Genomic DNA, 55495 nt, shown 5'->3' with positions numbered 1-55495 from the left:
GACGCGGGCTTGACATCATGGTGACGGAAGGGGACGCGGTGCCGGGGATGCCCGGGTGGCAGGTCATCGAAACGCCGGGGCATGCGCAAAGCCATATCGCCCTCTACCGCGAGGCGGACGGATTGCTGATCGGCGGCGATCATTTGCTTGTTCATATTTCCCCGAATCCAATGATGGAGCCGCCGGCGGAAGGGGAGACGGGACGGCCGAAACCGTTGTTGCAGTACAACGAGTCGCTGCAAAAAATGCTGCAATACGATATCGTTCGCTCGCTAAACGGCCATGGCGACGATGCGACCGATATTCCGGCGCTCGTTCGCGAGCGGCTGGGTAAGCAGCGCCAGCGCGCCGAGCGGGTGCTCGAAATGGTGAAAGAACGCCCGCATACGGTGTTTGACGTTTGTCAAAAGCTGTTTCCCACCGCTTACGAACGCCAGCTCATGCTGACGATGTCAGAGACGATCGGCCAGCTTGATTATTTGGAAGAAAACGGGTATGTACAAAAAAGACACGAAGACGGCCATTATGTGTACGAAGCGGCGGGGGTGTCGGTGTGCGGCTGAAGGGGCGCCATGTCGTCATTACCGGAGCGTCGGGAGGAATTGGCGAGCAAATCGCCTATGAAGCGGCGCGCCAAGGGGCGGTGCCGGTGCTCTTGGCGCGCAGTGAAGAAAGGCTGAAAGAAGCGAGCGCGCGGATCGAAGCGCAAACCGGTATTCGCGCCCCGTATGCATCGCTTGATGTCAGCGACCGCGGCATGATCGAGGCGGTTGTTTCCCAGCTCATTGCGGATCTTGGCGCGATCGATGTGTTGGTCAACAACGCCGGGTTTGGCGTCTTTCGCTATGTCGAGGACATCGACTTGGATGAAATGGAGAGGATGTTTGCCGTCAACGTCTTCGGCCTCATCGCCTGTACGAAGGCGGTGTATTCGCATATGAAAGAGAGAGGAAGCGGTCATATTATCAACATTGCGTCGCAAGCCGGCAAAATCGCGACGCCGAAGTCGAGCGTCTATTCCGCGACGAAACATGCCGTCATCGGCTTTACTGACAGCCTTCGCCTCGAGGCGGGGCGCTTTGGCATTTTTGTCACGGCCGTCAATCCGGGGCCGGTGGAGACGAACTTTTTTTCAACCGCTGATGAATCGGGAGAGTATGTGCGCAACGTGTCGCGTTGGATGCTGCGCCCGGAGGCGGTGGCGAAGCGTGTGGTCGACGTGATGATGACGCCGACGCGCGAAGTGAACATGCCGCGCTGGATGGATCTCGGCAGCCGGCTGTATCGCCTTGCGCCGAGTTTGGTGGAAAAGGTGGCGAAAGGGGCGTTTTTCCAAAAGTAAGCGAGGGTGTCCCAAATATAAGGGGCACCCTTTCTGATCATCGTCTAGACGCGCGAAACGCCTTTCCTCTTCTTGAAGAAAGATGGCCTTTGGGGCCAACCCCGTGTTCGTTTGACACGAGCCGGGTCAAGCGCTGGTGATGAACCGGTAGACGGCGTCATGGACAAGTTCATACATGTCCGCGTTTGGCTGCCTCTCTTTGGCGGCGGCAATGCGGGTGCAAAGCTCGCGCCAGTCGTCTTCGCCAAGCGGCATCATGTCATCATCATAGCCATAATGCCGCAGGCAGTTGCGCACTTGTTTTTGCAGCCATCGTTCGTCCATCGGCTTCTCACCGCCTTATTGTTTATCCGTTTCCGGCAAAGGGGCGCGGACAACGGATTGGAAGCGGCCTTTATGTGAACCGTCGCAAAACGGTTTGTTGTTCGACAGCCCACAACGGCAGAGCGAAAACGTTTGTTTGGTCACAAACGGCTTTCCTTCTCCATCGAGCAGTTCCACATCGCCGGTGACGCGCAGCGAACCGTTGTCATTCACTTTGATTTGCACGTTTGCCATCGCTTGTTCCTCCTTTGCTTTGACAGTTTCGCGTGTTGGCAGGTAAAATGAAAAAGAAAATCAATAAGGAAAAAGGAGTCAGGCATGAGTGTATCGATCACGTTTACGGATGCAGCCAAACGGGCGCTTGCCTCTATTGTAGCGCAATCCGAGCGGCAGTTAAAGCTGGCGTTTGACACGGACGGCTGCGGCTGTTTGGTCGACGGCGTGCCGGCGCTATGGCTTGTCGACAAGGCCGATGACGATGATTTGGCCGTCGAAACGAATTTCGTGCCGGTGCTCGTGGAACGGTCGCGGCTCATCTTTTTTGATGAAGCGATGACGATTGACGTCAAGCCGGGAACAACCGTTTTTCAGCTCAAAAGCCTAGGGCAAACGTTGAATGGTCATATGCCGCTTGTTGAGGTGAAATCCGGCGATGAACGGTAAGTTAGAGCAGCTCGCAAAGACGGCGAAGCAAAAAACATGGGTGTCGTTCACCCATGAAAACGATCCGTACAGCTTGCTTCATTGGTCGGTCGCCGGCCCGTATCATGAGGCGAAAGACGTCTGGCTGCTGCAAAACGAAATGACGTTTGAAACGAAAGAGTTTCCGACGCTGGAGGCGGCCATTGCTTGGCTTGGCGAGCATATGCCGCACATCACCGAAGTGTTGTAAAGGGGACGCCCTGAAAGCCGATTTGGGCTGCAGGGCGCCCCTTTTGATAAAAGCTGCATCGTCCATGTTGTGGTTATTGAGGACTGTTTTGCCGCTTGGTCGGGTGGGTTGCTTTTTCCAATTCTTCTTTTGCGATCACCGGCTTGACCGTATCAGCGGACGGTTTCCCTTTTTGGGCGCGGTTTTTCGCCATCCATCATCTCTCCTTTTCTTTGTCGTGTAGTTGTATCGTTTGACAAATGAACGATTGTTATGCAAGGGGGCGGACATGATGAAGAAGATCGGGCGAAAAAAAGAGCAAGGGACGGAGGCTTTGACGATCGCCGACCGGCTTGGCGCCGCGGTGGAAGCGAAGCTGCTTGAGAAAAAGCGCGCACTTGCCGAGGAAGAAGCGCGGAGGCGGGCGGCAGAGGAAGCGCGGCGCCGCGAGGAAGCGCGCCGCCGTGAGGAACAGAAATCGTTTGCCGAGCTGCTTGAGGAAAGCGAGCTAGACTGGCGGAAATTTAAGTAGCGGAGGGGATGGACGATGAAATCGAATGCGGCAGCGACGCGCCCCTCTTCTTTTCCATTCTGGACGGCTGGAGCAGTCGTCGCGTTGGCCGTCAATTTGCGCGCGCCGCTTACGACGGTCGGCCCGCTCGTGCCCGATTTGCAGCGGGAGCTTGGCCTTTCCTACGCGGCCGCCGGAGCGTTGACGACGATTCCGCTTATGGCGTTCGCCTTGCTGGCACCGGCGGCAGCGGCTCTCGCCCGCCGGTTCGGGATGAAGCGGACGCTCTTTTTTTCGTTGATCGTGCTGCTCGTTGGCGAGCTTCTCCGGCCGCTCTCCGGCAGTTCTTGGCTGTTTGCCGGCACGGTGCTGATCGGTGCAGCCATTGCGGTGGACAACGTCTTGATGCCGGCGCTGGTGAAAGAGTCGTTTCCCGAACGGGTTGGTTTCATGATGGGCATTTATACGGTGACGATGAACATGAGTGCGGCGTTCGCTTCCGGAATCGCTGTTCCGCTTGCCGATGGCTGGGGGCTTGGCTGGCAAGGGGCGTTTCGCTTTTGGGCATTGCTGGCGGCTTTGGCGCTTGCTGTTTGGCTGCCGCAAGCACGCCGCCGGGAGCCGGACGGGGCGCCGTCCGGAAGCCGCCGCTCAACGCTTTGGCGGTCATGGCTCGCCTGGCAAGTGACGCTGTTTATGGGATTGCAATCGTTTTTCTTTTACTGCATCGTCACTTGGCTGCCGGAGCTTGGACAAAGCAAGGGGTTGGCGGCCGATACGGCCGGATGGCTGCTCTTTTTCTTCCAGTTCGCCCAGCTCCCGATGATGTTCGTCTCTCCGATGCTCGCGGAGCGGATGGACAATCAAAAAGTGCTGATCGGCTCGGCGGTGTTGCTCATGGCTTTTGGAACGATCGCCTTTTTGGCTGGCCAAGGTTGGCTGCTTTGGGTTGGGGCGCTTTTCGCCGGCATCGGCGCCGGCATGGCGTTTTCGCTTGCGATGATGCTGTTTACGCTGCGCACGCGCCGTCCGCTCGCCGCCGCCCAATTGTCCGCCATGGCGCAATCGGTCGGCTACTTGCTGGCGGCTGCCGGACCGCCGTTGTTCGGGGTGCTGTATGATGCGTCCGGCCGCTTCAATGCGCCGCTTGGTCTGCTTGTTGCCGTCTGCATCGCTATGATGGCCGTTGGCTTAGGGGCGGCGAGGGACCGATACGTAGATGAAAAGAAATAAAGCGGCCCGCTCATCGCAAATGAGCGGCCGCACGTACCGAACGAGAGCCCGTATGCGGCCGTCAACGGCCGCCAGGCTCTCGATTTGTTTGCATTTTTTGGCTCGATCTATTTTTCAGCAAGGCATGTCGGCTTTCTTTCCGCTCCTTTGGTTTTTATCGATGCACGTCGTACACCGAGCGTTTCGTCGTTTGTTTCAGCCATTCGTATTCGTCGGCATCAAGCGGCGGGGCGGAAGCGGCGGCGACGTTTTCCTCAAGCTGTTCAAGGCGGCTGGCGCCCGGGATGACGGCGGCAACGACCGGGTCATACAGGCAAAATTGCAGCGCGGTCGCGGTCAATGAACGGCGCCCGGCCGTTTTTTCCTTCAGCTTCGGGATGAGCGCCTGCAGTTCTTTGTAGGAATAATCGAGGTATCCGTGTTCTTTCACCGCGCTGCTCGCTTGTTCAAGCGGGCGGCTCGTGAGCAAGCCTCTAGCGACCGGACCGCGGGCGATCACGCTGATGTGATGTTCGCGAAGAAGCGGGAACCATTCTTCCGGCCGCCGGTCAAGCAAGCTGTATTGCATCATGACGCTGACGATGTTCGAGCGCTTCACATATTCGCGAATGACGTTTGGGCGGATCGAGGAGATGCCGTACCAACGGATGACGCCTTCTTGCTTCAGCTCTTCGAACGCTTCAATCGTCTCATCGATCGGGTCGTCGATCGTGCCGCCGTGGAGCTGGTATAAGTCAATGTAGTCCGTTTGCAGGCGGCGCAGGCTCTCTTTGACCGCTTGTTTGATATAGGCTTTTGACGGATCCCAGTCCCAGCCGCTTCCGTCTCGGCGCCAACGGTTGCCGACTTTTGTCGCGATGATGACTTGGTCGCGTTTTCCTTTCACCGCTTTGCCGACAAATTCCTCGTTTAAGCCGCGGTCGTATAAATCGGCTGTATCCAAGTAGTTGATGCCGCGCTCCAATGCTTCATGGATGAGATAGATGGCATGGTTTTCATCAGTGCCGAGCGACATGCAGCCGAGTCCAATTTCGCTGACGTATAAGTCTGATGTGCCGATGCGGCGTTTGTTCATCTTTTGCGCCTCCTTTCGCGATCAATGACACGTCCATTGTACAACGGAAGCGAAAAAATGGCCAAACATGTAGTACAATGGAAAAGAGTCCATCAATCGATAGGGGAGAAGAAGAATGGAGAAGTTGTATGAAAAAACCGTCCACAAAGAGAAATTGTTCAGCGGCCGCATTATTGAGTTGTATGTGGAGGAAGTGGAGCTGCCAAACGGGCAGAAAAGCCGGCGCGAGGTGATCAAACATCCGGGGGCGGTGGCGGTGCTGCCGCTGTTGCCGGACGGGAAAATCGTTCTTGTCCGCCAGTACCGAAAAGCGCTGGAGCGCGCATTAGTCGAGATTCCGGCGGGCAAGCTCGAACATGGGGAAGAGCCGCTCGCTTCCGCACACCGCGAGCTGAAAGAGGAAACGGGCTACCGCGCCCAATCGATGCGCCATCTGATTTCTTTTTATACGTCCCCAGGGTTTGCCGATGAGCTCATTCATTTGTATGTCGCCGAGGGGCTGGAAAAAGCGGAGGACGGCGCCGGTTTGGATGAAGATGAGTTTGTCGAGCTGTTGGAAGTGACATTGGAGGAGGCGCTTGAGATGCTTCAACAACGCGACATTTACGATGCGAAAACGGCATACGCCTTGCAATATTTGCAGCTGCGCCGCGCGCTAGGGGAGCAAAATGCCGAATAAAAAAAACGAGCGCGGCCTCGGCTGTTATTATGCTGATTTACATATTCACATCGGCCGCACCGCCTCGGGCCGCCCGGTGAAAATTACTGGGGCGCGGACGTTGACGCTTGAGAACATCTTGCATGAGGCGGCTGAGGTGAAAGGGATCGACCTCGTCGGCGTCATTGACAGCCATGTGCCCGAAGTGCTGGACGAGCTCGAGCGGGCAATGGAGAAGCACGGTTGGCGCGAACATGAGGGGGGCGGCGTCAGCGCCGGGAAAGTGACGCTTTTGTTAGGCAGTGAAATCGAAGTATATGACGACCATTGCCATGGACCGATCCACGTGCTCGTTTTTTTGCCGACTGTGCAGACGATGCGCACGTTTTCCGGCTGGCTTGGCAAACGGGTAAAGAACATGTCGCTCAGTTCACAGCGCATTTACGCCTCCGGCCGCGAGCTGCAAGCTGCCGCGAAAGAGCAGGGCGGCTGGTTCATTCCCGCGCACGCGTTCACCCCGTTTAAAAGCTTGTACGGAAAAGGGGTCAAGCACAGCCTGACAGAAGTGTTTGACCCGGATTGGATTGATGCCATTGAACTTGGGTTAAGCGCCGACACGGCGATGGCGGACCAGATCGCCGAATTGCATCGCTACCCGTACTTGACGAATTCCGATGCCCATTCGCTGCGGAAAATCGCCCGCGAATATGAAGAAGTGCGGCTTTCCTCCCCGACGTTTGCCGAGTTTGAAAAAGCGCTGCGCGGTGAAGACGGGCGCGTGATTGTCGCCAACTACGGTTTAAATCCGAAACTAGGAAAATATCACCAGACAGTGTGCGAGCGCTGCCTTGCGCCGGTTGCGCCGGACGTCGACAGCTGTGCGGCATGCGGCCATCATCGGGTCGTGAAAGGCGTGTTTGACCGGCTGGAGGAGCTGAAAACGGCAGAACGCGGGCCGAAACGGCCGCCGTACATTTATCAAGTGCCGCTTGAATTCATCCCCGGCCTTGGTCCAAAAGCGTATGAAAAACTGCTTGGCCGTTTTGGCACGGAAATACGTGTTCTTCATGAGGCGTCGGAGGAAGAGATCGCGGAGACGGTCGGAGAAAAATTGGCCCAACTGATCGTCCTTGCCCGCAGCGGCGCGCTCTATATCGAGGCCGGGGGCGGTGGGAGGTACGGGAAAGTGCGGGAGGGGTAACCACTCGGGCAGCGCTCCTGCCGTTCATCATCATGCCCGTGCGTGCTGCTTGGCCCAGCCATGCGCCAATGGACCGAGGCGGCGTGCCGCCCGTGGAGTTGGTCACACGTCGGTGTTGAGCTGCTTTTTTATTACATCACCAGCCTTTTAGAAAAACAGTCATACCGAAAGCGGATGGACATACAATCTACTAAGAGACAAAGTAGGAGGACGAAGCACGATGAGAACCCATCCGCTGAAATCGGCTATCGCTGTTCATTGGCGTGAACATGCTTCGCTGTACGTGTTTGTCATCGTCCTGTTTCTCATGGGCGTCATTTTCGGCGCCATTGTCGTCAACAGCCTCGGCTTCAGCCAAAAGCAAGATTTGTATTATTACTTGGCGCAATTTTTTGGACAAGTATCAAAAGACAACGTGGCAAGCGCCCACGACATGTTCCGTCAAAGCTACATGCATAACGTCAAATATATGGTCCTCATGTGGGTGCTTGGCATTTCCGTCATCGGACTGCCGGTCATTTTGGTTTTACTGTTTTTAAAAGGCATTGTCGTCGGCTTCACCGTCGGCTTTTTAGTCAATCAAATGGGCTGGAAAGGGTTTTTATTGTCATTTGTTTCGGTGATGCCGCAAAATTTGCTTGTCATTCCGCTCATGATCGTGATGGGCGTGATGTCGATATCGTTTTCCTTGCGGATGGTGCGCAATCAGTTTATGAAACGGCCGCACGAGCCAGTGTTCCCGATGGTGATGCGCTATGCCGCGGCGATGGCCGCGGCCGCCTTCGGGCTGCTTGTCTCTTCGGCGGTGGAAGCGTACCTTTCGCCGGTCTTGATGAAACAGGTGGTGAAATGGGTCGTTAATTTAATAATAATTATTATGTAGTAATCATTGTTGTTTTTTTGTGATAGTAATTATACTTTGAACCTTCCCGCGCACATTTGTTATAATGGGAGGTGAATGGCGAGGGAGGAATGAAAACATGGAAGATCGTGTGGAACGAATTAAGAAGCAGCTGCACTCAGCCGGCTATAAACTGACGCCGCAGCGGGAAGCGACAGTAAGAGTCCTGCTTGAACATGAAGAAGACCATTTAAGCGCGGAAGACGTCTACCTCCTCGTGAAAGAAAAATCCCCAGAGATCGGACTGGCGACCGTATATCGGACGCTCGAGCTGCTCACCGAGTTGAAAATTGTCGATAAAATCAATTTCGGGGACGGGGTGTCGCGCTATGACCTCCGCAAGGAAGGAGCGGCCCATTTTCATCACCACCTCATCTGCTTAGAATGCGGGTCGGTGGCGGAAATTCAAGAAGATTTACTTGAGGATGTCGAAGCGATTGTTGAGGAGAAGTGGAAATTTAAAATTAAAGACCATCGTTTGACGTTCCACGGCATTTGTCACCGTTGCCAGCAAAAGCATGAAGAAAAATAAAACCTTTTCCAACGGGAAAGGTTTTTTGCGTATAAACAACGAAACAAATGGCATATCCTCATACTAGCAAGCTGACAAGCAGCTGATAGGGAGGATGCCATGAAAACCGTTTGGCAAATGGTGAAAGTGTTTCTTTTATTTACGGGATGCACCATTTTATTTTATTATAGTCTTGTATGGTTTAACCGCGAGTACGAGTATTACCACCGATACGATGAGCCGAAGGGATCGGCGGTCAAAGTATCGGCGGCGGAGAGTGCGCCGCCAAGTTGGCTCGACCGGCTGATATTTTTTTATCGCGATGGGGAGTAGAGAGCGTTGGAATACGAGTTGAAAGATTTTCTGCATTATTTGACGGTGGAGCGGAATTTGGCGCACAATACGATCGTTTCGTATGAACGCGATTTGAAAAAATACGTCCGCTATTTGCGTCAAGTCGAGCAGCTTCAGGCGTGGGGCGAAGTGGAGCGCCTCCATATTCTCCATTTTTTAAAGTTTTTAAGCGAACAAGGGCAATCGGCGCGGACGATCGCCCGCCATTTGGCGTCGATCCGTTCGTTTCATCAGTTTTTGCTAAGGGAGAAAATCGCGGCGCAAGACCCGACCGTCCATATCGAAACGCCGCAGTTTGAACGGACGCTGCCGAAAGTGCTGTCGGTCGAGGAAGTCGAGGCGCTGCTTGCAGCGCCGCAAGTGAGCACACCGTTTGGGTTGCGCGACAAGGCGATGCTGGAGCTGTTGTATGCGACCGGCATGCGCGTCAGTGAGCTTGTGCAGCTCAACTTAAGCGACGTGCATTTGACGATGGGGTTTGTCCGCTGCTATGGAAAAGGGCGGAAAGAGCGGATCGTGCCGATCGGGCGCATGGCGATTGAAGCGCTTGCCCACTATTTGGAGCGAGGGCGCCCGCAGCTTGTCAATCCGCGACGACGGGCAACGGAGGCGCTGTTTTTGAACCATTATGGCCAGCGGTTGACACGGCAAGGGTTTTGGAAAATTTTAAAGCGGCTCGCGAAAGAAGCCGGCATCGAAAAAGAATTGACGCCGCATACGCTTCGGCATTCGTTTGCGACGCATCTGCTTGAGAACGGAGCCGATTTGCGCGCTGTGCAAGAGTTGCTTGGGCATGCCGACATTTCGACGACGCAAATGTATACGCATGTTACGAAAACGCGCCTAAAAGACGTGTACAAACAGTACCACCCGCGCGCCTAGCAGCTGCCGTATGCTAGGCGCTTGCCTGTCGTTTTAGTTGTTAGACTTCTGACCAATTGGCCATAGGCGTGTTTTCGCGAAAATACGGGAACGATAGAAAGAGACTCCATTTTTTATTGCAGGCAGGGGGAATGAATGTGAAAACGACATACCGGCGCGTTTTTTTGATTGTGATGGATTCAGTCGGCATCGGTGAGGCGCCGGATGCCGAGAAATACAACGACAAAGGAGCGGATACGCTCGGCCATATCGCTGAGTATCGCGGCGGCCTCTATATGCCGAACATGGCGAAGCTCGGCCTAAGCCATATTCGTGAGATCAAAGGGGTGCCGAAAGTCGAGCGACCGCTCGCGTACTATACAAAAATGAAGGAAGCATCGGCTGGAAAAGATACGATGACAGGCCATTGGGAGCTGATGGGCCTTCGCATCGACAAGCCGTTCCGCGTCTTTCCGAACGGGTTCCCAGATGAATTGATCGCTGAGCTCGAGCGGCGCACCGGCCGGAACGTGATCGGCAACAAACCGGCGAGCGGAACAGCGATCATCGAAGAGCTTGGCGAAGAGCATATGAAAACAGGGGCGATCATCGTCTATACATCAGCCGACTCCGTCTTGCAAATCGCCGCCCATGAACAAGTTGTGCCGCTTGATGAATTGTACCGCATTTGCGAAATCGCTCGTGAATTGACGCGCGACGAGCCGTATATGGTCGGGCGCGTCATTGCCCGACCGTTCATCGGCAAACCCGGCCATTTTGAGCGAACCGCCAACCGGCACGACTATGCGCTTAAGCCGTTTGGCAAAACGGTGATGAATGAATTGAAAGACGCCGGTTATGAAGTGATTGCCATCGGGAAGATCGCCGATATTTACGACAATGAAGGAGTTACCCAGTCGTTGCGAACGACATCCAATATGGACGGAATGGATAAGCTCGTCGACACGCTCGGCATGGACTTTACCGGGTTGAGTTTCGTCAATCTCGTCGATTTTGACGCTAAATACGGCCATCGCCGCGACCCAAAAGGTTACGGCGATGCGCTCGAAGAGTTTGACGCCCGGCTTGCCGATGTGTTGCCGCGCTTGACAGCGGACGACTTGCTTATCATCACCGCTGACCACGGCAACGATCCGGTGCACCATGGAACGGACCATACGCGCGAATATGTGCCGCTTCTTGTGTACAGCCCGCGATTTCGCGGCGGCAAGCCGCTCCCAGTCCGCGAGACGTTTGCCGATGTCGGCGCAACGATTGCGGATAACTTCCAAGTCAACCGGCCGCCGTACGGAACAAGCTTTTTGGCTGATTTGGCCTAACTTCATAAAGAACGATGAGGGGGAAAAGAATGGATCGACAAGCGATTGAAAAAACCTCCGGTCATTTGCGCTCATTGATGCCAACTCCGCCTGAAATCGGTCTCATTCTCGGCTCGGGGCTCGGCGTGCTCGCTGATGAAATCGAAGAGGCGGTTCGCATTCCATATGAAGATATTCCCGGATTTCCAGTGTCGACCGTTGAAGGACACGCTGGACGGCTCGTATATGGGCGGCTTGAGGGGGCGACCGTTGTCGCCATGCAAGGGCGGTTTCATTATTATGAAGGGTATTCGCTTCAAGAAGTGACGTTTCCCATCCGGGTGATGAAGGCGCTTGGCGTCCGCGAATTGATCGTGACAAACGCTGCGGGCGGCATCAACGAACGGTTCCAGCCCGGCGATTTCATGATCATTTCCGACCATATCAACTTGCTGGGCACAAATCCGCTCATTGGTCCGAACGATCCGGAGCTTGGTCCTCGCTTTCCAGACATGACGGAAGCGTACAGCCGGCGGCTGCGCGAGCTCGCCAAGGAAACGGCGGCGAGACTTGGCGTTCGCGTGCATGAAGGAGTATATGTCGCCAATACGGGGCCGTCGTACGAAACGCCGGCGGAAATCCGCATGATTCGTACGCTCGGCGGCGATGCGGTCGGCATGTCGACCGTCCCGGAAGTGATCGTCGCCCGCCACGGCGGCATTGAGGTGCTCGGCATTTCGTGCATTTCGAATATGGCTGCAGGGATGTCGGATGCTCCGCTTCACCACGACGAAGTGGTTGAAACGGCCGAGCGGGTGAAGACGGACTTTTTGCGGCTTGTGAAAGCGATTGTCGCCGAAATGGCGAAATCAAAACGAAAAAGGTGATCGCGATGCGAATGGTCGATTTGATTGCGAAAAAGCGCGACGGAAAGGCGCTGACGAAGGAAGAAATTGAGTGGATCGTCCGAGGGTATACAAACGGGGACATTCCCGATTACCAAATGAGCGCGCTCGCGATGGCGATTTATTTTCGCGGCATGACCGAGGAAGAAACGGCCGCGCTGACGATGGCGATGGTCCATTCTGGCGAGGTCATCGACTTATCAGGCATCCGCGGCGTGAAAGTCGATAAACACTCGACTGGCGGCGTCGGCGATACGACGACACTCGTGTTAGGCCCGCTCGTCGCCGCCGTCGGCGTGCCGGTGGCGAAAATGTCTGGGCGCGGCCTCGGCCATACAGGGGGCACGATCGACAAACTTGAGTCGGTGCCCGGGTTTCATGTCGAAATAAGCAAAGAGGAGTTCATTCGACTCGTGAATGAAAACGGAATCGCCATTATCGGCCAAACGGGCGATTTGACACCGGCTGACAAAAAGCTATATGCGCTTCGCGATGTGACGGCGACCGTCAACAGCATTCCGCTCATCGCCTCGTCGATCATGAGCAAAAAAATCGCCGCTGGGGCTGATGCCATCGTCTTGGATGTGAAAACGGGCGCCGGAGCGTTTATGAAGAAACTTGACGAGGCGCGCCGGCTCGCTCGAGTGATGGTCGACATTGGCAAGCGCGTCGGCCGCCGGACGATGGCGGTCATTTCTGACATGAGCCAGCCGCTCGGCTATGCCGTCGGCAACGCCTTGGAAGTGAAAGAGGCCATCGAAACGTTAAAAGGAAACGGGCCGCACGATTTAACCGAACTTTGTTTGACGCTCGGCAGCCATATGGTCTATTTGGCGGAGAAGGCGCCATCGCTTGATGAGGCGCGCCGTTTGCTTGAAGAGGCGATTCGCAGCGGGGCCGCCATCGCGGCGTTCAAAACGTTTTTGGCCGCTCAAGGTGGAGATGCATCGGTCGTCGACGATCTGGATAAATTGCCAAAGGCGGCCTATACGTCGACCGTCACGGCGGCTGCCGACGGCTATGTCGCCGAGATGGCCGCCGATGACATCGGCACGGCCGCCATGTGGCTCGGCGCCGGCCGGGCGAAAAAAGAAGACGTGATCGATTTGGCGGTCGGCATTGTGCTCCATAAAAAAATCGGCGATCGCGTTCAGAAAGGGGAAGCGCTCGCCACGATTCACAGCAACCGGCCAGATGTGCTTGACGTGAAAGAAAAGATCGAGGCGGCTATTCGTCTGTCGCCGCAGCCGGTTGCTCGGCCGCCGCTCATTTATGAGACCATCGTATAGAGAGGGATGCTGGCGATCCGCAAGGAAAAAAGCAGTTGTTCAAGTAGAAGACGCCTGAAACGCGTGTTTCGGGCGTTTTTTTTTGTTTTTTGGAAAATGAGCTGTTTTTTGTATAAAAATATCTCGCCTGGAAAAAATGGCATGTATAAAGAATGGAGGTTTGGGAGATGAAAACGAAAGTCACTCGTCTTCTTTTATTGCCGTTTCTTCTTTTTCTTCCTCTTTCTGCCCATGCCGAGGCGAAAGAGATGAAGGAGGCGAAAGTGAAGCTGGCCGATGAGGCGAAATCAGCCATTTTGATTGAACGCGACACCGGCAAAGTATTGTATGAAAAAAATGCCCATGAACCATTGCCGCCGGCGAGCATGACGAAAATTATGACGATGCTGTTGATCATGGAAGCCATCGATGAAGGAAAGCTGTCCTACGATGAAAAAGTGCGGGCGAGCGAATACGCCGCGTCAATGGGTGGATCGCAAATTTTCCTCGAGCCGGGCGAGGAAATGACCGTCGATGAGATGCTGCACGGCATTGCCATCGGTTCGGCCAACGACGCGTCGGTCGCTATGGCTGAGCAGATCGCCGGGTCGGAAGAAGCATTTGTCGAGATGATGAATAAAAAAGCGAAACAGCTTGGCTTAAAAAACACCCATTTCGCCAATGCGACCGGCCTGCCGGCGGAACATCACTACAGCAGCGCTTATGATATGGCCATGATGGCGCGCGAACTGTTGAAATATGAAGATATTACGAAATATACGAGCAAGTACGAATACTATTTGCGCGAAAATACGGACAAAAAGTTTTGGCTCGTCAATACGAACCGGCTTGTCAAATTTTATCCGGGCGTTGACGGCCTGAAAACCGGATATACAGCCGAAGCGAAATATTGTTTGACCGCCACGGCGAAAAAGAACGGCATGCGCGTCATCGCTGTTGTGTTTGGAGCACCGACGCCGAAATCGCGCAATGCGCAAATTACGAAGATGCTCGATTACGCGTTTTCCCAATATCGAACTCACCCGGTGTACAAACGGAATGAAACAGTCGCCCGCGTCAACATAAGCAAAGGCAAACGGTCATCCGTCGAAGCGGTGACGTCGGAGTCGGTGTCGGTGCTGACGAAAAAAGGACAGTCGGTCGAGCAGATCGAAAAAGTGATCAAAGTGAAAGACAATGTGAAAGCACCCGTTCGCAAAGGCGATGAGCTTGGCGTCCTCATTTTAAAACAGGATGGAAAAGAAATTTTGCGCAGCCCGATCGTCGCCAAGCAAACGGTCGAAGAAGCGAGCTTTTGGGACTTGTTTAAGCGGGTGTTTGGCCGCTTCGTGCAAGTGGGATAATGTCAAGTTTTGCGGTCTTTTCGCTCTCTTTGGCGAACGACCACTAGTTTTGTCGAGCGGCAGGATTTCGGACGGACAGCAGCGAAATGTCTCCATATCCTGAAATGGACAAGGGGGAACACGCTGTGAGTCTCGCGATCGACTTGGAAGTGAAGCAAGACGTGCTCATCGTTCGCCTGTCTGGGGAGCTTGACCATCATACAGCCGAAGAATTGCGTGAACAAGTGACGGATGTGCTCGAAAACCGAGCGATCCGCCACATCGTGCTCAATTTAGGACAATTGACGTTCATGGACAGCTCTGGCCTCGGCGTCATTCTCGGACGCTATAAACAAATCAAAAACGTCGGCGGGCAGATGGTTGTATGCGCCGTATCGCCGGCCGTCAAACGGCTGTTTGACATGTCGGGGCTGTTTAAAATCATTCGCTTTGAGGCGGATGAACAATTTGCGTTGCAGGCATTGGGGGTGGCATAAATGCGCAACGAGATGCACCTCCAATTTTCCGCCCGCAGTGAAAACGAGTCGTTCGCCCGTGTGACGGTGGCGGCGTTCGTCGCCCAGCTCGACCCGACGATGGATGAGCTGACAGAAATTAAAACGGTCGTCTCGGAGGCGGTGACGAACGCCATCATTCACGGTTACAACAACGATCCGAACGGCATCGTCTCCATTTCGGTCATCATTGAAGACGGTGTCGTCCATTTGACGGTGAGAGACGAAGGAGTCGGCATTCCTGACATCGAAGAAGCGCGCCAGCCGTTGTTTACGACAAAGCCCGAGCTTGAGCGGTCAGGGATGGGGTTTACGATTATGGAAAATTTCATGGATGAAGTCATCGTTGAATCGGAAGTGAACAAAGGGACGACTGTGTATTTGAAAAAGCATATTGCGAAAAGCAAAGCGTTATGTAACTGAGGGAGACATGCCTATGGATGTCGATGTCAAGCAAGATCAGTCGCCAATCAAAGATCAGGAGATGAAAGAGCTGATCCGCCGCAGCCAAGAAGGCGATCAAGAAGCGCGTGATGAAATTATTGAAAAAAACATGCGCCTCGTCTGGTCGGTCGTTCAACGTTTTTTAAACCGCGGCTATGAAGCGGACGACTTGTTTCAAATCGGCTGCATCGGCTTGTTAAAGTCGGTCGACAAGTTTGACCTGTCATATGACGTCAAGTTTTCGACGTACGCCGTGCCGATGATCATTGGGGAGATTCAGCGGTTTCTTCGCGACGACGGCACCGTCAAAGTGAGCCGTTCGCTGAAAGAGATGGGCAACAAAATCCGCAAGGCGAAAGACGAGCTGTCGAAAACGCGCGGACGGGCGCCGACTGTCACCGAAATCGCCGACCATCTAGGCATTTCCCCGGAGGAAGTCGTCCTCGCCCAAGAGGCGGTCCGCTCGCCGGCGTCGATTCACGAAACAGTATACGAAAACGACGGCGATCCGATTACGTTGCTTGATCAAATTGCTGACGCCGACGAGGCGTCATGGTTTGACAAAATCGCCTTAAAAAAAGCGATCGAAGAACTCGACGAGCGTGAGAGGCTGATCGTCTATTTGCGCTATTACAAAGACCAAACCCAGTCCGAAGTGGCATCGAGGCTCGGCATCTCTCAAGTGCAAGTATCCCGGCTGGAAAAGAAAATATTGCAGCACATAAAGGACAAAATGGACGGATAGTCCATTTTGTCCGCACGGAGTGGGCAACAAAATGGACGGATAGTCCATTTTGTCCGCACAAGGTGTTCCCAAAATGGACGGATGTCAATTCATCGGCGGTGAACCATGAATCGCATCCGTCTTTTGGTCTGTAAGCGCATTTTGGAACGCTTTTTCCAGAGCAAGCAACAAAAGTCTAAAAAAGAATGGGCATTTTTTGCCCATTCTTTTCTATTTTTATGAAATCGATGGTGAACGCCGACAGGCCGCATGATCGGTGTTTTTGCCAACCAAACTAAAGAAAAACAAAATGGGGATAAAGGTGTGAAGCAGATGGCAACCACTGTGTTTATTAAGCCACGCCATCGCGTGCAAGTGAAACCGGGAGCGGTCGTCACGCTCGGAGAAGTGGCCCAAATGACGGGAGGAGATGGCGGGCTGATTCGCCGGCTGAAGGCGATTCCGCTCTACCGCATCCAGCCGAGCGACAAGAACATCGTCATTATCGATATGATGCACATTGTTCGGGCTGTGCTTGATGCCGACCCGTCGCTTGATGTGCAGATGGTCGGCCCCTCACAGACGATCGTGGAAGTTGTGTACGAAAAACGGCGGTTTTCAATGGCTTCTTTTCTTCTCGTTTGGCTTCTTTTGTTCGTCGGTTCAGCCATGGCGATCATGAATTTCCACGAAGATGTGAGCATGCAGCAAGCGCATCGCCATCTTTACCAGATGATGACCGGCCAATCGGTCGATAAACCGCTGCTTTTGCAAATTCCATATTCGCTTGGGCTCGGCATCGGGATGATTTTATTTTTCAACCATTGGTTCCGCAAACGAATCAACGAGGAGCCCAGCCCTCTTGAAGTCGAAATGTTCAACTACCAGCAGGCGATCGATCAATACGTCATTTTGCACGAAAACAAAGAAAGCATGAGGCATCTTGACGACGCTTAAGGTGTTGCTGGTAGTGTTCGTCGGCTTTGCTGGAGGGCTGGCGGTCGGAACCGGGTTTGTCGCCTTTTTGGTTGTGCTTGGCGTCATTCCGCGCTTGACGCAGCTGACGAAAACGACGAAGCGCATTCACGCCTATGAGTGGAGTGCTGTCGCGGGTGCCATTGTCGGCGGCTGGATGAGCCTGTGCCATTCGGTGTGGCATTTATCCAAATATTGGCTTGTGCCGATCGGATTGTTTCATGGTGTGTTTATCGGAATGCTCGCTGCCGCTTTAACAGAGGTGTTGAACGTTTGGCCGATTTTAGCGAAGCGGATCGGCGTCGATGATAAAATCGTCATTTTACTTATGGCCATCGCCTTTGGCAAAGTGGCCGGTTCGTTGTTTCATTGGCTTTATTTTGTCGATCACTTTCGCTGACAAAGGGGGAAGGAAACGTGGGATTAAAGTCCGATTATGTCCGCGAGGTGAAGGCGTTTCAGCCTTCTCACCCATACGCCGCCAATGCGGTAAAAGCGTTTCTTGTCGGCGGGGCGCTTTGTGCGTTGGCGCAATGGCTCGTTGATTGGTATGGCGGCACGTTTGCCGCTTCGCCGCTCGAGGCTCATCTGTGGGCGTCTATGGTGATGGCCGGATTGGCGATTGTGCTGACGGCCGTCGGGAAATATGATGATTTCAGCCAATTTGCCGGTGCGGGGGCGACGATGCTCATTACAGGGCTGGCCAATGCCATCGCGAGCGCTGCCATCGAACATCGCAGCGAAGGATGGACGGCCGGGGTGGCCGGGCAGATGTTGAAAGTCGGTGGGGCAGCGGTCATTTATGGTCTGATTGCCGCCTATGTGCTTGGCCTTGTTTGGCCGTGACGAAAAGAGGGATTGGCCATGAAACGTGTCGGAAAGCAGACATGGGTGTTTGACGATGGTGTTTACATCCAAGCGGCCGCTGCCGCAGTCGGGCCGCTTGAAGCCGACGGGCCGCTCGGAAGTTATTTTGATGTTTGTCATCGTGACTTATATTGCGGCGAAGCGACGTGGGAGCTGGCCGAGCGGAGGCTGATGCGGGAGGCGGTGGATTGCTGCTTGCAAAAGGCGGGCGTCTCTGCCGAAGCAGTCGATCTATTTTTGGCCGGTGATTTGTTAAACCAAAATGCGACATCGAACTATGTCGCCCGCGAGCTGCCGATTCCGTTTTTATGCTTGTTCGGCGCCTGTTCGACCTCGATGCAAACGTTGGCGGCAGCCGCTGCGTTTGTCGCTGGTGGATTGGCTGATCGGGCGCTTGCGGCGACAAGCAGTCATAACGCGACGGCCGAACGGCAGTTTCGCTACCCGACTGAACTGGGGGTGCAAAAGCCGAAAACGGCGACGTTCACCGTCACGGGCGCCGGTGCCGCGCTCGTTGGCCGCGCGCCGGGACGTTGGCGCGTCCGGGCGGCGACGATCGGCAAAGTCGTTGACGCCGGGCTGAAAAACCCACTCGACATGGGGGCGGCGATGGCCCCGGCGGCGGCCGATACGATCGAGCAGCATTTCCGTGACTTAGGCGTCTCGCCGGGCGATTACGATTTGATTGTCACCGGCGACTTGTCGCGCGTCGGCAGCGTCATCGTCCGCGAGTTGCTTGCTGAATCAGGCTACGATGTGACCGACGTTTACAACGATTGCGGGCTGATGATTTACCGGCCAGATCAAAAGGTGTTCGCCGGCGGCAGCGGCTGCGCCTGCTCGGCGGTCGTCACGTACGGGTATTTGCTTCAAGAGCTCGCCCGCGGAACGTTTCGACGCCTGTTTGTCGTCGCTACCGGGGCGCTCTTGAGTCAAACGATGGTGCAGCAAAAACAGTCGATCCCAGCGATCGCTCACGGCGTCGTCATCGAAGCGGCTGGACAGGAGTCGGATTTGGCGCCGTAGGACGTCTTTTATTTGGGAACGATCAGGAGGGAATGTGATATGGAATACGTCCGTGCCTTTCTCGCCGGCGGGCTGCTGTGCGCCATCGTTCAGCTCATCATCGACCGCGGCAAATGGACGCCGGCTGGCGTCGCCGGTTCGCTTGTCGTCTTTGGCGTACTCCTTGGCTTTGGCGGCGTCTATGATCCATTCGTCGCTTGGGCTGGCGCCGGGGCGACGATGCCGCTATGCGGATTTGGGTATTGGTTGGCGAAAGGGGCCATGGTAGAACCGCGGCCGGAGGGATTTGTCGAAACCGGAGCAGCGGTGTTCCGATTTGCCGGCGCCTTGTTCGCTTTTATCGTGGCTGGCTCTTTTGCCGCGGCGCTCACTTGCAAACCGAAAGGGTAGAGATGATGGAAAAACGACGAGTCATTTTAGTAACGGATGGGGACGAGTTCGCCTGCCGGGCGATTGAGCGGGTTGCAGCCGAAATCGGCGGCCGTTGCATTTCTCGCTCGCAAGGCAATCCGACGAAACTGAGCGGTGAACAGTTGGTCGAACTCATTTTGCAAACGCCGCACGATCCAGTGTTTGTCATGTTTGACGATTGCGGCGCCCTCGGGGAGGGGGCCGGAGAGAAGGCGCTTCGCTATGTGGCGACGCATGAGCAAATCCAAGTGCTCGGGGCGCTGGCGGTTGCCTCCAATACGCACCAGCATGAATGGACAAAAGTGCATGTGAGCATCGACCGTGACGGCGTGATGACCGAATATGGGGTCGATAAAGAAGGCGTCCGGGACCTCGAGATCGGGCGGATCAATGGCGATACCGTCTACTGCCTTGACCGGCTGAACATTCCGCTCATCGTTGGCATCGGCGACATCGGCAAAATGGGATATCGAGACCATGCGAAATACGGAGCGCCGATTACGCGCAAGGCGGTCGAGTTGATTCTCGAAAGGAGTGGTGGCCATGCCGGAAAAAGAAAAGAAACCGAAAGCGCCGATCGCGAAGCGGCTCGTTGACAACGCGAAGTTTTTGCAACAGCGGATCGGCGTCGGGACAAGCTTTGATTTAGGCGTGCGGAAAATCTATATCCTAAACCGGGAAGTACATATTTACTACTGCAACGGTTTATGCGACACGCAATACATTATCGAATTGTTAAAACAAATTGTGCGCGTCAACGATGATGAACGCCAGGCGTCCCAAGCGTGGCAGATCATCGAAAATCGACTCGTTCATCAGCAAGTCAGTCCGGTGACGAGCCTCGACGAAGCGGTTGACAAGTTGCTGTCGGGCTTGATCATCGTCTTGATTGAAGGCGAATCGACCGGATTTGCTGTCGACGTCCGCAGCTATCCGGGTCGGCAGCCGCAAGAGCCGGATACGGAAAAAGTTGTGCGCGGCGCCCGCGACGGCTATGTCGAGAACATCATTGTCAACACGGCGCTCACCCGCCGCCGCATCCGCGACGAGCGGCTGCGCTTTGAAATTTTGCAAGTCGGCGAGCGGTCAAAAACGGACGTATGCATCGCCTATATTAAAGACGTCGCTGACCCGGGGCTTGTTGAACTCGTCAAGAAAGAGTTGCAGCAAATCAACGTCGATGGACTGACGATGGGCGACAAAACAGTTGAAGAGTTTTTAGTCAAGCAAGGATACAACCCGTACCCGCTCGTCCGTTACACCGAGAGGCCAGATGTAGCAGCGACGCACCTGCTTGAAGGGCACGTGCTCATTATGGTTGATACATCGCCAAGCGTCATCATCACGCCGACAACATTTTTTCACCACGTCCAGCATGCCGAGGAATACCGGCAGTCGCCAGGGGTCGGGACGTTTGTGCGCTGGGTGCGGTTTTTAGGCATTTTAACGTCGTTGTTTTTGCTGCCGCTTTGGGTGCTGTTTGTCCTTGAGCCTGAACTGCTGCCGAAAGAGTGGGCGTTCATCGGTCCGAACAAGCAAACGAATATTCCGATCATCGTGCAAATTTTGATCGCTGATTTTGGAATTGAGCTTTTGCGGATGGCAGCCATTCATACGCCGACGCCGCTCTCTACGGCGATGGGCTTGATCGCCGCTGTCTTGATCGGGCAAATCGCGATTGACGTTGGGCTGTTTGTGTCGGAAGTCATCTTGTATGTTTCCGTCGCGTCGATCGGTTCATTTGCAACGCCGAGCTATGAGCTGAGCGTGGCCAATAAAATTTCCCGCCTGGCGCTCGTCGTGCTCGTCGCCTTGTTTAAGGTGCCCGGATTCGTCATCGGCGCGACGGTTTATTTGCTTTGGCTCGTTAGCACCCGTTCCCTCAACACGCCGTACTTATGGCCGTTCATTCCGTTTGACCCGGCGGCATTTATGCAAATTGTCGTCCGCCGCTCGGTGGCCGGGGCGAAAGTGCGTCCGAGCATCGTTCATCCGCAGGACGTGCGAAAGCAACCGACATGACGCAGATCGTCATCGCACAAGCGGCCGTTTCCATTGGCATATATGGACGGCCGCTTTCTCCCTTTTGGCGCTATTGAAACTTTTTTATAATTATGATACGTTATACTTGACGTTTCGCACCTTTGCAAGCGCCATTGGCAAGTCGTCCGTCCGCCTAAGGAGGGCGGGCGCTCGAGGCAGAGAGCGCACGCGGCTGTATGACAGCCTGCCATGCGGCGGGGCTGATTGCTCTGCGGCTTTGTTTTTTTTCAAGGCAGGCGCCGGTTGCGAAACTGTCTTTTTTGCTTTTGGTATGCATGTTTGCGCCACTTTGATGAGGAATGAGGGATTTCAATGTTTTTTCATGGAACGAGCCGCGTCAATGAAAAAGGGCACTTGGAAATCGGCGGCGTCGATACGGTCGAGTTGGCGAAAACGTATGGAACGCCGCTTTATATTTATGACGTTGCTTTGATCCGCGCGCGGGCGCGCGCGTTTAAGGAAGCGTTCCGCCGCCATGGCGTGCGGGCGCAAGTCGCCTACGCCAGCAAGGCGTTTTCTTCAGTTGCCATGGTGCAGCTGGCCGCTGAGGAACAATTGTCGCTCGATGTCGTCTCAGGCGGGGAGCTGTATACGGCTTTGGCCGCCGGGTTCCCGCCGGAGCGCATCCATTTCCATGGCAACAACAAAAGCCGGGATGAACTGGCGATGGCGCTTGAACACGGGGTCGGCTGCATCGTGGCCGACAACTTTTACGAGCTCGAGCTGATTGAACAATTGGTGGGGCCATCCGGTCGAGCGGTTCCGGTTTTGCTTCGCGTGACGCCAGGGGTTGAGGCGCATACGCACGATTACATTTTAACCGGACAGGAAGACTCGAAGTTCGGCTTTGATTTGAATAACGGTCAAGCGGATGAAGCGTTCCGGCGCGTCATGGCGTCGGCTGCGTTTCAACTGCTCGGCGTCCATTGCCATATCGGATCGCAAATTTTTGAAACGACCGGCTTTGTGCTCGCCGCACGAAAAATGTTTGCCAAGCTGGCCGAATGGCACAAAACGTGTGGGTTCGTTCCTGCGGTCGTCAACCTTGGCGGCGGCTTTGGCATCCGCTATACGGATGAAGACGACCCGATTCCGGTGTCAGCGTATGTCGACTGTATCGTGGATGAGGTGAAAACACAGGCGGAAGTGCATCAACTTCCGCTGCCGGAAATTTGGATTGAGCCCGGCCGCTCGCTCGTGGGGGATGCCGGAACGACGATTTATACGATCGGCTCGCGCAAAGAGGTGCCGAACGTCCGCACCTATATCGCCGTTGACGGCGGCATGAGCGACAACATCCGCCCGGCGCTGTATGGAGCGAAATACGAAGCGGTGCTGGCCAACCGGGTGCTGGGCGATCGGATGGAAGTTGTGTCCATTGCAGGGAAGTGTTGTGAATCAGGCGACATGCTCATTTGGGACATCGCACTTCCGGAAGCGAAACCGGGCGATTATTTAGCCGTCTTTTGCACCGGTGCTTACGGCTATTCGATGGCGAACAACTACAACCGTCTGCCGCGTCCGGCGGTCGTATTCGTCGAAAACGGCGACGCCCAGCTCGTCGTCAAACGGGAAACGTATGAAGACTTGATCCAATATGACTTGCCGTTGAAGGCGAAAGTCAACCAATGAAGGCGGCCCTGGAAAAGAACGGCCGCCGCCAAGAAGAGAAGGCGCCCTAATGCAGCAGGGCGCCTTCTCTCATTGTTGGTTGGCGGAAAAGGCCGATTTGATGGCATTCCAAATTTCTTTGAGGATGTCGATCAAATTTTGGATGAATGTTTTCCCTTCTTCTGACTGCAAAAACGCAGACAGCTGCTCTTTCGCCTTGCTCAGCTGGTCGTTCACTTGGTCCCAATTGATGTCGGCGTTTTGCATTTTGTGAAAAAGGGAGACGAGAGCGTTGATTTCATCGGCGCTTAATGTGATGCCAAGATCATTGGCGATTTTTTCAATCAAGGCGCGCAAGTCAGCGTCCGTTTGCGGCGGGTTGTTGGCGATTTCCTCTTTGATTTTCGCCAGCAAGGCGACCGCTTTGTCCGCGCCGATCGAATCAGCGAGCTTGGCCGTTTGCACCATTTCCTCGTTGGCTACCTTTTTTACGTCATCTGGAATCGCCTTGTCGGACGAAATTTCGTACGCCTTCATCAGCCCCGTCAGCGCTGCGGTGCCGGAAACCGGAAACGGAGCCGTGATATAAATATCGGCATCTTTCACCCCAGCGGTGATCAAGGCGTTTGTATACATCTCTTTCGTCACCCATGTGATGTTGTGCGTCTCAACGTGAAGCCCTGAGCCCGGTTCACCGATGGTGATCATGGACGATGAGATGGCGCGCGTGCCGATTTGTGCCTTCGGGATGAGTCCATCCAAATATTTATGCTCCTCGGCGTTCGAGACCGTGATTGTCTGCGCTCCGTCCGGCGCTTTCATTTCTTCCAGCACTTTTTGTTTTTGTTCAGCGGTCAAATTTTCACCAAGCGTGACGATGACATCACCCGGCGCGGCATCGGCGGCTGCGATGGCCGGAAACGCCAGCAGCATCGCCCAAAGCAGCGATGAAGCGATCGTTCGTTTCACATTGCTCGCCTCCTATCTACCAACCATGCACTACCATTATAACGTACGCCGGCGTGAATTTCTATTCGGAACGGCGCTTTGCCTTCGCCGCCAAGCGGCGCACGAACAACAAATGCCAAAGCAAAATCAGAAACAGAAGCGGATATAAGGCGGCTGAATAGGAAAGCTTCCAGCCGTGGTAGTAAAAAATTTCTGTCCTCAGCGCCGCCATTTCATACAAAATGGAAAAGAGCGACCATCCGCCGATATAGGCGGCCTGCACCCAAATCGGACGATGCATCGGGTATCCGTTTAAAAACAGGAGGTTGACGGTGACGTAAATGAAAACAGTAAATACATAGTCCAGTCCGTCGACTCCAACATCAAAATACCCGTATAAATGGTACTTGGCATCGAGAAACAAATCCGTTGAAAGGCCGAAGAAAACCGCAAACAGCGAAGTTGTATACATTTCAAGGCCTGAAAGCCGTTTGGGCATGAGGAGAAACGAAACAGAAAAGACGATTACCGTCACCGCCATCAACAACACCGTCGGACGCCCCCTTGCCAGTTTTGCTACGTCTATCATTCATCACTAGTGTACCCATTCCGATTCCATATAAATATATTTATTATATTAAAAAAACAATGAACAGTTCGACGAGGCGGCATTTTGGCTTTCTTTCCCTTTCGAATCATGATATGATAAAAGCGGTTGAAGCGCAAAAAAGGAGCTGAAGTACCATGGCGAAAAAAGGATATATTTTGATGGAAAACGGTGGGAAAATCGAATTTGAACTATTCCCGAACGAAGCGCCGGTGACGGTCGCTAATTTTGAGAAATTAGCTAATCAAGGGTTTTACAACGGCTTGACGTTCCACCGCGTCATCCCTGGATTTGTCAGCCAAGGAGGATGTCCACGCGGCAATGGAACGGGCGATGCCGGTTATACGATCCCGTGCGAGACGGACAACAATCCACACCGACATGTCACCGGCGCGATGTCCATGGCGCACCGCGGCCGCGACACCGGCAGCTGCCAGTTCTTTATCGTCCACGAGCCGCAGCCGCATTTGGACGGAGTGCATACGGTCTTTGGCCAAGTGACATCGGGCATGGACGTCGTGAAGACGATGAAAAACGGCGACGTGATGAAGGAAGTGAAAGTATTTGACGAACCGTAAGCAACGGACGGAAGACGAGGAGCGGACAAGCCGGAACAATTGGCTTTTGTTTTTCATTTTGCTGGGGATGAGCCTATTGTGGGGAGCGGCGTACTGGTTTTGGGTCGTACAATGATGATTTCCGGCCGCTCTTGTGGTATAATAAACCTAACAATATAGTGAAGCCTCCTTCGGGGCAGGGTGAAATTCCCGACCGGCGGTGATGAGGCGCTATGCCTCTCAGCCCGCGAGCCGTATCGGCACGATCCGGTGTGATTCCGGAGCCGACAGTATAGTCTGGATGGGAGAAGGATGGCGATGTGCGCACGGTTGTTTTCGGCCGGCCTGGACGGCCGGCGCCGGTTTGGTGTAGCGGCGGCCGCTTTGTGTCGGTCGGTATGACATAGTTAACGAACAAGTGTTCTCGTTTGTTTGGCTGCACATCATGGTTCATTCTCTCATCAACGAACCCCCGGGGAAGTTCCGGGGGTTTATTTTTTAGAAAAAAAGGGGGGAGTGTGGTGTATCGCGATGAACATTATATGCGGCTTGCGCTCGATGTCGCGAAAGCCGGAATCGGGCAAACGTCCCCCAATCCTGTCGTCGGTGCTGTTGTGGTCAATGGCGGAGCGGTCGTCGGGCTTGGCGCCCATTTAAAAGCGGGAGAGCCGCATGCGGAAGTGCATGCGATCCGCATGGCCGGCGAGAAGGCGCGCGGGGCAACGGTGTACGTGACGCTTGAGCCGTGCAGCCATTACGGCAAAACGCCTCCATGCGCGGATTTGCTCATTCAAGCCGGCGTCCGCCGCGTCGTCATCGCGACAACCGACCCGAATCCGCTCGTCGCCGGGAAAGGGATCGACAAGCTGCGACGGGCGGGCATTGAGGTCGATGTCGGGCTGCTGAAAGAAGAGGCGGATGAGCTCAACCGGGTGTTTTTTCACTATATCGCGGTAAAAACGCCGTTTGTGACGTTAAAATACGCGTGCAGCCTCGATGGGAAAATTGCGACGGCGACCGGGGAAAGCAAATGGATTACGTCCGAGGCGGCGCGCCAAGATGTGCACCGCCTTCGCGCCCAGCATGACGCCATTTTGGTCGGCGTCAACACCGTGTTGGCGGACAATCCGAAGTTGACGGTCCGCATCGGGGAGCAACGGAAAAATCCGCTCCGCATCATTTTGGATACAAACTTGCATACGCCGCTTGACGCCCATGTTGTCACCGACCGGGAGGCGGAAACGTGGATCATCACCGGGAGCGGCATCAGCTGGGAAAAGGCCGAGGCATACGAGCGCCTCGGGGTGCGCATCATCCCGATGGCGGCTGCGCACATTCATGTGCGCGACGTGCTCCGGCTGCTCGGTGAGCAGCGCATTACGTCGCTGTTTGTGGAAGGCGGCTCGCGCGTTCATGACAGCTTCCTCCGGGCAGGGGCGGTCAATGAAGTGGTCGCCTACATCGCCCCGAAGCTGATCGGCGGCCGCGAAGCGCCGACGCCGGTCGGCGGCCTCGGCTTCTCGCGCCTTGAAGAGGCGATGGAGCTTGACATCCGGCAGTTGGAGATGGTCGGCCCGGATATAAAAGTCGTTGCTGCGGTGAAAAGGAGGGGGGAGTAAGGATGTTTACCGGTATTATTGAAGAGGTCGGCACGGTTGAACAAATGAGGCAAACGGGCGACGCCATCGTGATGGCGATTGGCGCCCGCCGGGTGCTCGAAGACGTTCGCCTCGGCGACAGCATCGCCGTCAACGGCGTCTGCCTGACCGTCACGTCGTTTACTGACCGGCGGTTTACCGTCGATGTCATGCCGGAGACCGTCAAGGCGACGGCGCTCAAAACATTGAAGCCGGGATCGAAAGTGAACTTAGAGCGGGCGATGGCGGCTGGCGGGCGGTTTGGCGGCCATTTCGTCACCGGGCATGTGGACGGCGTCGGGCGCATCGTCCGCCGATGGCCGAAGGCGAACGCCGTCTACTATGAAATTGAAGCGCCTCCCCCGCTTCGCCCGTACATGATTTATAAAGGATCGGTCGCCGTCGATGGGACGAGCTTGACGATTTTCGGTCTGAGCGAGCGCACGTTCACCATTTCGCTCATTCCGCATACGCGTGAAGCGACGATTTTAGGCGAAAAGCAGCCGGGCGACCTCGTCAATATCGAGTGCGATATGATCGGCAAATACGTCGCTGCTTTTCTTGCCGCGAAAGAGGAGCTGCCTTCTGGATTGACGAGCGAATTTTTGGAGCGGCATGGCTATAAATAAACGGGATAGGGGGCAACTTCAGATGTTTGACACGATTGAAGCGGCACTGGACGCGCTGAAAAACGGCGAAGTGATCATCGTCTGCGACGACGAAGACCGGGAAAATGAGGGCGATTTTGTCGCATTGGCTGAAAAAGCGACGCCGGATGTCGTTAATTTTATGATCACCCATGGCCGCGGGCTTGTGTGCGTGCCGATTACGGAAGAGTTGGCGGCGCGGCTCGGGCTTGAGCCGATGGTCGCGCATAACACCGACGCTCATGGGACGGCGTTTACCGTCAGCATCGACTACAAGACGACGACGACCGGAATCAGCGCCTACGAGCGGGCGGCGACCATTCAGGCGCTGCTCGATCCAAATGTGAAAGCGAGCGATTTTAAACGGCCTGGCCATATTTTTCCATTGATTGCCAAACAAGGCGGCGTCCTGCGGCGCGCCGGCCATACGGAAGCGGCGGTCGATTTGGCCCGCCTTTGCGGGGCGAAGCCGGCTGGCGTCATTTGCGAAATCATGAAAAAGGACGGAACGATGGCGCGCGTTCCGGATTTGCGGCAAATCGCCGACCAATTCGGATTGAAAATGATCACGATCAAAGATTTGATCGCCTATCGGAGCCAGCGGGAAAAACTAGTGAAGCGCGAGGTCGACATTTGGCTGCCGACTGAGTTCGGCGAGTTTCGCGCCGTCGGCTACACGAACGTGCTTGATGGCAAGGAGCATGTGGCGCTCGTCAAGGGAGACATTATTCCCGATGAACCGATTCTTGTGCGCGTCCACTCCGAGTGTTTAACCGGTGATGTGTTCGGTTCGTATCGGTGCGACTGCGGTCCGCAGCTGCATGCGGCGCTGCGGCAAATCGAAGCCGAGGGGCGTGGGGTGCTGCTTTACATGCGTCAAGAGGGGCGCGGCATCGGCCTGATGAACAAACTGCGCGCCTATAAGCTGCAAGAGCAAGGCTACGATACGGTCGAGGCGAACGAAAAGCTCGGCTTCCCGGCCGATTTGCGCGACTACGGCATTGGTGCGCAAATTTTAAAAGACCTTGGCGTCACGAAAATGCGTCTGCTCACGAACAATCCGCGCAAAATCGCCGGCTTGAAAGGGCACGGGCTTGAAGTTGTCGAACGGGTGCCGCTTCAAATGCCAGCGAAAAAAGAAAATGAAAAATACTTGCGCACGAAATATGAAAAACTAGGGCATATGCTTCATTTTTGAAAACAGGAGGAGAAAAAACATGCGGGTTCTTGAGGGAAATTTAGTCGGCACCGGGTTGAAAATCGGCATCGTCGTTTCTCGTTTTAATGAATTCATTACGGGCAAGCTTTTGTCAGGGGCGATCGACGGTTTGACGCGCCATGGCGTCAGCGACAATGACATCACGGTCGCCTGGGTGCCGGGCGCATTTGAAATTCCGCTCCTCGCGAAAAAAATGGCGGAATCGAAGCAGTTTGATGCCGTCATTGCGCTCGGCGCCGTCATCCGCGGGGCGACGAGCCATTTTGACTACGTGTGCAGCGAGGCGGCCAAAGGCGTCTCCCACGCCGCGCTCTCAAGCGGCGTCCCGGTCATTTTCGGCGTATTGACGACCGATACGATCGAGCAAGCCATTGAACGGGCCGGCACAAAGGCGGGCAATAAAGGCTGGGAAGCGGCCGTTTCGGCCATTGAGATGGCGAACGTTTTGCGGACATTTGTGTAAAAAGGCATGAAATGGTTCACAATATCGGTGAGAATGTTTATAATACGTATAGAGAAAATGACAACGTGTTTTCCTTTTCGGAAAAGCGTTTGTCGATAATGAGGGATTTTTATGTTGATCCGCTATCGAAAAAACTATGAGAAAATCGCCATGGGACTGTTGTCGTTTATGCCGACGGAAAAAGATTTGAAACGGCTCCAGCAGACGATCAAACAGTATGAAACGAACAGCGACTGGCAGCTGTTTTTATGGAAGGAAGGGGACGATATCGTCGGCATTATCGGCGTCCTGTTGTGCGCTCCTGATGTTGTGCAAATCCAGCACATCAGCGTCAATCCATCGCATCGCCACCAAGGGATCGGAAAACAGATGGTCAAGGCGTTGAAAGAGGCGTACCCCGACCGCCGGCTATGCGCGAACGAGTGGACCGCCTCGTTTTTCGATAAATGCCAAACGTGCTAGCCCAACGAGACAAATCGGCGCAACGCCGCGCTGTTGCGGGCGGCAGAGGGGTTATGTCCCTTCTGCTTTCGCCCGCTTTTTTTGTTCGCGGGCGGCGATGACGTCCGAACGGTCGCGCCGCCGGTGTTTGTCTACAAGGTCGATATCAGTGAGATCGCTCGCCTGCCCCCAAACAAGCTGCCGCTCGGCGCAGGCGGCTTGGCACTGTTCGTACAGGGAGCGGTCGCGAATCGGCAGCTCAATGCTTTCATACGGTTCGCCGCGGGCAATCCGCTCGGCGGCCTCTTCAAGCAGCACGGCCAACTCCTTCTCGTCAAGGCCGAGCCGGCGGATCATCCCGCGCGCCTCCTCAAGCAGCGTCCGCGCCCGTTTGATAAGGCGGAGCGCGCCGGAACTGTTGCCGCGCCGGTAGTGGTAAAAGGCGACGGCAATTTGGATGAGAATGAGCCATTCCCGTTTCCGTCCGTCGCGCTTCCATTGTTCTTCTAAAATCTCATGACATTCGAAATAATCGCGGTCGCCATGGAAATGGACTAAATAGTCGATATATGCTTTTGGATACATGGGCCATCGATCCTTTCGCCGAGGCGTGTTTCGCGGTAGGCGGCCTTGTTGCCAGGCAAAGCCGTGCAGCTGCCGGCGCTGCGGCAGGGCTCTCCTTGTATTATACGTTTTCATGGCGTTCGAGGCAAAAACCGTCTCATTTCCGTTCGCTTCGCCGCGGAATTATGATACAATAAGTATATTGCCAGCAAGGTTCTCCAATGTGCGCATCGGCGCGGGGAATGGCTGCGGAAAAATGGTGGGATGGATGTGCAAGTGCCGTATAACGTCAAAATTGAAGCGTTTGAAGGGCCGCTTGACTTGCTTTTGCATTTAATCAACCGCTATGAGATCGATATTTACAACATTCCGGTGGCGCAAATTACGGAACAGTATATGGCGTACATTCACGCCATGCAAGAGCTTGAGCTTGATATCGCCAGCGAATATTTGGTTATGGCGGCTACGCTGTTGGCGATGAAAAGCAAAATGCTGCTGCCGGTGTCCGACGAACACGCCGAAGATGACAGCTTGGAATTCGCCGAGGCGGACGATCCGCGCGAAGAGCTGATGCAGCGGCTTCTTGAGTACAAAAAGTTTAAGGAAGCTGCACGCGAGCTGAAGCGGCGCGAAGAAGAACGGGCGCTTCTGTTTACAAAACCCCCGAGTGACTTGAGCGCGTACGCCGATGAAAAAAAAGCGTCCGCGCCGCTTGATGTCAACGTCTACGATATGCTCGGCGCCCTGTCAAAACTGTTGCGCCGCAAAAAACTGCAAAAACCGATGCGGACGAAAATTGCCCGCCAAGATATTTCCGTTGAAAAGCGGATGGCGGAAATTTTGCATGAACTGCGGCAGGCGAAAGAACGGAAAAACTTTTATGAGTTATTTCCGTCCTGCGACCGTTCGTATATCGTTGTCACTTTTTTGGCTATTTTGGAATTAATGAAACAAAATAAAATCATCGTTGAGCAAGAGCGGAATTTCAGCGATTTGTTTCTCGCCGCCAATCATCTGGCCGGTTGAGGCGGTTCGCGATGGCGGACCGCTTTCCTTTTGCCTGCTGGGCCCATCGGCTGATGGTCGGTGCGAAGGCGAGACGGACAGCTGCTGATTCGGAAAAGGCTCATGAGCAAGTTTTGCTCTTCGCCCAGGCGTGAAAATGTCTGCTCAAGGCATGCGCATCTTCACGAAAAAGTCTCATGGGCAACGTTTTGCCCTTCACCCGGGGATGAAAATCACGCGCCAGTCCTGCATTTTCGCGGAAAATGTCGGGAAGCCGCAAGATGGCTGCAGTTGCGATCAAAACGGTGAAAAAGGAAAGGGGAGAAGGGAGAATGGACCAAAAGGAAATGAAAACAAACAGCGCTGCTGGTGCGCCGGCTCCATTCAAAGCGATCGTGGAAGCGCTGTTGTTTGCCGCTGGCGATGAGGGGCTGTCGCTTGCCCAAATTGCCGCTGTTTTGGATATTGGCGAGCCGGAGGCGAAAGCAGTGATGGCGGCGCTCCAGGAAGACTGCTGCCGCGAAGAACGCGGCATTCAGCTGGTCGAGCTGGGCGGCGTGTTTTTATTGGCGACGAAGAAAGAGTATGCTCCGTATTTGAAAAAGCTGGTCGAAGCGCCGGGAGCGTCGCCGCTGTCGCAGGCGGCGCTCGAGACGCTCGCCATTATCGCCTACCGCCAGCCGATTACGCGCGCTGAAATCGAGGAAATCCGCGGCGTGAAAAGCGACAAGCCGCTGCAGACACTCATGGCGCGGGCGCTCATTAAAGAAGTCGGCCGCGCCGAAGGGACCGGGCGGTCGATTTTATACGGGACGACGGCCGAATTTCTCGACTATTTCGGCCTGAAAACGATTGAAGAACTGCCGCCGCTGCCAGAATGGACGGACGATGGCGAGGTTGAGCGGGAAGCTGACTTGTTTTTCGGAAAATTGGCGGAAAATTTGAGCGACGGACAGCCGTAATATGGTAAAATAAAGAAAAAACGGCTGACCGGGAAGGGGTGCGCTCATGAACATTTGCCGCCTGCAAGGCGAAGAATTGCAAAAATCGCAGTCGAATACGTTTGAGGACTACTTCAACCGATCGGAAGTCACGTACCGCGACGGCGGCGAAGAGCGGACGCTGTCTGTGTTGTATTTGCGCCATTTTGAGGCGGCGCTGCTTGATTGGCTGCCGTATGAAAGCGATCCACTGTTTACGGCTAACGGGCGCGACATTCGTTTGCGCGACATCGTCGCCCTCGTTTGTTTATGGAAAAATCCGGAATACCGACAGCGCCGGCGCGTCTATATTCATGACGAAGGCGAATTGCGCCGCTATTTTGCTGCTCTTGACACCGAGGCGCTGGAGGCGCTTGTCGGCGAATGGGCGGAAACCGGCGAGTGCCGCTTGCCAGAGCGCGCGCCGCAGTGAAACAAAAGCCGTGTGTTCCGTGCTTGGCGGGGCCGGCAAAACGGCTATACGGGCAAGAAAAAGCGGTTCCTTCGAGCGAACCGCTTTTTTCCTTATGGACTATTGTGTGCGCGTCTTGGTCGGATCGCAGGCTAGAGCTTTCACTTCGCCGGTCGTTTCCGCCAGCTTTTGCAAGTAGTAACATTCTTCGCGCGCCATATGGTCGGCCATCAGCGGCGACTGCATGCCTTGGACGTAATAGATGCTTTTCCCCTCCTTCTGTTTTTTCAGCTGAGTATGGCCTCGCTCCTATATGTATGAGCAGCCAAAAATTTGGGTGAATGCGGACAAGAACGATTTCCGCAAGCAGGCATACGATATGGCGAAAAAAGCAGGAGGAGGTTTTTACCAAATGGACGACCAAACGTTATTCGCCCGGTATGCGGCTGAGGTGAACGAATGGGGAGAACAGGTCAAGCAGGTGCTGGCGCTGCGCGGGGCAAGCACTGATGGCGCTTCGGCGCTGCTGAAGTTTATCGCCGAACATGACGGAGCGTGGACGGAAGAGGCAATCCGCGAACTCACGCGCCTTGTGGATGACGTGTACGCCGCTGCGCTTCGCCATTATGCCATCGAAGCGGCTGAGTGGGGGAGACAAATGGAGCACGCCCTATCCGCGCGCGGAGCGGCGGATGACATCGGCCTTTCTTCTTTGTTGGCGCGCATTGAAGAACACGACGGCGAGTGGACGGAGGAGGAGATTGGTCAACTGCAACGCCTTGTTGACGATGTGTATGTTCGAGCCGTTCGCCTTGTCGAACCAGTAGCCGGCGGACAGGAGGAAAACTCGCCGCGGCGGGAAGAAGCAGCCGTTTTGCTTGAGCAGGAAGGCGGCGGAGAACCAAGCGTTGAGGAGATCGTCACACACGGGGGAGATACCGAACAAGAGCCGGCCGCGGCGGCGGAACGGGCGGAGCCGATTGCATCCTCATCGGCGGATTCCGCTGATGGCGGGCAGTTGCACAAGGAAAAGACGATTGACGAAGAGCAGCGGCAAGAGGAAGGCGAGGCCGATGGTGAACGGCAACAGCCGATCCCGCCCGGCAGGCATGTGCTGCCGCCTTTGCCGTACAGCTATGATGCGCTTGAACCCCATATTTCCGAAGAAATTATGCGCCTTCACCATACGAAGCATCATCAAAGCTACGTCGATGGTCTGAACAAGGCGGAGCGCATGATGGCCGAAGCGCGCCGGACGAACAATTTTGAACTGCTGAAGCATTGGGAGCGGGAAGCGGCGTTCCACGGTTCGGGGCATTATTTGCATACCATTTTTTGGTATAATATGCATCCGGAAGGCGGCGGCGAACCGCGCGGAGAGCTGCGGGCGCAACTGGAACGCGATTTTGGCAGTTTTGCTGCGTTCCGGCGCCATTTTACCGAAGCGGCCAAAAGCGCCGAAGGGGTCGGCTGGGCGCTGCTCGTTTGGGCGCCGCGGGCGCATCGGCTCGAAATTTTGCAGGCGGAAAAACACCAGCTCATGGCGCAATGGGATACGATTCCGCTTCTTGTGCTCGATGTGTGGGAGCATGCCTATTACTTGCAATATAAAAACGACCGGGCGGCATACATCGAACATTGGTGGAACGTCGTCAATTGGCGCGATGTCGAAGCGCGTTTTCATGAGGCGCGGAAGCTGCGCTGGCAGCCATTTTAAACAGGCGGGGGGACCCCCGCCTGTTTTTTGAGGGGTAAAAGCCGGCTCCTTGTCTAGGAGGGCGGTTTTGCCGAAAACGCGATGCGGTTTGCTCTAGGTGTTGCACGTGTAGTCCCATCCTTCATCTGGTGGAAGCCTGCGAACGCTTCTACGGCCATATTTTTTCATCATATTTGTCCCACCGGCGCATACACTTGTACAGAACATGGCCTTGGTGTGTCGCGATCTTCCCTCTATTGCGCTCATTTCAGGTTGAATGGAAAGGAGGAACAGGCGATTCCTCCCTGCTTGCCGAAGGAGGGGGATCCTCGCCGGTATCGGATGAAAAGGTGGAAGCGGCTCATTTGCCTTATGGTCCTCGCTGCAGGGATGATATCATGCGTTCCACGGCAGACGAACGCCATGGACGGGGTGAGCGCAAAAAGCGCCATTTTAATAGAACAGCATTCCGGACGGATTTTGTTTGCGAAAGACGCCTATACGAAGCGGCGCATTGCCAGCATCACGAAAATTATGACCGCCATTTTGGCCATCGAGTCCGGGAAGCTTGACGACATGGTGACCGTCAGCGCCCGCGCCGTTCGGACGGAAGGATCATCAATTTATTTGCGCGAAGGAGAGAAAATCAAGCTGCGCGACTTAGTGTACGGGCTGATGCTTCGTTCCGGCAATGACGCCGCGGTTGCCATCGCAGAGCATGTCGGCGGCAGCGTCGAGGGGTTTGTGTTTTTAATGAACAAAAAGGCGGCTGAAATCGGGATGCGCGACACAGAGTTTGCCAATCCGCACGGATTGGACGATGCGGAAAACCATTACTCAACGGCCTATGATATGGCGTTGCTCATGCAATACGCGATGAAAAACGAAGAGTTTCGCCGCATTTCCGGAACGAAAGTGTACCGCGCCCCCGCCCCGCCCGGTGAGGACGGCGCGCGCGTATGGCGGAATAAAAACAAGCTGCTGACAAGCCTTTACGAATATTGCACCGGCGGCAAAACCGGCTATACGAAACGGGCGCACCGCACGCTTGTGACAACGGCGTCGAAAGATGGGGTCGATTTGATCGCGGTGACGTTGGACGCTCCGGACGACTGGAACGATCATATCGCCATGTATGAGTACGGGTTTTCCAACTACCATATCGCAAAAGTCCGCGGCGAGCGGGTCGTGAAGAAAATTTCCGATCCGTTTTACAAAGGGCGGCTGCGTGCAGCCCGCGATTTGCAATATCCGGTGACCGAACAGGAGACGGGAGAGCTGCGGGTGAAAGTATATTTGTTGAAGCCGCGCAAGGGATGGGAAAAATACCCAGAACGGGCGCCGACAGAGGTCGGAAAGGCGGTGCTTTATTTGCATCAAAAGGCGGTTGATTCGGTGCCGCTGCTGTATGAACCGGGAAAGGAAGGAAGCGGCCGAGGGTTTTTATGGCAAGTATTTCGCTTTTTAGGTGTGAGAAGCGATGGTTAACCTCATTTGGGTGATGATGGCGGTCATTGGCATCGTCTTTGCGGCGGCCAACGGCACGATGGACGAAGTGAACAAAGCGGTGTTTGAAAGCGCCAAAGAAGCGGTGACGATCAGCATCGGCATGGTCAGCATTTTAGTGTTTTGGCTCGGGCTGATGGCGATCGCTGAACGCGCCGGCTTGCTTGACAAAGCGGCGCGCCTGTTTATGCCGCTCGTACGCCGCTTGTTTCCAGAGGTGCCGCCCGGCCATCCCGCGCTCGGCTATATCGTCTCGAATATGGTCGCCAACATGTTCGGCCTTGGCAATGCGGCGACGCCGATGGGCATAAAGGCGATGGAGCAGCTAAAAAAGCTCAACGGCGGCCGCGACGAGGCTAGCCGATCGATGGTGACGTTTTTGGCCATGAACACATCAGGCATTACGCTCATTCCGACGACCGTCATTTCGATCCGCATGACGTACGGATCGGCGTCGCCGGGCGAGATTATCGGCACGACCGTTGTTGCCTCGGCCATCTCCACGATCGGAGCCGTATTGATTGACCGATATTATTATTGGAAACGGATGCGGAAAGGCAGGAAGCCATAATGGCCATCGTCCAACTTCTTTCTGTTTGGCTGATCCCTGCGCTCATTGCTTTTATTTTGCTTTACGGTACAGCAAAGAAAGTGCCGACGTACGAAGCGTTTGTGGAAGGCGGCAAGGAAGGGATCGAGATCGCGTTTTCGCTCATCCCGTATTTGGTCGGCATGTTGGTGTCGGTCGCCATTTTCCGATCCTCAGGGGCGCTTGATGCCATGATGGAAGTGATCAAACCGCTGGCTGATGCCATTGGACTGCCGGCCGAAGTCGTTCCGCTTGCGGCTCTCCGCACGCTTTCCGGCACGGCGGCGCTCGGCATGACGACCGATTTGATCGCTACTTACGGCCCGGATTCGTTCATCGGGCGCCTTGCTTCTACGATCCAAGGCAGTACGGAGACGACGCTTTACGTGCTCACCGTCTATTTTGGCGCCGTCGGCGTCAAAAAAATGGGCGATGCGTTAAAAGTCGGCATTTTGGCCGACATTCTCAGCTTTATTGTTTCTGTTTTCATCGTTTTGTTTGTATTCGGGCGCTAGCGGCGCCTTTTTTCGTTCCCGCCGTTCGGCGGGTTTTTTGTTTGCAAAGGGAGCGGGAAAGGTGAAAAATAAAAGTGCCGCGCTTGTATCTGTTAGACGGAAAGGGTAAGATGATGAAAGAGGTGAGAGAGAATGGAACGGCTGCAAAAAGTGATTGCCCGCGCTGGTTTGGCATCAAGGCGCAAGGCGGAAGAAATGATTTTGCAAGGGCGGGTGAAAGTCAACGGCCGCGTTGTCACGGAGCTTGGCGTCAAGGTCGGACCGCGAGATGAGGTCGAAGTCGACGGCATTCCGGTCGAGCGCGAGGAGCCGGTGTATTATTTGCTGTACAAGCCGCGCGGCGTCATCTCGAGCGTCAAAGATGACAAAGGGCGCAAAGTGGTGACCGATTTTTTCAAGGATTTGGACAAACGCATTTACCCAGTCGGGCGGCTCGACTATGATACGTCCGGGCTGCTTTTGCTGACGAACGACGGCGATTTCGCCAACTTGCTCATGCATCCGCGCTATGAAATCGAGAAAGTATACGTTGCGAAAGTGAAAGGCATCCCGACGCGCGAGCAGCTGAAGCAGCTCGAGCAAGGGGTGATGCTGGAAGACGGCATGACGGCGCCGGCGAAGGTGAAACTGCTCTCCGCTGACCGAAAAAAGCGGACGGCGATTGTCGAAATCCGCATCCATGAAGGGCGGAACCGGCAAGTGCGCCGCATGTTTGAGGCGATCGGCTGTGAAGTGATGAAACTGAAGCGCGAACGGTATGCGTTTCTTGATTTAAAAGGGCTTCGTCCCGGCGAATACCGCGAGCTGACACCGCACGAGGTGAAGCTGCTGCGCGTCCTTGCCCAATCCGGCGGGCGAAAATGACGAAGATTGTCACATAACGTTCATATCCTTGCACAGCAGGCTGAATAAAACTTTGCTATAATGGAAAATGGGAGATTGTGAACCGCTTGCCTCCCCTCTACCGTTGGCTGTGGGGGAGGAGAAACGTAAAGGGGTTTGAACGATGAAAAAACAACAGCGCTTAGTGATGAGAACGGTTATTTTGCTCGTGCTTTTGGCGGCGATCGGCTATACGATTTACACGAATTTTTTCACGGAGAAAACGGCTGTCGCTGTTGGTTCGACGGCGCCTGATTTTGTGCTGACCGATTTGAAAGGGCATGAACATCGTCTTTCAGACTATCGCGGCAAAGGCGTTTTTTTGAACTTTTGGGGAACGTGGTGCAAGCCGTGCGAGCGGGAGATGCCGTATATGAACGAGCTGTACCCGATTTACAAAAAACAAGGGGTTGAAATTTTGGCTGTCAATGTCGGTGAACCGAAGTTGAGCGTTGAAAAGTTCGCGGAACGGTTCGGCCTGACATTTCCGATTGTGATCGACCGTCAAGATCAAGTGTTGAACGCCTATAATGTCGGCCCGCTGCCAACCACGTTTTTGATTGACAAAAACGGCGAAGTGAAGAAAATCATCACCGGCGCGATGACAAAAGCAGACATTCAACGCCATTTGGAAAGCATCAAACCGTAAGGAGTTTTGCGCCATGGAACACGTCAAATGCGAATGCGGCCATGTCAATCCGCACGGCACGGCGTTTTGTGAGTCGTGCGGCAAGCCGCTTGCTGATTTGGGAGAAAAACTGATTTTGGACATGCGCTACGAAGGAAGCGCCCGCCGGTCGCAAACGTACAAGCGAACATTCATCGACCAAATTTGGGCGTTTTTCTCCTCGGTCAAAGTTGGGGTAGCGCTCATCGTCATCACGCTCATCGCTTCGGCCGTCGGTACGATTTTTCCGCAAGAAATGTATATCCCGCCGAACGTGAATCCGGCTGAATACTACGAAGAGCAGTACGGTTGGGCAGGGAAGCTGTATTATGAGCTCGGCTTTAACAACTTGTACGGCTCATGGTGGTACATTTTGCTCATCGCCTTAATCGGCGTTTCGCTTGTCATTTGCAGCTTGGACCGGGTCGTTCCGCTTTACCGCGCCTTGAAGCGGCAAGGGGTGAAGCGCCATCCGCATTTCTTGGAGCGGCAGCGGTTGTTTGGCGTTTCGCGCGTCGGCGATATGGACAAGGCGGTCGCTCTGCTGAAAGAGCGGCTCGCCAAGCAACGATACCGCATCCGCGAAGAAGGCGGCCATCTGCTCGCCGAAAAAGGGCGCTTTTCCCGCTGGGGACCGTATGTGAACCATGTTGGCCTGATCATCTTCTTAATCGGGGCCATGCTTCGCTCGGTGCCGGGCATGTACATTGATGAGGTGATGTGGATTCGCGAAGGGGAAACGAAAGAAATCCCAGGGACTGACGGCCAGTACTTTTTAAAAAGTGAAAAGTTTATTTTTGACACGTACAAAAAAGGTGAAGACAATGAAGTGTTTAATGCCGCCATCGACCGTGTCGGCGATGGCATGATTGCGGAAAACTATCAGACAAATGTCGTCTTGTATAAGCGCGTCGACCCGACAGTCGCCGGCGCCAAACCGAAGCTCGAAAAGGTGAAAGAATATTCGATTCGCGTCAACGAACCGCTGAAATTCAACCATTACGCACTCTATCAAGTCGATTTCCGGCTGAACGAGCCGAAAACGATGTCGTTCCAACTGGCGGATAAACAGTCGGGAAAAACGTTCGGCACGGTAGCGATCGACTTGTACGATCCAAAAGAAACGTACGACCTCGGACGGGGGTATCGCGTCGAGCTATTAAGCTATTTTCCTGACTTTGAGTTTGACGAAGACGGCAACCCGTCGACAAAATCGCGCGTGCCGAACAATCCGGCGTTCGTCTTTAAAATGTATGCGCCGGACCGTCCGAAAGGGGAAGTCAGCTTCGTCGCCATCCAACAAACGATCGAACCGTTTGGCAACAACAAGTACAAAATGGCGTTCGCGGGGCTTGAGACGCGCAATGTCTCCGGCTTGACCGTCCGCCGCGATTTCACGCTTTGGATTTTAGGGGTGGGCGGCGCGATTTTCATGATCGGGCTCATCCAAGGAATGTATTGGAATCACCGCCGCATTTGGGTGCAGCGGGTGAACGGCGAGCTATGGATCGCCGCACATACGAATAAAAACTGGTTCGGCTTGAAAAACGAGCTGCGCCGCCTGCTTGACGGCACCGGCTTAACGATGCCGGCCGATCGGCTCGAGGAAGAGAAAAAAGCCGGACAAGGAGGACAAGCGCATGGCACAGCTTAGCAGCACATTGCTCTATATTTCGTTTGTGTTATATTTGATCGGCACGTTTTTTTTTGGCGGCGCCATTCGCGACAAACGGAAGGAGCGGCAAGGAAAGGATCGTTGGTCGCAGCTTGGCATTGCCGTGACGATCATCGGTTTTCTCACCCAGGTCGGGTATTTCATCACGCGCTGGATCGCTGCCGGGCATGCTCCGGTGAGCAATTTGTTCGAGTTTACAACGTTTTTCGGCATGATGCTTGTCGCTGCTTTTATCATTGTTTATTTCATTTACCGGTTGAGCGTGCTCGGCCTGTTTGCGCTTCCGGTCGCGTTGCTGATCATCGCCTATGCGAGCATGTTTCCGCGGGAAATTTCGCCGCTCATTCCCGCCTTGCAAAGCGATTGGCTGCACATCCATGTGACGACGGCGGCGGCTGGTGAAGCGATTTTGGCCATCAGCTTTGTCGCTGGGCTCATCTATTTGATTCGCGTCGTCGATCAATCGAAGCCGTCGAAACGGACGTTTTGGCTCGAAGTGGTCATGTTTTGCTTAATTACTACGCTCGGCTTTGTCATCGTTTCGACAGCGTTCGGTCTTTCTGGGTATGAAGCGAAGTTCACGTGGGTCGACAAAAACAAGCAGACGGTTGAGGTCATCTACGATATGCCGGCGCTCGTTGGGCCGCACAAAGGGGAGCTTATGAAAGAAAGCGCCGGCCGCATGGAGCCGCTTGTTGAGATGCCGGCGATCATCAATGCAAGAAAGCTCAATACGGTCATCTGGTCGCTCATAGCCGGAACGGCGCTGTACATCATGCTTCGGCTTCTCTTGCGCAAGCGCGTTGCCGCCGCACTCAAGCCGCTCGTGAAGAACGTTAACTTGGATCTGACCGATGAGATCAGCTATCGGGCGGTGGCGATCGGCTTTCCGGTGTTTACGCTCGGGGCGCTCATTTTTGCCATGATTTGGGCGCAAATCGCCTGGACGCGTTTTTGGGGCTGGGACCCGAAAGAAGTATGGGCGCTGATCACTTGGCTGTTTTACGCTGCCTTTTTGCACCTTCGTTTGTCAAAAGGCTGGCATGGTGAAAAGTCGGCATGGCTCGCCGTCATCGGCTTTGCCATTATTATGTTTAACTTAGTGGCGGTCAACCTCGTCATTGCGGGATTGCACTCGTACGCCGGAACATAATGGAAAACAACCGGATGCTCTGTTGGCGAGCATCCGGTTTTTCGGTAAACTAGAAAATAGGGAGTGTTTCCATTGATGATAGGAGGGTGCAAAGCATTGGAAAAACAAGAAAAAACCATCCGTATTTTAGTGGTTGACGATGAAGAGCGCATCCGGCGGCTCTTGAAAATGTATTTGGAGCGGGAAAACTATGTGATCGATGAGGCCGGCGACGGCAATGAAGCGTTGGAGAAGGCGTTGACGAATGATTATGACGTCATTTTGCTCGATCTGATGCTGCCGGGCAAAGATGGAATTGAGGTGTGCAAAGAAATCCGCGAGCAAAAAACGACGCCGATCATCATGTTGACGGCAAAAGGCGAAGAATCCAACCGCGTGCAAGGGTTTGAAGTCGGCACGGATGATTACATCGTCAAGCCGTTCAGTCCGCGCGAAGTCGTGCTGCGCGTAAAAGCGCTGTTGCGCCGCGCGGCGAACGCCCCCTACGCGCCGGTGGAGACGACGGCGAAAGACGTGCTTGTGTTTCCGCATTTGACGATTGACAACGATGCCCACCGGGTGACGGTCGACGGCAAGGAAGTCAGCTTAACGCCGAAAGAATATGAGCTGCTTCTCTTTCTGGCCCGCTCGCCCGACAAAGTGTTCGACCGCGAACAGCTGTTGAAGGAAGTATGGCATTACGAATTTTTCGGCGACTTGCGCACGGTCGACACCCACATTAAACGGTTGCGCGAAAAGTTGAATAAAGCGTCGCCGCAGGCGGGAAAAATGATCGTCACCGTCTGGGGCGTCGGCTACAAGTTTGAGGCAGTGAACGACTGATGTGGCTGTTTCGCAGCGTCGTCGGCAAGCTATGGTTTACGATTTTGTTGCTCGTTTCGTGCGTGCTGTTTATTTTAAGCATTTTGCTTATTAAATTTTTGGAAGATTATTATGTGCAGGAAGCGGAAAACGACTTGACCCGCCTGGCGACAAAAGTGGCCGAGGTGATGCACGATTACCGCGATGAGCAGCTTGCCCGCTCGATCGCTTGGACGCTTGTGGACAATCGAACGAAAGCCGTCATCGTCGCCGATGAGTCGCACTATTGGTATTCGCCTGGCGATGCTGGTTTGGACAATATGCCGCTGTCGTCGATCCGCCAAGATCGGGACTTGCGGCGTGTGCTGACAGATGGGAAAACGGTGAAAAAGCGTTTGTATATGCTGGAGCGGCATCCAAAAGAAAAGCTGCCCCGTGATATGATCATTGTCGGCGTGCCGATGTCGATGCCGGATGGCAGCCGAGGAGCTGTGTTTATCTATCAGTCGCTCGAGGCGATCGCCGACGCGACGGAGCGGACGAAAGAGCTCATTTTTCTTGCCGCGTTTATCGCCATTGTCATGACGACGTTTTTTGCCTTTTTCTTGTCGACGCGCATCACCGCTCCGCTCCGGAAAATGCGGCAAGCCGCGTTCGAAATGGCGCGGGGCCATTTCGATATGAAAGTGCCGATTTTAACGAACGATGAGATCGGTGGGCTGGCGATGGCGTTCAACCAAATGGGACGGCGTCTGCAGTTTAACATCAACGCCTTAAACCAGGAAAAAGAACAGCTCGCCAGCATTTTAAGCAGCATGGCCGACGGCGTCTTGACGTTTAACCGCGACGGGGAAATCTTGATTACGAACCCGCCGGCTGAGCGGTTTTTGCAGGCGTGGTATTTTGAGCAAGGAAACGACGCGGAAGCGATGGCGCCGTTGCCGCCGCAAGTGAAAGAGCTGTTCGCCCGCGTCGTTCGCGAGGAGAAGGAGCAATCGACCGAAGTGACGCTGCAGGGGCGGACGTGGGTCATTTTAATGACGCCGCTGTACGGCAAAACGATGGTGCGCGGCGCGGTGGCTGTTTTGCGCGACATGACCGAAGAGCGGCGGCTTGACAAGCTGCGCAAAGACTTTATCGCCAACGTTTCGCACGAATTGCGCACGCCGATTGCCATGCTTCAAGGCTACAGCGAGGCGATCATCGACGATATCGCGGCGAGCGAAGAAGAGAAGAAAGAGATGGCGAAAGTCATTTATGACGAGTCGCTGCGCATGGGCCGCCTTGTTAACGATTTGCTTGACTTGGCGCGCATGGAAGCTGGCCATATCGAGCTAGAGTACGAACAAGTCAAGCTTGTTCCTTACATCGAGCGGGTGATCCGCAAGTTTTACGGGCTGGCGAAAGAAAAGCAGATTGAGCTGACAGCCGAGTTTCGCGATCGGGACATCGAAATCGCTCTCGATCCGGATCGGATCGAACAGGTGCTGACGAACTTAATTGACAACGCCATCCGCCATACGGAATCGGGCGGCACAGTTCGCCTCATCATCGAACCAAGCGGCGACGGCGTGACGATCCATGTCCAAGACTCTGGTTCCGGCATTCCCGAAGAGGATTTGCCGTTTGTGTTTGAACGGTTTTACAAAGCCGATAAAGCGCGCACGCGTGGCCGTTCCGGCACCGGGTTAGGCCTTGCCATCGCCAAAAACATCGTCGAAGCGCATAAAGGGCTCATTACCGTTCACAGCAAACTGAACGAAGGAACGACGTTTTCGTTTTATTTGCCGGCCCGCGGACCGAAAGGAGCGTAGCGCCGTTTGGAAGAGCGGGGAAGCCACGGCTTCCCTGCTTCTTTCATGCTGAAGCGAACTGGTTGACGGATTTGTTTTAGTGGTATAGACAACTAGAATATATAATGTTATAATGAGATACAGAAAGTGGGGAATCGCGATGAAGCGGTGGATATTGAAAAATGCCGCGGTGTATGCAGAAACAGGAAACATTGAACAAGGGTATGTGCTGATCGAAGGGGAAAAAGTGGCCGCGATCGGGCCGATGTCGTCGTGCCCAACTGATGCAGGGGCGGAAGTGATCGAGCTTTCCTCACGGTTTTCCATCGTGCCGGGATTCATCGATGTCCATATTCATGGGGCGGCTGGGGCGGATGTCATGGATGCGACCCCGGAGGCGCTTTACAAGATGGCCAACGCCTTGCCGGCGGAAGGGACGACGAGCTTTTTGGCGACGACGATGACAGCGCCAAGCGAACAAATCGAAGCCGCGCTTCGCAACGTCGCTCGCTATATGGCGGAGGCGAACAGGCCGGGAGCGGCCGAAGTGCTCGGTGTTCATCTGGAAGGACCGTTTTTGTCGCCGAAGCGCGCCGGGGCGCAGCACCCGCGCCATCTCGCCGATCCGGACATCTCACTGTTCCAGCACTGGCAAAAGGCGGCGGGCGGCCATATCCGCCTTGTCACGCTTGCCCCGGAGCGGAACGGGGGGCTGGAACTTGCCTCCTACTTGAAACAGACGGGTGTGATCGCTTCGATCGGCCATTCCGATGCCGTTTACGACGAAGTAAAAGCGGCGGTCCATGCAGGGGTGACGCATGCGACCCACCTGTTCAATGGGATGCGCGGCATCCATCACCGTGAACCGGGTGTCGCCGGTGCGGTGCTTATGTTTGAAGAAGTGATGTGCGAGCTGATCGCCGATGGGCTGCACGTCGCGCCGCCGATGGTCCGCTTCGCTTACCGGAATAAAGGAAGCGATGGGCTCATATTAATCACCGATGCCATGCGGGCGAAATGTCTAGGTGATGGGCGATATGAACTTGGCGGCCAAGAGGTGACTGTTCGGGGCCAAGAGGCGCGGCTTGCCGATGGCACGCTGGCGGGAAGCGTGCTCAAGCTTGGCGAGGCCATCCGCCGTGTGCTCGATTATACTGGCTGCACGCTTGAAGAGGTGATCCGCATGGCGAGCTGGAATCCGGCGAAACAGCTTGGCGTGCTTGATCGGAAAGGCAGCTTGCGGCCCGGCAAAGACGCCGATGTCGTCGTGTTGAATGAACGATATGAAGTCATGATGACGTTTTGCCGTGGCGCCCTTGCCTATCGCAAGCAGGATGAAAGGGGTGAAGAGCGATGGCTTTGAAGCTTTTGAAAGCTGCTGACTACGCAGAGATGAGCCGCCAAGCGGCGGACATCATCATCAAACAAGTCAAGGAAAAGCCGAACGCCGTTCTCGGCTTGGCGACCGGCTCGACGATGCTCGGCGTGTACCGCGAATTGGCCGCCGATCATCGGCAGCATGGGACATCGTATCGGCTTGTGCGCACGGTCAATTTGGATGAGTATGTCGGCCTTGGTCCGGATCATCCGAACAGCTATCGCCATTATATGAATGAGCATTTGTTTTCAAAGCTTGACATCCCGCTTCACGAGACGCATGTGCCGAACGGCTTGGCCGCTGATCTTGACGAAGAATGCCGCCGCTACGAACGGCTCATCGATGAAGTGGGCGGCATCGATTTGCAGCTCTTGGGCATCGGCCGCAACGGCCATATCGGGTTCAACGAGCCTGGGACGCCGTTTTCGACAGCCACCCACGTCGTCGAGCTGACCGAGTTGACACGGGAAGCGAACGCCCGCTTTTTCCCATCGCTTGATGACGTGCCGCGCCGTGCCATTACGATGGGGATTGCGACCATTTTGCGCAGCCGCCGCCTCGTGCTGTTGGCGTCGGGACGAGAAAAAGCAGAGGCCATGGCTCGGCTTTTAGAGGGCGTTGTCACCCCGGACTTGCCGGCTTCCGCGCTTCACCTTCATCCGGACGTGACGATCATCGCCGACCGGGAGGCGCTCTCGCTCATTCCGAAGGAAAAGCGGCGGGTGGATGCGCCATGATCGATAAACAATCGCCGATTCCGATTTACTATCAGCTCGAGCAATATATGAAAGAAAAGATCGAAAAAGGGGAGTGGCAGCCGGGCGAGATGATCCCGTCTGAGCGCGAGTTGGCGGAAATGTATGACATCAGCCGGATGACCGTTCGGCAGGCGGTCAACAATTTAGTGAACGATGGCTATCTCATCCGCCGGCGCGGGAAAGGAACATTTGTCGCCGCCCAAAAAATCGAGCAGCCGTTGAAAGGACTGACGAGCTTTTCCGAAGATATGCGGGCGCGCGGCATGGAGCCGGACACCATCGTTCTTGGCTTTGAAACGGTGCCGGCTTCCGGGAAACTGGCCGAATGGCTCGCTGTTAAGGAAGGGGACGCTCTTTACGAAATTCGCCGCCTCCGTTTAGCCGACGGTTCGCCGATGGCGCTGGAGACGCTCTACATTCCCGTCCATCTTGTTCCCGGGCTGACGCGTGATGTTGTAAGCGGTTCCGTCTATGAATTTATCGAAAAAGAAAAAGGGATGATCATCGGCTCCGCTGTTCAAACATTGGAAGCATCTGTCGCCCGCAAGGTGGAGGCGGAGCATCTGAAGATGAAAGAAGGGGCTCCGGTGTTGCTGCTTGAGCGCCGCACGCAACTTGTCGACGGCCGGCCGCTCGAAGTCGTCAAATCGGTGTACCGCGGCGATCGGTACAAATTCATCGTTGAAATGGAACGGCGAAAATAAAAAGGGAGGAATGAATGGTTATGTTAGGATTTTTGCAGCGTCTCGGAAAAGCGTTAATGCTGCCGATTGCTGTTTTGCCGGCGGCTGGATTGTTGCTTCGGCTCGGCCAGCCGGACTTATTAGATATTCCATTTATCGCTGCTGCAGGTGATGCGGTGTTTTCCAACTTGGCGTTGATTTTCGCCATCGGCGTCGCCATCGGCTTTTCAAAGGACGGCAACGGCGCCGCCGCACTCGCTGGGGCGATCGGCTATTTTGTTTTGACGAAAGGCGCTGCCGCGATTGATAAAGACATCAACATGTCTGTATTAGGCGGCATGATCTCCGGGGTGATCGCCGGGCTTTTATACAACCGTTATCATGATATCAAGTTGCCCGACTGGCTCGGCTTTTTCGGCGGCCGGCGGTTTGTGCCGATCGTGACATCGCTTGTTATGCTCGTGCTTGCTCTCGTTTTCGGCTACATTTGGCCGCCGATTCAAGACGGCATTAATGCGGTCGGCCATTGGATCGTTGGCGCCGGTGCTGTTGGCGTCGGCATTTTTGGATTCTTAAACCGGCTGCTGATTCCGGTCGGATTGCACCATGTGTTAAACAGTTTTGTCTGGTTTGTCTTTGGCGAATATAACGGCAAAACTGGCGATTTAAGCCGCTTTTTCGCCGGTGACCCGGATGCGGGCATTTTTATGGCCGGCTTCTTCCCGGTGATGATGTTCGGTCTCCCGGCGGCAGCGCTGGCGATGATCGCCGCGGCGAAAAAAGAGCGGCGCAAAGCGGTCGCGGGCGCGCTCCTTGGCGTGGCGTTGACGTCATTTTTAACCGGGATTACGGAGCCAATTGAATTTTTGTTTATGTTTTTATCGCCGCTCTTGTACGTCGTTCATGCCGTGTTGACCGGCTTGTCGCTCGCGGTGGCGACGGCGCTTGATATCCATCACGGGTTTACGTTCTCAGCCGGTGCGATTGACTTTTTCTTAAACTACGGCATTGCGCAAAAACCGTATTTGTTGATTGTTCAAGGATTCATCTATGCCGTGATCTATTTCGTTGTCTTCTATTTCTTGATTACGAAGCTGGATTTAAAAACACCGGGGCGTGAAGACGACGTAGAAGGCGAGTTTACCGACAGCGGTGCCGCGCAGTCGGGCGTCAAATATGAGGACCTTGCTGCAAAATATATCGAGGCGTTAGGAGGAAAAGATAATCTCGCGCAAATTGACAATTGTGTCACACGCTTGCGCCTAAAAGTGAAAGACATGTCAAAAGTCAACGAAGCAGAATTGAAACGTTTGGGAGCGAAAGGCGTGCTTCGCCTCAACCAAACGGATTTGCAAGTGGTCGTTGGCACGGATGTCGAATTTCTGGCCAACGCTATGAGAAAATAAGGAACAACGAAGCCGTTCTTTTAAGGGACGCCAGAAAGGGGGAGCTCCGGTGAAGCGGCTGTTGGATTGCAACGCCTCCGATTTTCGTCGGATGACAGGAAAACAGTTAAAACAATCGATTCAAGCGTCAGAAGGCAGGGTGATCGTCGCGGAAGTCGTCGGGGAATTTGCGCCGCTGTATCCGGCGGTCACCAACGCCGAACTGGCCACGGCGTTTGGGGCGGATTTGTTGCTGTTGAATTGGTTCGATGTGTTCCGGCCGGTTGTGAACGGGTTGGACACGAACGAACCGAATCAAATGGTGGAACGGTTAAAGCAGTTGACAGGGCGCCCGGTTGGCGTCAATTTGGAGCCGGTTGACCCAAATGCAAAACAGCTTGAGGAGCTTGCGACGCCGCCAAAAGGGAGAATGGCAACGGCCGAGTCGCTGCAACAAGCAAAACAGCTAGGATTTGATTTTGTTTGCCTAACCGGAAACCCGAAAACAGGCGTGACGAATGATGAGATTGTGAAAGCCATCGAAACGGCGCGGTCCATTTTAGGCGAGGATGCTCTCGTGATGGCTGGGAAAATGCACGCGGCAGGCGTTGCCGATGAAGCGGGAAGCGGGATCGTATCGGAAGAAGTGGTGGTGCGTTTCATTCACGCTGGTGCGGATGTCGTTTTGATGCCGGCTCCTGGAACGGTGCCGGGGGTGACATTAGACAAGACAGAGAAGCTTGTTCAGGTGGCGCATGAACATGGGGCGCTTGCGATGCTGACGATCGGCACAAGCCAAGAAGGAGCTGACGAGAGTACGATTCGTCAAATCGCGCTTGCAAGCAAAATGGCTGGGGCGGATCTACATCATATCGGCGACGCTGGCTATCATGGCATCGCTGTTCCAGAGAATATTATGGCGTATTCGATCGCCATTCGCGGCAGACGCCATACGTATATTCGCATGGCAAGATCGCCGTTGAGATAAAGTGGAATATGATCAGTCGGTCCCAAAAGCATTCGCTTTTGGGGCGTTTTTTTGCCGGGAGAGGATAGGATGGGAGCTAAGATGATGGAAAAATAAGTTTGCGGATGTGGGAAACATTTGCCTTGTACCGCCGCCTCTATTTATTTTGTGATCAAATGAAAGAACAAATTTGTGATAAAATGAAAAAACAAATGGGAAAGCATTGCGAGTGGCGGGGAGAATATTGATGATTGCCGAGCCATTATTTCATCTCATTCTCATTTTCAGCGTATTGTTGCCGCTTGTATCGTTGACAGTGTTGGCGCTGTTGGGGGTAGCAGAAAAAGAAGTGGATTATTGGCAGTTGGAACATGCGCGCCTTCGATTGGAAAAAGAACTTCAAGAAAGCAAGTATATGCAGCTCCATCAACAAATCCGACCGCATTTCTTTTTCAATGCGTTGAACGCTTTCTTATCCTTGGCGCGCTTAGGAAAAAATGAAGAAATGATTCGGGGAATGGAGCATTTTGCGCTGTTTTTGCGTGATAGCTATGAGACGAAACAGCCGCTTATTCCGTTCAAACAAGAATGGGCGCATACAAGCAACTATCTAGCGGTGCAGCAACTTCGCTTCGGTTCACGGCTGTCGGTGTCGGTGCAAATGGATCCGGATGGAGAGCGTGCGCTCATTCCTTCTTATACGTTGCAAACGCTGGTGGAAAACGCATTCAAACATGGCCTTGAGAAAAAAGCGGGTGAAAAATGTTTGGCGATCGATTTTCGACGCCAAGGCAACTGGGTATATTTGCGCGTCTGCGATAATGGCAATGAAGGGAAGGAGTTATCCATCGCGAATGGAGGTGTCGGCTTGGATAATTTGCGCAAGCGGTTTGCTCTTTTGTTTGATTTGCCAACTCAGCTCGTGTTGCAAAAAGATGAGCGCGGGTGGACAGAGGCGCTTGTCGTTTGGCCGTATGTTCCAGGGGATGAGGGATAAACGATGAAGGTGTTGATTGTCGATGATGAATATTTAGAATTGGAACAACTCACGTATTTGGTGAAGCGGAAATATCCGCATTGGGAAGTATGGCCGGCGGAGGATGCCGCAGAGGCGAAACGGTTGGCCGCATCCCATCGCTTCCGGCTGGCGCTGATCGATATCCACCTTCCTGGACAGTCCGGGTTGGATTTGGCCTATGAGCTCAAACAAAAACAGCCCGATCTAGCCTTGATCATTATCACAGCCTACCAAGATTTTGCTTATGCCAAACGGGCGATTCAGCTTGAAGTGCTCGACTACTTGGTGAAGCCGCTCATCGAGAGCGAGTTTGATCAAGCGCTGTCGAAATTTGAACAAAAGCATCCGGAAGCGCTCGTCTCGTCCCCGCTCATCCGCGCGGCGCTCGAATATGTGCACTGTCATTATGCGCAAAAAATCAGCTTAACCGAGGTAGCCGCTGCCGTGCATGTACATCCAGCCTATTTGAGCAGGCTGTTTGTTGAGGAGATCGGCATCCATTTTAAGGATTACGTCAATCGATATCGGATTGAAAAGGCGAAAGAGCTGTTGACCAAAAAGCCGGATTGGTCCATGGCACGCATTGCTGAGGAGACAGGATTTTCTAGTCAACATCATTTCAGTCATTTGTTTCGAAAATATGTCGGCATCCCGCCTACGAAGTATAAGGAGACCAATGGATAATGGACTGGTATATGCTTTTATTCATGGCATGCGTACTGCTGCTTGCTGCTGTGCCGCATATTGGTCGCCGCAGTTTTATCGGAGCGGAGGCGCTTGGATTAAGCAAGGGGGTCAATGCTCTGTTACTGCGTTTTGCATCCGGGGAGCTGCTGTTGTTTGGATGCTATGCTTTTATTCATGGCGGAGTGGCGGCGGGGGTGGTGACGGCTATGGCGGTATGGGCCGCCGTTTTTGTGCTTTGGCGTTCAGCAGCGGCCGTGCGCTATCGTTCCCTAACAAAGGAAGGGGATCGCTGGCCGGACTGCTGTTTTACGGCGCGGGCTTTGTTTTTCTTTCGGTTTTTTGTTCGCCTTCTTTCGATCGGCCGGCTGCTTACCGTTGTCGTGTTATGTGCCTATTTGTTGCAGCAACTCTTTCGTTTTTCTCCGACTTTTTTATTCATTTGGTTCGTCTATGTGTACGTGTTTACCGTGCTCGCCGGTTGGTTGGGGATGCGGAAAATCGGAACGGTTCTGCTATACATTGTTTATATAGTGATGGGAATGGTTCCGTTTGCCTATTATCTAACGGGTGGTGTGGCGCGGCAATATGAGATGATTGTACGCACTGTCCCAGCTTCCCTCGATGTGAACATGGTTTCGTTGTTCGTGTTATTTTGGGCTGTGCTGGCGGCGGCTGCCGGGCAATGGTTGGCCGACGAGTATGTATGGGATATTGCATCAATATTGAAAAAAGAACGCGTTGCGCTGACGTTTTCTATGGCCGCGTTTTGCCTTGCTCCGCTTCCGTTGGCCGTCGCAGCCTTATGCGTCCCGTATGCGGCGGCCGCTTCGACTGCCGCCATACTGAAACGGTGGCTGCTTCATTCTTCTGTCTTGATTGCTTGGCCGCTTACTATTGCCTTTCTGGCGGCGTTGTCACTTAGCTTATCCCTTTCCTTGCATTCCGTTGTGCAAATTTTTTGGCACAGGTGGAGCAGGCATCTCTCATGGACATATGTCATCTCTTTTTTGCTTGTACTAGCCCTCTTTTTTATTGCTCCTCTTCTTCCGATGCGGATGGTCATGTTTTCGACCGCCTTGCTTGCCTCCTCGTGTTTTGGGTTGGCTGCTTTACGGACAGGAGAGAAACCGATGGGGGTTATAGGCATGATCGGATGGGTATGTTTGTTTGTGATCGCCTGGCGATGGGGAATGCGCCATAACGTGCTGGAGGCCATAGCATGGAATGGGATTGGCGGTTTCTTGTTTACTCAGATTTATCGATTAATTCAAAAAATAAAGAAGTAACAAAAATGAATCAAAAAAATGCAAAACAGTTTGTTTGCTCCCTGTTATAATGAGACAAAAACGAAAGGGAGGAAAGCGGACATGTCATTTGTTCCATGCACAACGGCCATTTATTCATTTAGCAAAAACCACCAACCGGTTCGAACAGTCCAGTCAGGGGAAACGTTTGTCATCGAAACGTACGACTGTTTCCAAAATCAAATTACTTCAAGCGAAACGCCGTTTGACTCGATCGATTGGAATCATATCAATCCGGCGACCGGACCGATCTATATTGAAGGGGCGGAACCCGGTGACATTTTAGCGGTAAAAATTGAACAGATTCGCCTCAAAGGACAGGGGGTCATGGCTGTCGGACCAGGGCTCGGGGTGCTTGGAGACCGGATTCCGCAGTTTGAGGCAAAAATGATTCCAGTAGAAGAAAACCGGGCTATATTTGACGAGCATCTTTCTATTCCATTAAATCCAATGATTGGCGTCATCGGGGTAGCGCCGAGCGGTGAGGATGTGTCGTGCGGGACGCCCGGGCCGCATGGAGGCAATATGGATACAAAGCTCATTACAACAGGAGCAACCGTTTATTTTCCTGTATTTGTAAAAGGTGCATTGTTTGCATTGGGTGACTTGCATGCGGCGATGGGGGACGGCGAAATCGGTGTGTCGGGCATTGAAATCCCGGGGGAAGTGACGGTCACCGTCCGGGTGATGAAAGGATATTCGCTCAACCATCCACTGTTGCAAAACGATGATGGCATTGCGACGATCGTCTCGGCCAAAACGTTGGATGAAGCGGTCAAACAGTCGGTTGAGGAAATGGTTGATTTGCTGTTGCCGCATACTCCGTTGACGCTGAACCATTTGACGATGGTGCTCAGCGCTGCCGGTCAGACACAAATCAGCCAAGTCGTTGACCCGCTCGTCACGGCGCGTTTCTTTGTACCGCGATTTGTGCTTGAAGCGTATGGCATCCGCCTATTTGAGGATTGAGGAGGGAACGGCGATGGCGCAACTTGAAACGAACACATCGGTTGAGTCGCTCGGTTATAAACAGGAATTAAAACGGTCGCTCACATTTGTTGATTTGTTGATTTACGGAATGGTGTTCATGGTGCCGATCGCTCCTTTCGGCATTTACGGGTATGTAGCGCAAGGGTCAAAAGGGATGGTCGCCTTAGCATACTTAATCGGAATGGTGGGGATGATTTTCACCGCCTTGAGCTACGCTAGAATGGCCGAAGCGTTTCCAATCGCTGGTTCGGTGTATTCTTACGCCCAGCGGGGAATGAATGAATATGTCGGTTTTATGGCAGGCTGGGTCATTTTGCTTGATTACATTTTCGTTCCGGCTCTTCTCTATTTGGTCAGCGCTGCTGCCTTAGCCGATATTGTGCCGCAAGTGCCGATTTCCGTGTGGCTCATTCTGTTCATTGGCATGAATACGATCATTAATATTCTTGGAATCGAGATGACGGCCAAAGCGAACAAAGTGATTGTTGTTTTAGAGCTCATCGTCCTTGCAGTGTTTGTGATCACAGGAATGATTGCGATTATAAAAGGCGTCAATGGAGCGCAGTTTACGTTCAAACCGTTGTACGATCCGAACCATTTCAGCATGGGGACGGTGATGGGGGCGGTGTCGGTGGCCGTCTTGAGCTTCCTTGGTTTTGATGCGGTGTCGACGCTGGCTGAGGAAACAAGGGACGGGAAATCATCGATCGGCAAAGCGATCATTTTCGCTTTGCTCGTTGTCGGTGCGCTTTTCATCGTGCAAACATGGGTCGCTGCTCTCATTTGGCCTGATTATACGACGTTTAAAAATGCGGACGTGGCGTTTTATCAGATTGCGGAGCTGGCAGGCGGACCATGGTTAAAATGGACAACGATCGTCGCTACCGCGCTTTCGTGGGGGATCGCAAACGCGCTCGTCGCCCAGGCAGCCATCTCTCGCATTTTGTACAGCATGGGTCGCGACCGTAAACTGCCCAGTGTGCTGGCTAAAGTGCATCCGAAATTTCAAACGCCATACGTCAGCACATTGCTTGTAGCTGTGATTTCGCTCATTGTCACGACGGTGTTCGCCTCACAAATTGATAAACTCGCTTCGCTTGTCAACTTTGGCGCCCTGACGGCTTTCCTCTTTTTGCATGTATCAGTGATGAACTATTTCTTGCGCAAACAAAAGAGTAACGATTATATCAATCATCTCTTGTTTCCGCTCATCGGTTTTGTTATCATCGGCTATGTATGGATGAACCTGGACCCGCTCAGCAAAAAGCTCGGATTGATTTGGATCGCGATTGGACTCGTTTACCTGATCTTTTTGCGGCTCACGAACAAAGACTCCCGTCTAAGCGGGGAACTGTAGTCGCTTGTAAGGCCTGACGCCGTCATAAAAGGCGTTGGGTCTTTGATTTTTAGAGGCGATGAAACGTTTTTCCGATCTCGACGTATTACATAGACTCCCATGACAAAAAAATTTCGTCACCATCGGAAGGATGAAAACAACCTTCTGTCGAATGGTCTCCTTGCAGCTGGGGTCATGAGGTCGTTGTATCTATGGTACGTAAAAGTCCGATATATAGACGGACCCCAGTAGTCTGGTGCACTACGGAATGTCGCTCCCTTGAGGGAAGCACGCAGGATAGAATGCTTGAACAAAGGCTACTGCACCAGCTGTTTTCGTCTTTGCCGGTCATTGCATCCGACTGTCGAGTGACCGAACAACACCGCTTTCAGCCCCATGTATGGGTCTGAGAAGCGGGTGGTTGTTCAGTCGTCCGTCATGCCTTGGCGTGACGGAGGCAAGCAAAGGCTTGCCCTCGACAGTCGAAAAATCGATAAGAGGCTTTTCTGTCAAAGATATGTTAAACGTTTTGGTTGCACCTATATAAGTGTTTTAAGACACAGAAGGAATATTAAAATATAGGTATAGAAAGGGTTGAGGAATTTGAAGATTAAAGATGTATTTGGGGATTTGCCTACACTTACTACTGAACGTTTAATATTAAGAAAATTAACGTTAGATGATGCATATGATTTATCTTAATTAGGCGAGAAGACTCCCACTTCAACGAAGCGAAGCGGAGTAAGTGGGAGATGAATCGCCTTAACTATATTTTGCTGAAAATTAGGATAGATTCAGTAAAATATAGTATAATATAGTTAGATGGGAGGTGAAAAAATGTATTTTTGTATCAAACAACAGCTAAATGGTTTGACCAAAGAAGAATACTTGACTCTTCGAGAACTGTGCCATATTGCCAAGAACATGTACAACGTCGGA

63 protein-coding genes, 1 pseudogene and 1 riboswitch (1 of these 65 cut by a window edge) are annotated in these 55495 nt (G+C 53.9%); of the genes and pseudogenes, 57 read left to right on the top strand and 7 right to left on the bottom strand.

The genetic code is table 11. The features are described from left to right. Both ETC02_RS06980 and ETC02_RS06975 read left to right on the top strand, forming a co-directional pair. On the top strand, positions 1 to 563 hold the 3' portion of the coding sequence (locus ETC02_RS06980; protein WP_050368689.1) for an MBL fold metallo-hydrolase. It extends 409 nt beyond the left edge of the window; 563 of the gene's 972 nt are visible here — the last part of the coding sequence; its start codon lies beyond the left edge, outside the window; the stop codon is at positions 561 to 563. Further along, positions 554 to 1342: an SDR family NAD(P)-dependent oxidoreductase gene (locus ETC02_RS06975; RefSeq protein ID WP_033016479.1), complete on the top strand. Its 789-nt coding sequence runs from the start codon at positions 554 to 556 to the stop codon at positions 1340 to 1342. Before ETC02_RS06980 ends, ETC02_RS06975 begins: the two co-directional genes overlap by 10 nt. Positions 1343 to 1468: 126 nt before the next feature. On the opposite strand, the gene ETC02_RS06970 is transcribed toward ETC02_RS06975, so the two are convergent. Further along, the gene (locus ETC02_RS06970) at positions 1469 to 1666 is read right to left on the bottom strand and encodes a YqzH family protein (RefSeq protein WP_050367508.1); all 198 of its coding nucleotides are present in this window, start codon (positions 1664 to 1666) and stop codon (positions 1469 to 1471) included. Between the two features lie 15 nt (positions 1667 to 1681). Next, on the bottom strand, positions 1682 to 1900 hold the full coding sequence (locus ETC02_RS06965) for a CDGSH iron-sulfur domain-containing protein (RefSeq protein ID WP_047818654.1): 219 nt from the start codon (positions 1898 to 1900) through the stop codon (positions 1682 to 1684). A gap of 84 nt (positions 1901 to 1984) precedes the next feature. On the opposite strand from ETC02_RS06965, the gene ETC02_RS06960 reads away from it, so the two are divergent. From ETC02_RS06960 to ETC02_RS06945, 4 genes are all read left to right on the top strand, one after another. Then, on the top strand, positions 1985 to 2329 hold the full coding sequence (locus tag ETC02_RS06960; RefSeq protein ID WP_033009049.1) for an iron-sulfur cluster biosynthesis family protein: 345 nt from the start codon (positions 1985 to 1987) through the stop codon (positions 2327 to 2329). Continuing rightward, entirely contained in the window at positions 2319 to 2558 is a 240-nt protein-coding gene (locus tag ETC02_RS06955) for a YqkC family protein (RefSeq protein WP_033009050.1), read from the top strand. The genes ETC02_RS06960 and ETC02_RS06955 overlap by 11 nt, the downstream gene beginning before the upstream one ends. A 271-nt stretch (positions 2559 to 2829) precedes the next feature. Beyond that, positions 2830 to 3069, top strand: coding sequence for a YqkE family protein (locus ETC02_RS06950; RefSeq protein WP_227412602.1), 240 nt, complete (start codon positions 2830 to 2832; stop codon positions 3067 to 3069). Between the two features lie 15 nt (positions 3070 to 3084). After that, a complete protein-coding gene (locus ETC02_RS06945) occupies positions 3085 to 4281 on the top strand; it encodes a CynX/NimT family MFS transporter (RefSeq protein WP_050367507.1) in 1197 nt (398 codons plus the stop codon). A gap of 154 nt (positions 4282 to 4435) precedes the next feature. On the opposite strand, the gene ETC02_RS06940 is transcribed toward ETC02_RS06945, so the two are convergent. Beyond that, positions 4436 to 5356 (bottom strand): aldo/keto reductase, encoded by a 921-nt coding sequence (locus ETC02_RS06940; protein ID WP_050367506.1) that lies wholly within the window; start codon positions 5354 to 5356, stop codon positions 4436 to 4438. 115 nt (positions 5357 to 5471) lie between these two features. Between ETC02_RS06940 and ETC02_RS06935 the strand changes: the two genes are divergently transcribed. The 21 genes from ETC02_RS06935 to lysA all read left to right on the top strand — a co-directional run bounded on the left by ETC02_RS06935 (position 5472) and on the right by lysA (position 23314). Continuing rightward, on the top strand, positions 5472 to 6035 hold the full coding sequence (locus ETC02_RS06935) for an NUDIX domain-containing protein (protein ID WP_050367505.1): 564 nt from the start codon (positions 5472 to 5474) through the stop codon (positions 6033 to 6035). Then, positions 6025 to 7215: a TIGR00375 family protein gene (locus ETC02_RS06930; protein WP_050367504.1), complete on the top strand. Its 1191-nt coding sequence runs from the start codon at positions 6025 to 6027 to the stop codon at positions 7213 to 7215. Before ETC02_RS06935 ends, ETC02_RS06930 begins: the two co-directional genes overlap by 11 nt. A 220-nt stretch (positions 7216 to 7435) precedes the next feature. Beyond that, the gene (gene spoIIM, locus ETC02_RS06925) at positions 7436 to 8098 is read left to right on the top strand and encodes a stage II sporulation protein M (RefSeq protein WP_050367503.1); all 663 of its coding nucleotides are present in this window, start codon (positions 7436 to 7438) and stop codon (positions 8096 to 8098) included. A 97-nt stretch (positions 8099 to 8195) separates the two neighbouring features. Next, positions 8196 to 8648: a ferric iron uptake transcriptional regulator gene (gene fur / locus ETC02_RS06920; RefSeq protein WP_011231799.1), complete on the top strand. Its 453-nt coding sequence runs from the start codon at positions 8196 to 8198 to the stop codon at positions 8646 to 8648. A gap of 99 nt (positions 8649 to 8747) precedes the next feature. After that, positions 8748 to 8960, top strand: coding sequence for a YqzK family protein (locus ETC02_RS06915; RefSeq protein ID WP_033017156.1), 213 nt, complete (start codon positions 8748 to 8750; stop codon positions 8958 to 8960). Between the two features lie 6 nt (positions 8961 to 8966). After that, positions 8967 to 9863, top strand: a complete 897-nt coding sequence (xerD, locus tag ETC02_RS06910) for a site-specific tyrosine recombinase XerD (protein WP_011231797.1) — start codon at positions 8967 to 8969, stop codon at positions 9861 to 9863. 131 nt (positions 9864 to 9994) lie between these two features. Further along, complete coding sequence (gene deoB / locus ETC02_RS06905) at positions 9995 to 11182, top strand: phosphopentomutase (RefSeq protein ID WP_171698149.1); 1188 nt, start codon at positions 9995 to 9997, stop codon at positions 11180 to 11182. 29 nt (positions 11183 to 11211) lie between these two features. Beyond that, a complete protein-coding gene (locus tag ETC02_RS06900) occupies positions 11212 to 12048 on the top strand; it encodes a purine-nucleoside phosphorylase (protein ID WP_050367502.1) in 837 nt (278 codons plus the stop codon). Positions 12049 to 12053: 5 nt separating this feature from the next. After that, positions 12054 to 13355, top strand: coding sequence for a pyrimidine-nucleoside phosphorylase (locus ETC02_RS06895; RefSeq protein ID WP_050367501.1), 1302 nt, complete (start codon positions 12054 to 12056; stop codon positions 13353 to 13355). Between the two features lie 167 nt (positions 13356 to 13522). Next, entirely contained in the window at positions 13523 to 14698 is a 1176-nt protein-coding gene (locus ETC02_RS06890; protein ID WP_050367500.1) for a D-alanyl-D-alanine carboxypeptidase family protein, read from the top strand. 125 nt (positions 14699 to 14823) lie between these two features. After that, a complete protein-coding gene (gene spoIIAA, locus ETC02_RS06885) occupies positions 14824 to 15174 on the top strand; it encodes an anti-sigma F factor antagonist (protein WP_050367499.1) in 351 nt (116 codons plus the stop codon). Beyond that, a complete protein-coding gene (gene spoIIAB, locus ETC02_RS06880) occupies positions 15175 to 15615 on the top strand; it encodes an anti-sigma F factor (RefSeq protein WP_011231791.1) in 441 nt (146 codons plus the stop codon). 13 nt (positions 15616 to 15628) lie between these two features. Continuing rightward, the gene (gene sigF, locus ETC02_RS06875) at positions 15629 to 16381 is read left to right on the top strand and encodes an RNA polymerase sporulation sigma factor SigF (protein ID WP_050367498.1); all 753 of its coding nucleotides are present in this window, start codon (positions 15629 to 15631) and stop codon (positions 16379 to 16381) included. Positions 16382 to 16693: 312 nt separating this feature from the next. After that, a complete protein-coding gene (locus tag ETC02_RS06870) occupies positions 16694 to 17317 on the top strand; it encodes a stage V sporulation protein AA (protein ID WP_033017149.1) in 624 nt (207 codons plus the stop codon). After that, complete coding sequence (locus tag ETC02_RS06865; RefSeq protein ID WP_033017146.1) at positions 17304 to 17735, top strand: stage V sporulation protein AB; 432 nt, start codon at positions 17304 to 17306, stop codon at positions 17733 to 17735. Before ETC02_RS06870 ends, ETC02_RS06865 begins: the two co-directional genes overlap by 14 nt. 17 nt (positions 17736 to 17752) lie before the next feature. Beyond that, positions 17753 to 18181, top strand: a complete 429-nt coding sequence (locus ETC02_RS06860) for a SpoVA/SpoVAEb family sporulation membrane protein (RefSeq protein WP_050367497.1) — start codon at positions 17753 to 17755, stop codon at positions 18179 to 18181. Between the two features lie 18 nt (positions 18182 to 18199). Beyond that, a complete protein-coding gene (gene spoVAD, locus ETC02_RS06855; protein ID WP_050367496.1) occupies positions 18200 to 19228 on the top strand; it encodes a stage V sporulation protein AD in 1029 nt (342 codons plus the stop codon). Positions 19229 to 19267: 39 nt separating this feature from the next. Continuing rightward, entirely contained in the window at positions 19268 to 19618 is a 351-nt protein-coding gene (locus ETC02_RS06850) for a SpoVA/SpoVAEb family sporulation membrane protein (RefSeq protein WP_033017142.1), read from the top strand. A gap of 5 nt (positions 19619 to 19623) precedes the next feature. Next, entirely contained in the window at positions 19624 to 20235 is a 612-nt protein-coding gene (spoVAEA, locus tag ETC02_RS06845; RefSeq protein WP_050367495.1) for a stage V sporulation protein SpoVABEA, read from the top strand. Further along, positions 20183 to 21661: a spore germination protein gene (locus ETC02_RS06840; protein ID WP_050367494.1), complete on the top strand. Its 1479-nt coding sequence runs from the start codon at positions 20183 to 20185 to the stop codon at positions 21659 to 21661. The genes spoVAEA and ETC02_RS06840 overlap by 53 nt, the downstream gene beginning before the upstream one ends. A 333-nt stretch (positions 21662 to 21994) precedes the next feature. Beyond that, on the top strand, positions 21995 to 23314 hold the full coding sequence (gene lysA, locus ETC02_RS06835; protein WP_050367493.1) for a diaminopimelate decarboxylase: 1320 nt from the start codon (positions 21995 to 21997) through the stop codon (positions 23312 to 23314). 69 nt (positions 23315 to 23383) lie between these two features. On the opposite strand, the gene ETC02_RS06830 is transcribed toward lysA, so the two are convergent. Together ETC02_RS06830 and ETC02_RS06825 are read right to left on the bottom strand one after the other, a co-directional pair. After that, complete coding sequence (locus tag ETC02_RS06830; protein WP_033009085.1) at positions 23384 to 24262, bottom strand: DUF1002 domain-containing protein; 879 nt, start codon at positions 24260 to 24262, stop codon at positions 23384 to 23386. Between the two features lie 61 nt (positions 24263 to 24323). Further along, positions 24324 to 24782 carry a CBO0543 family protein gene (locus tag ETC02_RS06825; RefSeq protein ID WP_305847206.1) on the bottom strand — a complete coding sequence of 153 codons (459 nt, stop codon included), beginning with the start codon at positions 24780 to 24782 and terminating at the stop codon, positions 24324 to 24326. 203 nt (positions 24783 to 24985) lie between these two features. On the opposite strand from ETC02_RS06825, the gene ETC02_RS06820 reads away from it, so the two are divergent. From ETC02_RS06820 to ETC02_RS06795, 7 genes are all read left to right on the top strand, one after another. Further along, positions 24986 to 25426, top strand: coding sequence for a peptidylprolyl isomerase (locus tag ETC02_RS06820; protein ID WP_050367491.1), 441 nt, complete (start codon positions 24986 to 24988; stop codon positions 25424 to 25426). Beyond that, positions 25413 to 25541: a hypothetical protein gene (locus tag ETC02_RS18075; protein ID WP_255350139.1), complete on the top strand. Its 129-nt coding sequence runs from the start codon at positions 25413 to 25415 to the stop codon at positions 25539 to 25541. The genes ETC02_RS06820 and ETC02_RS18075 overlap by 14 nt, the downstream gene beginning before the upstream one ends. Positions 25542 to 25588: 47 nt before the next feature. Further along, positions 25589 to 25722: riboswitch (FMN riboswitch) on the top strand. Positions 25723 to 25926: 204 nt separating this feature from the next. Then, positions 25927 to 27024, top strand: coding sequence for a bifunctional diaminohydroxyphosphoribosylaminopyrimidine deaminase/5-amino-6-(5-phosphoribosylamino)uracil reductase RibD (ribD, locus tag ETC02_RS06815; protein ID WP_171698148.1), 1098 nt, complete (start codon positions 25927 to 25929; stop codon positions 27022 to 27024). A gap of 2 nt (positions 27025 to 27026) precedes the next feature. Further along, on the top strand, positions 27027 to 27671 hold the full coding sequence (ribE, locus tag ETC02_RS06810) for a riboflavin synthase (RefSeq protein ID WP_033008263.1): 645 nt from the start codon (positions 27027 to 27029) through the stop codon (positions 27669 to 27671). Positions 27672 to 27693: 22 nt separating this feature from the next. Beyond that, a complete protein-coding gene (locus ETC02_RS06805) occupies positions 27694 to 28887 on the top strand; it encodes a bifunctional 3,4-dihydroxy-2-butanone-4-phosphate synthase/GTP cyclohydrolase II (protein ID WP_050367490.1) in 1194 nt (397 codons plus the stop codon). Positions 28888 to 28906: 19 nt separating this feature from the next. Next, complete coding sequence (ribH, locus tag ETC02_RS06800; protein WP_033008265.1) at positions 28907 to 29371, top strand: 6,7-dimethyl-8-ribityllumazine synthase; 465 nt, start codon at positions 28907 to 28909, stop codon at positions 29369 to 29371. Positions 29372 to 29482: 111 nt separating this feature from the next. After that, positions 29483 to 29833 (top strand): GNAT family N-acetyltransferase, encoded by a 351-nt coding sequence (locus tag ETC02_RS06795; RefSeq protein ID WP_033008266.1) that lies wholly within the window; start codon positions 29483 to 29485, stop codon positions 29831 to 29833. A gap of 51 nt (positions 29834 to 29884) precedes the next feature. Here the strand turns inward: ETC02_RS06795 and ETC02_RS06790 are convergent, their stop codons facing one another. Beyond that, on the bottom strand, positions 29885 to 30397 hold the full coding sequence (locus tag ETC02_RS06790) for a DUF309 domain-containing protein (RefSeq protein WP_033008269.1): 513 nt from the start codon (positions 30395 to 30397) through the stop codon (positions 29885 to 29887). Positions 30398 to 30640: 243 nt separating this feature from the next. Here ETC02_RS06790 and ETC02_RS06785 point away from each other — a divergent pair, with 243 nt between their 5' ends. The 3 genes from ETC02_RS06785 (at position 30641) to ETC02_RS06775 (ending at position 32794) form a co-directional block, all read left to right on the top strand. Continuing rightward, complete coding sequence (locus ETC02_RS06785; protein WP_033008270.1) at positions 30641 to 31402, top strand: segregation/condensation protein A; 762 nt, start codon at positions 30641 to 30643, stop codon at positions 31400 to 31402. Between the two features lie 311 nt (positions 31403 to 31713). Beyond that, positions 31714 to 32343, top strand: coding sequence for an SMC-Scp complex subunit ScpB (scpB, locus tag ETC02_RS06780; RefSeq protein ID WP_171698151.1), 630 nt, complete (start codon positions 31714 to 31716; stop codon positions 32341 to 32343). Between the two features lie 46 nt (positions 32344 to 32389). Beyond that, positions 32390 to 32794 carry a hypothetical protein gene (locus ETC02_RS06775; RefSeq protein WP_063210902.1) on the top strand — a complete coding sequence of 135 codons (405 nt, stop codon included), beginning with the start codon at positions 32390 to 32392 and terminating at the stop codon, positions 32792 to 32794. A gap of 99 nt (positions 32795 to 32893) precedes the next feature. Here the strand turns inward: ETC02_RS06775 and ETC02_RS06770 are convergent. Continuing rightward, positions 32894 to 33022: pseudogene (locus tag ETC02_RS06770) on the bottom strand (DUF2935 domain-containing protein); the annotation flags it as partial. 163 nt (positions 33023 to 33185) lie between these two features. Between ETC02_RS06770 and ETC02_RS06765 the strand changes: the two are divergent. From ETC02_RS06765 to ETC02_RS06670, 20 genes are all read left to right on the top strand, one after another. Beyond that, positions 33186 to 34490: a superoxide dismutase gene (locus ETC02_RS06765; protein WP_171698146.1), complete on the top strand. Its 1305-nt coding sequence runs from the start codon at positions 33186 to 33188 to the stop codon at positions 34488 to 34490. A gap of 321 nt (positions 34491 to 34811) precedes the next feature. Beyond that, positions 34812 to 35957 carry a D-alanyl-D-alanine carboxypeptidase family protein gene (locus ETC02_RS06760; protein ID WP_171698145.1) on the top strand — a complete coding sequence of 382 codons (1146 nt, stop codon included), beginning with the start codon at positions 34812 to 34814 and terminating at the stop codon, positions 35955 to 35957. Beyond that, the gene (locus ETC02_RS06755) at positions 35950 to 36546 is read left to right on the top strand and encodes a nucleoside recognition domain-containing protein (RefSeq protein WP_171698144.1); all 597 of its coding nucleotides are present in this window, start codon (positions 35950 to 35952) and stop codon (positions 36544 to 36546) included. The genes ETC02_RS06760 and ETC02_RS06755 overlap by 8 nt, the downstream gene beginning before the upstream one ends. Continuing rightward, entirely contained in the window at positions 36546 to 37079 is a 534-nt protein-coding gene (locus ETC02_RS06750; RefSeq protein WP_171698143.1) for a spore maturation protein, read from the top strand. The genes ETC02_RS06755 and ETC02_RS06750 overlap by 1 nt, the downstream gene beginning before the upstream one ends. Before the next feature lie 132 nt (positions 37080 to 37211). Next, a complete protein-coding gene (locus tag ETC02_RS06745) occupies positions 37212 to 37943 on the top strand; it encodes a pseudouridine synthase (protein WP_063330668.1) in 732 nt (243 codons plus the stop codon). 142 nt (positions 37944 to 38085) lie between these two features. Next, on the top strand, positions 38086 to 38610 hold the full coding sequence (gene resA, locus ETC02_RS06740; RefSeq protein ID WP_063210897.1) for a thiol-disulfide oxidoreductase ResA: 525 nt from the start codon (positions 38086 to 38088) through the stop codon (positions 38608 to 38610). Positions 38611 to 38623: 13 nt separating this feature from the next. Then, the gene (locus ETC02_RS06735) at positions 38624 to 40282 is read left to right on the top strand and encodes a cytochrome c biogenesis ResB family protein (RefSeq protein WP_063210895.1); all 1659 of its coding nucleotides are present in this window, start codon (positions 38624 to 38626) and stop codon (positions 40280 to 40282) included. Then, positions 40269 to 41456 carry a c-type cytochrome biogenesis protein CcsB gene (ccsB, locus tag ETC02_RS06730; RefSeq protein WP_033008281.1) on the top strand — a complete coding sequence of 396 codons (1188 nt, stop codon included), beginning with the start codon at positions 40269 to 40271 and terminating at the stop codon, positions 41454 to 41456. The genes ETC02_RS06735 and ccsB overlap by 14 nt, the downstream gene beginning before the upstream one ends. Positions 41457 to 41552: 96 nt before the next feature. Beyond that, positions 41553 to 42278: a response regulator transcription factor gene (locus tag ETC02_RS06725; RefSeq protein ID WP_483299729.1), complete on the top strand. Its 726-nt coding sequence runs from the start codon at positions 41553 to 41555 to the stop codon at positions 42276 to 42278. After that, positions 42278 to 44071 carry an ATP-binding protein gene (locus tag ETC02_RS06720; RefSeq protein WP_063210893.1) on the top strand — a complete coding sequence of 598 codons (1794 nt, stop codon included), beginning with the start codon at positions 42278 to 42280 and terminating at the stop codon, positions 44069 to 44071. Before ETC02_RS06725 ends, ETC02_RS06720 begins: the two co-directional genes overlap by 1 nt. A 139-nt stretch (positions 44072 to 44210) precedes the next feature. After that, on the top strand, positions 44211 to 45413 hold the full coding sequence (gene nagA / locus ETC02_RS06715; RefSeq protein WP_050367484.1) for an N-acetylglucosamine-6-phosphate deacetylase: 1203 nt from the start codon (positions 44211 to 44213) through the stop codon (positions 45411 to 45413). Then, a complete protein-coding gene (nagB, locus tag ETC02_RS06710; RefSeq protein WP_050367483.1) occupies positions 45404 to 46165 on the top strand; it encodes a glucosamine-6-phosphate deaminase in 762 nt (253 codons plus the stop codon). Before nagA ends, nagB begins: the two co-directional genes overlap by 10 nt. Continuing rightward, complete coding sequence (locus ETC02_RS06705; protein WP_050367482.1) at positions 46162 to 46890, top strand: GntR family transcriptional regulator; 729 nt, start codon at positions 46162 to 46164, stop codon at positions 46888 to 46890. The genes nagB and ETC02_RS06705 overlap by 4 nt, the downstream gene beginning before the upstream one ends. Positions 46891 to 46910: 20 nt before the next feature. Beyond that, positions 46911 to 48275, top strand: coding sequence for an N-acetylglucosamine-specific PTS transporter subunit IIBC (nagE, locus tag ETC02_RS06700; RefSeq protein ID WP_063210908.1), 1365 nt, complete (start codon positions 46911 to 46913; stop codon positions 48273 to 48275). 49 nt (positions 48276 to 48324) lie between these two features. Next, complete coding sequence (locus ETC02_RS06695) at positions 48325 to 49242, top strand: DUF7916 family protein (RefSeq protein WP_050367481.1); 918 nt, start codon at positions 48325 to 48327, stop codon at positions 49240 to 49242. Between the two features lie 226 nt (positions 49243 to 49468). Next, positions 49469 to 50218, top strand: a complete 750-nt coding sequence (locus tag ETC02_RS06690) for a sensor histidine kinase (protein WP_012820711.1) — start codon at positions 49469 to 49471, stop codon at positions 50216 to 50218. Positions 50219 to 50221: 3 nt separating this feature from the next. After that, positions 50222 to 50923, top strand: coding sequence for a response regulator transcription factor (locus ETC02_RS06685; protein ID WP_011231754.1), 702 nt, complete (start codon positions 50222 to 50224; stop codon positions 50921 to 50923). Next, positions 50923 to 52212 carry a hypothetical protein gene (locus ETC02_RS06680; RefSeq protein ID WP_063210890.1) on the top strand — a complete coding sequence of 430 codons (1290 nt, stop codon included), beginning with the start codon at positions 50923 to 50925 and terminating at the stop codon, positions 52210 to 52212. The genes ETC02_RS06685 and ETC02_RS06680 overlap by 1 nt, the downstream gene beginning before the upstream one ends. A gap of 81 nt (positions 52213 to 52293) precedes the next feature. Beyond that, entirely contained in the window at positions 52294 to 53199 is a 906-nt protein-coding gene (locus tag ETC02_RS06675) for an acetamidase/formamidase family protein (protein ID WP_041470264.1), read from the top strand. Positions 53200 to 53212: 13 nt separating this feature from the next. Next, positions 53213 to 54577, top strand: a complete 1365-nt coding sequence (locus ETC02_RS06670; RefSeq protein ID WP_014196229.1) for an APC family permease — start codon at positions 53213 to 53215, stop codon at positions 54575 to 54577. The last annotated feature ends 918 nt before the right edge of the window (positions 54578 to 55495 follow it).

This window comes from Geobacillus sp. DSP4a (genome assembly GCF_013096875.1).
GTDB classification, from domain to species: domain Bacteria; phylum Bacillota; class Bacilli; order Bacillales; family Anoxybacillaceae; genus Geobacillus; species Geobacillus thermophilus.
The sequence above is the reverse complement of the archived record's forward strand: the minus strand, read 5'-3'. Positions and strand labels throughout refer to the sequence as shown.

Excerpts from the sequence above, each read along its gene's own strand:
- ETC02_RS06760 (WP_171698145.1), top strand. The coding sequence starts at position 34,812 with ATGAAAAGGTGGAAGCGGCTCATTTGCCTTATGGTCCTCGCTGCAGGG.
- nagE (WP_063210908.1), top strand. The coding sequence starts at position 46,911 with ATGTTAGGATTTTTGCAGCGTCTCGGAAAAGCGTTAATGCTGCCGATT.
- ETC02_RS06745 (WP_063330668.1), top strand. The coding sequence starts at position 37,212 with ATGGAACGGCTGCAAAAAGTGATTGCCCGCGCTGGTTTGGCATCAAGG.
- ETC02_RS06970 (WP_050367508.1), bottom strand. The coding sequence starts at position 1,666 with ATGGACGAACGATGGCTGCAAAAACAAGTGCGCAACTGCCTGCGGCAT.
- ETC02_RS06690 (WP_012820711.1), top strand. The coding sequence starts at position 49,469 with ATGATTGCCGAGCCATTATTTCATCTCATTCTCATTTTCAGCGTATTG.
- ETC02_RS06935 (WP_050367505.1), top strand. The coding sequence starts at position 5,472 with ATGGAGAAGTTGTATGAAAAAACCGTCCACAAAGAGAAATTGTTCAGC.
- ETC02_RS06915 (WP_033017156.1), top strand. The coding sequence starts at position 8,748 with ATGAAAACCGTTTGGCAAATGGTGAAAGTGTTTCTTTTATTTACGGGA.
- spoVAD (WP_050367496.1), top strand. The coding sequence starts at position 18,200 with ATGAAACGTGTCGGAAAGCAGACATGGGTGTTTGACGATGGTGTTTAC.
- ETC02_RS06890 (WP_050367500.1), top strand. The coding sequence starts at position 13,523 with ATGAAAACGAAAGTCACTCGTCTTCTTTTATTGCCGTTTCTTCTTTTT.
- ETC02_RS06820 (WP_050367491.1), top strand. The coding sequence starts at position 24,986 with ATGGCGAAAAAAGGATATATTTTGATGGAAAACGGTGGGAAAATCGAA.
- ETC02_RS06720 (WP_063210893.1), top strand. The coding sequence starts at position 42,278 with ATGTGGCTGTTTCGCAGCGTCGTCGGCAAGCTATGGTTTACGATTTTG.
- ETC02_RS06705 (WP_050367482.1), top strand. The coding sequence starts at position 46,162 with ATGATCGATAAACAATCGCCGATTCCGATTTACTATCAGCTCGAGCAA.
- ETC02_RS06755 (WP_171698144.1), top strand. The coding sequence starts at position 35,950 with ATGGTTAACCTCATTTGGGTGATGATGGCGGTCATTGGCATCGTCTTT.
- ETC02_RS06945 (WP_050367507.1), top strand. The coding sequence starts at position 3,085 with ATGAAATCGAATGCGGCAGCGACGCGCCCCTCTTCTTTTCCATTCTGG.
- deoB (WP_171698149.1), top strand. The coding sequence starts at position 9,995 with ATGAATGTGAAAACGACATACCGGCGCGTTTTTTTGATTGTGATGGAT.
- ETC02_RS06680 (WP_063210890.1), top strand. The coding sequence starts at position 50,923 with ATGGACTGGTATATGCTTTTATTCATGGCATGCGTACTGCTGCTTGCT.
- spoIIM (WP_050367503.1), top strand. The coding sequence starts at position 7,436 with ATGAGAACCCATCCGCTGAAATCGGCTATCGCTGTTCATTGGCGTGAA.
- ETC02_RS06825 (WP_305847206.1), bottom strand. The coding sequence starts at position 24,782 with ATGGCGGTGACGGTAATCGTCTTTTCTGTTTCGTTTCTCCTCATGCCC.
- spoIIAB (WP_011231791.1), top strand. The coding sequence starts at position 15,175 with ATGCGCAACGAGATGCACCTCCAATTTTCCGCCCGCAGTGAAAACGAG.
- ETC02_RS06950 (WP_227412602.1), top strand. The coding sequence starts at position 2,830 with ATGAAGAAGATCGGGCGAAAAAAAGAGCAAGGGACGGAGGCTTTGACG.
- ribE (WP_033008263.1), top strand. The coding sequence starts at position 27,027 with ATGTTTACCGGTATTATTGAAGAGGTCGGCACGGTTGAACAAATGAGG.
- ETC02_RS06675 (WP_041470264.1), top strand. The coding sequence starts at position 52,294 with ATGTCATTTGTTCCATGCACAACGGCCATTTATTCATTTAGCAAAAAC.
- ETC02_RS06685 (WP_011231754.1), top strand. The coding sequence starts at position 50,222 with ATGAAGGTGTTGATTGTCGATGATGAATATTTAGAATTGGAACAACTC.
- scpB (WP_171698151.1), top strand. The coding sequence starts at position 31,714 with ATGGACCAAAAGGAAATGAAAACAAACAGCGCTGCTGGTGCGCCGGCT.
- fur (WP_011231799.1), top strand. The coding sequence starts at position 8,196 with ATGGAAGATCGTGTGGAACGAATTAAGAAGCAGCTGCACTCAGCCGGC.
- ETC02_RS06930 (WP_050367504.1), top strand. The coding sequence starts at position 6,025 with ATGCCGAATAAAAAAAACGAGCGCGGCCTCGGCTGTTATTATGCTGAT.
- ETC02_RS06870 (WP_033017149.1), top strand. The coding sequence starts at position 16,694 with ATGGCAACCACTGTGTTTATTAAGCCACGCCATCGCGTGCAAGTGAAA.
- ETC02_RS06965 (WP_047818654.1), bottom strand. The coding sequence starts at position 1,900 with ATGGCAAACGTGCAAATCAAAGTGAATGACAACGGTTCGCTGCGCGTC.
- ETC02_RS06765 (WP_171698146.1), top strand. The coding sequence starts at position 33,186 with ATGGACGACCAAACGTTATTCGCCCGGTATGCGGCTGAGGTGAACGAA.
- spoVAEA (WP_050367495.1), top strand. The coding sequence starts at position 19,624 with ATGGAAAAACGACGAGTCATTTTAGTAACGGATGGGGACGAGTTCGCC.
- lysA (WP_050367493.1), top strand. The coding sequence starts at position 21,995 with ATGTTTTTTCATGGAACGAGCCGCGTCAATGAAAAAGGGCACTTGGAA.
- ETC02_RS06940 (WP_050367506.1), bottom strand. The coding sequence starts at position 5,356 with ATGAACAAACGCCGCATCGGCACATCAGACTTATACGTCAGCGAAATT.
- ccsB (WP_033008281.1), top strand. The coding sequence starts at position 40,269 with ATGGCACAGCTTAGCAGCACATTGCTCTATATTTCGTTTGTGTTATAT.
- ETC02_RS06785 (WP_033008270.1), top strand. The coding sequence starts at position 30,641 with ATGGATGTGCAAGTGCCGTATAACGTCAAAATTGAAGCGTTTGAAGGG.
- nagA (WP_050367484.1), top strand. The coding sequence starts at position 44,211 with ATGAAGCGGTGGATATTGAAAAATGCCGCGGTGTATGCAGAAACAGGA.
- ETC02_RS06775 (WP_063210902.1), top strand. The coding sequence starts at position 32,390 with ATGAACATTTGCCGCCTGCAAGGCGAAGAATTGCAAAAATCGCAGTCG.
- resA (WP_063210897.1), top strand. The coding sequence starts at position 38,086 with ATGAAAAAACAACAGCGCTTAGTGATGAGAACGGTTATTTTGCTCGTG.
- ETC02_RS06790 (WP_033008269.1), bottom strand. The coding sequence starts at position 30,397 with ATGTATCCAAAAGCATATATCGACTATTTAGTCCATTTCCATGGCGAC.
- ETC02_RS06795 (WP_033008266.1), top strand. The coding sequence starts at position 29,483 with ATGTTGATCCGCTATCGAAAAAACTATGAGAAAATCGCCATGGGACTG.
- ETC02_RS06840 (WP_050367494.1), top strand. The coding sequence starts at position 20,183 with ATGCCGGAAAAAGAAAAGAAACCGAAAGCGCCGATCGCGAAGCGGCTC.
- ETC02_RS06960 (WP_033009049.1), top strand. The coding sequence starts at position 1,985 with ATGAGTGTATCGATCACGTTTACGGATGCAGCCAAACGGGCGCTTGCC.
- ETC02_RS06735 (WP_063210895.1), top strand. The coding sequence starts at position 38,624 with ATGGAACACGTCAAATGCGAATGCGGCCATGTCAATCCGCACGGCACG.
- ETC02_RS06895 (WP_050367501.1), top strand. The coding sequence starts at position 12,054 with ATGCGAATGGTCGATTTGATTGCGAAAAAGCGCGACGGAAAGGCGCTG.
- ETC02_RS06750 (WP_171698143.1), top strand. The coding sequence starts at position 36,546 with ATGGCCATCGTCCAACTTCTTTCTGTTTGGCTGATCCCTGCGCTCATT.
- ETC02_RS06805 (WP_050367490.1), top strand. The coding sequence starts at position 27,694 with ATGTTTGACACGATTGAAGCGGCACTGGACGCGCTGAAAAACGGCGAA.
- ETC02_RS06850 (WP_033017142.1), top strand. The coding sequence starts at position 19,268 with ATGGAATACGTCCGTGCCTTTCTCGCCGGCGGGCTGCTGTGCGCCATC.
- nagB (WP_050367483.1), top strand. The coding sequence starts at position 45,404 with ATGGCTTTGAAGCTTTTGAAAGCTGCTGACTACGCAGAGATGAGCCGC.
- ribH (WP_033008265.1), top strand. The coding sequence starts at position 28,907 with ATGCGGGTTCTTGAGGGAAATTTAGTCGGCACCGGGTTGAAAATCGGC.
- ETC02_RS06670 (WP_014196229.1), top strand. The coding sequence starts at position 53,213 with ATGGCGCAACTTGAAACGAACACATCGGTTGAGTCGCTCGGTTATAAA.
- sigF (WP_050367498.1), top strand. The coding sequence starts at position 15,629 with ATGGATGTCGATGTCAAGCAAGATCAGTCGCCAATCAAAGATCAGGAG.
- ETC02_RS06955 (WP_033009050.1), top strand. The coding sequence starts at position 2,319 with ATGAACGGTAAGTTAGAGCAGCTCGCAAAGACGGCGAAGCAAAAAACA.
- ETC02_RS06900 (WP_050367502.1), top strand. The coding sequence starts at position 11,212 with ATGGATCGACAAGCGATTGAAAAAACCTCCGGTCATTTGCGCTCATTG.